Origin of the sequence: Azospirillum sp. Sh1, assembly GCF_008365135.1 — a bacterium.
GTDB classification, from domain to species: Bacteria; Pseudomonadota; Alphaproteobacteria; order Azospirillales; family Azospirillaceae; genus Azospirillum; species Azospirillum oryzae.
Genome location: NZ_VTTK01000001.1, coordinates 114623 through 172293, shown reverse-complemented (window position 1 = coordinate 172293; position 57671 = coordinate 114623). Strand labels below are relative to the sequence as shown.

General features: G+C 68.8%; 48 protein-coding genes (2 of these 48 running past the window's edge). 22 read left to right on the top strand and 26 right to left on the bottom strand.

Going from position 1 to position 57671, the window contains the following annotated elements; translation table 11 throughout:
• From metG to FZ029_RS00705, 10 genes are all read right to left on the bottom strand, one after another.
• Positions 1-741, bottom strand: partial view of a methionine--tRNA ligase gene (gene metG, locus FZ029_RS00750; RefSeq protein ID WP_149267626.1) — the 5' portion only. 810 nt of this gene lie to the left of the window's left edge; only the first 741 of its 1551 coding nucleotides appear in the window; it begins with the start codon at positions 739-741; its stop codon lies off the left edge, out of view.
• A 51-nt stretch (positions 742-792) separates the two neighbouring features.
• A complete protein-coding gene (locus tag FZ029_RS00745; protein ID WP_149267625.1) occupies positions 793-1929 on the bottom strand; it encodes a DNA polymerase III subunit delta' in 1137 nt (378 codons plus the stop codon).
• Positions 1926-2582, bottom strand: coding sequence for a dTMP kinase (gene tmk, locus FZ029_RS00740; RefSeq protein ID WP_149267624.1), 657 nt, complete (start codon positions 2580-2582; stop codon positions 1926-1928). Before tmk ends, FZ029_RS00745 begins: the two co-directional genes overlap by 4 nt.
• Positions 2583-2593: 11 nt before the next feature.
• Positions 2594-3715 carry a D-alanyl-D-alanine carboxypeptidase family protein gene (locus FZ029_RS00735; RefSeq protein ID WP_246457827.1) on the bottom strand — a complete coding sequence of 374 codons (1122 nt, stop codon included), beginning with the start codon at positions 3713-3715 and terminating at the stop codon, positions 2594-2596.
• Positions 3716-3871: 156 nt separating this feature from the next.
• On the bottom strand, positions 3872-4831 hold the full coding sequence (locus tag FZ029_RS00730; RefSeq protein WP_149267622.1) for a septal ring lytic transglycosylase RlpA family protein: 960 nt from the start codon (positions 4829-4831) through the stop codon (positions 3872-3874).
• Positions 4832-4962: 131 nt separating this feature from the next.
• On the bottom strand, positions 4963-5757 hold the full coding sequence (locus tag FZ029_RS00725) for a YdcF family protein (protein ID WP_247892085.1): 795 nt from the start codon (positions 5755-5757) through the stop codon (positions 4963-4965).
• 83 nt (positions 5758-5840) lie between these two features.
• On the bottom strand, positions 5841-6233 hold the full coding sequence (locus FZ029_RS00720) for a VOC family protein (RefSeq protein WP_149267620.1): 393 nt from the start codon (positions 6231-6233) through the stop codon (positions 5841-5843).
• 44 nt (positions 6234-6277) lie between these two features.
• A complete protein-coding gene (locus tag FZ029_RS00715; protein ID WP_149267619.1) occupies positions 6278-6865 on the bottom strand; it encodes a phospholipid methyltransferase in 588 nt (195 codons plus the stop codon).
• A gap of 54 nt (positions 6866-6919) precedes the next feature.
• Complete coding sequence (locus tag FZ029_RS00710) at positions 6920-7624, bottom strand: exopolysaccharide biosynthesis protein (RefSeq protein WP_247892084.1); 705 nt, start codon at positions 7622-7624, stop codon at positions 6920-6922.
• Positions 7621-9531 (bottom strand): ABC-F family ATP-binding cassette domain-containing protein, encoded by a 1911-nt coding sequence (locus tag FZ029_RS00705; RefSeq protein ID WP_149267618.1) that lies wholly within the window; start codon positions 9529-9531, stop codon positions 7621-7623. Before FZ029_RS00705 ends, FZ029_RS00710 begins: the two co-directional genes overlap by 4 nt.
• Before the next feature lie 277 nt (positions 9532-9808).
• Here FZ029_RS00705 and betB point away from each other — a divergent pair, with 277 nt between their 5' ends.
• From betB to FZ029_RS00680, 5 genes are all read left to right on the top strand, one after another.
• Entirely contained in the window at positions 9809-11278 is a 1470-nt protein-coding gene (gene betB, locus FZ029_RS00700; RefSeq protein ID WP_149267617.1) for a betaine-aldehyde dehydrogenase, read from the top strand.
• Between the two features lie 107 nt (positions 11279-11385).
• On the top strand, positions 11386-13110 hold the full coding sequence (betA, locus tag FZ029_RS00695; protein WP_149267903.1) for a choline dehydrogenase: 1725 nt from the start codon (positions 11386-11388) through the stop codon (positions 13108-13110).
• A gap of 97 nt (positions 13111-13207) precedes the next feature.
• Complete coding sequence (locus FZ029_RS00690; protein ID WP_247892111.1) at positions 13208-14140, top strand: choline ABC transporter substrate-binding protein; 933 nt, start codon at positions 13208-13210, stop codon at positions 14138-14140.
• A gap of 222 nt (positions 14141-14362) precedes the next feature.
• Positions 14363-14785, top strand: a complete 423-nt coding sequence (ndk, locus tag FZ029_RS00685; protein ID WP_085089708.1) for a nucleoside-diphosphate kinase — start codon at positions 14363-14365, stop codon at positions 14783-14785.
• Positions 14786-14941: 156 nt separating this feature from the next.
• Entirely contained in the window at positions 14942-15454 is a 513-nt protein-coding gene (locus tag FZ029_RS00680; RefSeq protein ID WP_149267615.1) for a hypothetical protein, read from the top strand.
• 27 nt (positions 15455-15481) lie between these two features.
• Here FZ029_RS00680 and FZ029_RS00675 read toward each other — a convergent pair whose 3' ends face one another.
• Positions 15482-15835 (bottom strand): cupin domain-containing protein, encoded by a 354-nt coding sequence (locus tag FZ029_RS00675; RefSeq protein WP_149267614.1) that lies wholly within the window; start codon positions 15833-15835, stop codon positions 15482-15484.
• A 275-nt stretch (positions 15836-16110) separates the two neighbouring features.
• On the opposite strand from FZ029_RS00675, the gene FZ029_RS00670 reads away from it, so the two are divergent.
• Genes FZ029_RS00670 through FZ029_RS00660 form a run of 3 tightly spaced genes read left to right on the top strand, consistent with a single transcriptional unit; the run spans position 16111 to position 20806 of the window.
• The gene (locus FZ029_RS00670) at positions 16111-18645 is read left to right on the top strand and encodes a response regulator (RefSeq protein WP_247892083.1); all 2535 of its coding nucleotides are present in this window, start codon (positions 16111-16113) and stop codon (positions 18643-18645) included.
• Positions 18646-18653: 8 nt separating this feature from the next.
• Positions 18654-20552: a response regulator gene (locus FZ029_RS00665; protein WP_149267612.1), complete on the top strand. Its 1899-nt coding sequence runs from the start codon at positions 18654-18656 to the stop codon at positions 20550-20552.
• Positions 20553-20611: 59 nt separating this feature from the next.
• On the top strand, positions 20612-20806 hold the full coding sequence (locus FZ029_RS00660; RefSeq protein ID WP_149267611.1) for a hypothetical protein: 195 nt from the start codon (positions 20612-20614) through the stop codon (positions 20804-20806).
• A 42-nt stretch (positions 20807-20848) separates the two neighbouring features.
• Here FZ029_RS00660 and FZ029_RS00655 read toward each other — a convergent pair whose 3' ends face one another.
• The 6 genes from FZ029_RS00655 to tssJ all read right to left on the bottom strand — a co-directional run bounded on the left by FZ029_RS00655 (position 20849) and on the right by tssJ (position 29839).
• Positions 20849-21034, bottom strand: a complete 186-nt coding sequence (locus tag FZ029_RS00655) for a hypothetical protein (RefSeq protein ID WP_149267610.1) — start codon at positions 21032-21034, stop codon at positions 20849-20851.
• Between the two features lie 427 nt (positions 21035-21461).
• Entirely contained in the window at positions 21462-21881 is a 420-nt protein-coding gene (locus tag FZ029_RS00650) for an ATP-binding protein (protein ID WP_211104084.1), read from the bottom strand.
• Positions 21882-21928: 47 nt separating this feature from the next.
• On the bottom strand, positions 21929-23950 hold the full coding sequence (locus FZ029_RS00645) for a serine/threonine-protein kinase (RefSeq protein ID WP_149267608.1): 2022 nt from the start codon (positions 23948-23950) through the stop codon (positions 21929-21931).
• Positions 23932-27573 carry a type VI secretion system membrane subunit TssM gene (tssM, locus tag FZ029_RS00640; RefSeq protein WP_149267607.1) on the bottom strand — a complete coding sequence of 1214 codons (3642 nt, stop codon included), beginning with the start codon at positions 27571-27573 and terminating at the stop codon, positions 23932-23934. The genes FZ029_RS00645 and tssM overlap by 19 nt, the downstream gene beginning before the upstream one ends.
• Before the next feature lie 17 nt (positions 27574-27590).
• Entirely contained in the window at positions 27591-29129 is a 1539-nt protein-coding gene (gene icmH, locus FZ029_RS00635) for a type IVB secretion system protein IcmH/DotU (RefSeq protein WP_149267606.1), read from the bottom strand.
• Positions 29126-29839, bottom strand: a complete 714-nt coding sequence (gene tssJ, locus FZ029_RS00630; protein WP_247892082.1) for a type VI secretion system lipoprotein TssJ — start codon at positions 29837-29839, stop codon at positions 29126-29128. Before tssJ ends, icmH begins: the two co-directional genes overlap by 4 nt.
• A gap of 243 nt (positions 29840-30082) precedes the next feature.
• Between tssJ and FZ029_RS00625 the strand changes: the two genes are divergently transcribed.
• Positions 30083-30820 (top strand): tetratricopeptide repeat protein, encoded by a 738-nt coding sequence (locus FZ029_RS00625; protein WP_149267604.1) that lies wholly within the window; start codon positions 30083-30085, stop codon positions 30818-30820.
• Positions 30821-30842: 22 nt separating this feature from the next.
• Here the strand turns inward: FZ029_RS00625 and FZ029_RS00620 are convergent, their stop codons facing one another.
• From FZ029_RS00620 to tssA, 9 genes are all read right to left on the bottom strand, one after another.
• Positions 30843-32384, bottom strand: a complete 1542-nt coding sequence (locus FZ029_RS00620) for a class I SAM-dependent methyltransferase (protein ID WP_149267603.1) — start codon at positions 32382-32384, stop codon at positions 30843-30845.
• Positions 32385-32545: 161 nt separating this feature from the next.
• A complete protein-coding gene (gene tssG, locus FZ029_RS00615; protein ID WP_149267602.1) occupies positions 32546-33631 on the bottom strand; it encodes a type VI secretion system baseplate subunit TssG in 1086 nt (361 codons plus the stop codon).
• Complete coding sequence (gene tssF / locus FZ029_RS00610) at positions 33595-35427, bottom strand: type VI secretion system baseplate subunit TssF (protein ID WP_149267601.1); 1833 nt, start codon at positions 35425-35427, stop codon at positions 33595-33597. Before tssF ends, tssG begins: the two co-directional genes overlap by 37 nt.
• On the bottom strand, positions 35420-35896 hold the full coding sequence (gene tssE, locus FZ029_RS00605; RefSeq protein WP_085089694.1) for a type VI secretion system baseplate subunit TssE: 477 nt from the start codon (positions 35894-35896) through the stop codon (positions 35420-35422). The genes tssF and tssE overlap by 8 nt, the downstream gene beginning before the upstream one ends.
• 156 nt (positions 35897-36052) lie before the next feature.
• Positions 36053-36850: a type VI secretion system accessory protein TagJ gene (locus FZ029_RS00600; protein ID WP_149267600.1), complete on the bottom strand. Its 798-nt coding sequence runs from the start codon at positions 36848-36850 to the stop codon at positions 36053-36055.
• 50 nt (positions 36851-36900) lie between these two features.
• The gene (tssC, locus tag FZ029_RS00595) at positions 36901-38451 is read right to left on the bottom strand and encodes a type VI secretion system contractile sheath large subunit (protein ID WP_149267599.1); all 1551 of its coding nucleotides are present in this window, start codon (positions 38449-38451) and stop codon (positions 36901-36903) included.
• A 7-nt stretch (positions 38452-38458) separates the two neighbouring features.
• Positions 38459-39952 carry a type VI secretion system contractile sheath large subunit gene (gene tssC, locus FZ029_RS00590; RefSeq protein WP_149267598.1) on the bottom strand — a complete coding sequence of 498 codons (1494 nt, stop codon included), beginning with the start codon at positions 39950-39952 and terminating at the stop codon, positions 38459-38461.
• 4 nt (positions 39953-39956) lie between these two features.
• Positions 39957-40463: a type VI secretion system contractile sheath small subunit gene (gene tssB / locus FZ029_RS00585; protein WP_149267597.1), complete on the bottom strand. Its 507-nt coding sequence runs from the start codon at positions 40461-40463 to the stop codon at positions 39957-39959.
• A 44-nt stretch (positions 40464-40507) separates the two neighbouring features.
• Positions 40508-41644 (bottom strand): type VI secretion system protein TssA, encoded by a 1137-nt coding sequence (gene tssA, locus FZ029_RS00580; RefSeq protein WP_149267596.1) that lies wholly within the window; start codon positions 41642-41644, stop codon positions 40508-40510.
• Positions 41645-41922: 278 nt separating this feature from the next.
• Between tssA and FZ029_RS00575 the strand changes: the two genes are divergently transcribed.
• From FZ029_RS00575 to FZ029_RS00515, 13 genes are all read left to right on the top strand, one after another.
• Positions 41923-42234, top strand: coding sequence for a hypothetical protein (locus FZ029_RS00575; protein WP_149267595.1), 312 nt, complete (start codon positions 41923-41925; stop codon positions 42232-42234).
• A gap of 18 nt (positions 42235-42252) precedes the next feature.
• Complete coding sequence (locus FZ029_RS00570) at positions 42253-42636, top strand: PAAR domain-containing protein (protein WP_085089687.1); 384 nt, start codon at positions 42253-42255, stop codon at positions 42634-42636.
• Between the two features lie 4 nt (positions 42637-42640).
• Positions 42641-43708: a methyltransferase domain-containing protein gene (locus FZ029_RS00565; RefSeq protein WP_149267594.1), complete on the top strand. Its 1068-nt coding sequence runs from the start codon at positions 42641-42643 to the stop codon at positions 43706-43708.
• Positions 43709-43958: 250 nt separating this feature from the next.
• Positions 43959-46649: a type VI secretion system ATPase TssH gene (gene tssH, locus FZ029_RS00560; protein WP_149267593.1), complete on the top strand. Its 2691-nt coding sequence runs from the start codon at positions 43959-43961 to the stop codon at positions 46647-46649.
• A gap of 151 nt (positions 46650-46800) precedes the next feature.
• Complete coding sequence (locus tag FZ029_RS00555) at positions 46801-47277, top strand: type VI secretion system tube protein Hcp (protein ID WP_085089684.1); 477 nt, start codon at positions 46801-46803, stop codon at positions 47275-47277.
• A 143-nt stretch (positions 47278-47420) separates the two neighbouring features.
• Positions 47421-49541 (top strand): type VI secretion system tip protein TssI/VgrG, encoded by a 2121-nt coding sequence (gene tssI, locus FZ029_RS00550; RefSeq protein WP_149267592.1) that lies wholly within the window; start codon positions 47421-47423, stop codon positions 49539-49541.
• 64 nt (positions 49542-49605) lie between these two features.
• The gene (locus FZ029_RS00545) at positions 49606-50175 is read left to right on the top strand and encodes a hypothetical protein (RefSeq protein ID WP_247892081.1); all 570 of its coding nucleotides are present in this window, start codon (positions 49606-49608) and stop codon (positions 50173-50175) included.
• A 4-nt stretch (positions 50176-50179) separates the two neighbouring features.
• The gene (locus FZ029_RS00540) at positions 50180-51499 is read left to right on the top strand and encodes an FHA domain-containing protein (RefSeq protein ID WP_149267590.1); all 1320 of its coding nucleotides are present in this window, start codon (positions 50180-50182) and stop codon (positions 51497-51499) included.
• A gap of 54 nt (positions 51500-51553) precedes the next feature.
• Positions 51554-52888, top strand: coding sequence for a type VI secretion system baseplate subunit TssK (tssK, locus tag FZ029_RS00535; RefSeq protein WP_149267589.1), 1335 nt, complete (start codon positions 51554-51556; stop codon positions 52886-52888).
• A 30-nt stretch (positions 52889-52918) separates the two neighbouring features.
• Positions 52919-53689, top strand: a complete 771-nt coding sequence (locus FZ029_RS00530) for a hypothetical protein (RefSeq protein ID WP_149267588.1) — start codon at positions 52919-52921, stop codon at positions 53687-53689.
• The gene (locus FZ029_RS00525; RefSeq protein ID WP_149267587.1) at positions 53686-55842 is read left to right on the top strand and encodes an MFS transporter; all 2157 of its coding nucleotides are present in this window, start codon (positions 53686-53688) and stop codon (positions 55840-55842) included. Before FZ029_RS00530 ends, FZ029_RS00525 begins: the two co-directional genes overlap by 4 nt.
• Before the next feature lie 5 nt (positions 55843-55847).
• Complete coding sequence (locus FZ029_RS00520) at positions 55848-56927, top strand: ABC transporter substrate-binding protein (RefSeq protein WP_149198451.1); 1080 nt, start codon at positions 55848-55850, stop codon at positions 56925-56927.
• Positions 56928-56937: 10 nt separating this feature from the next.
• Positions 56938-57671 carry the 5' portion of a GNAT family N-acetyltransferase gene (locus FZ029_RS00515; protein WP_149267586.1) on the top strand. 58 nt of this gene lie beyond the right edge of the window, so only the first 734 of its 792 coding nucleotides appear in the window; it begins with the start codon at positions 56938-56940; its stop codon lies off the right edge, out of view.

Sequence of the window (57671 nt, the reverse complement as noted above, 5' to 3'; positions counted from 1 at the left end):
CGTGTCGGGGTAGCCGACGGCGGTGATGTAGTTCGCCAGCGCGTCCAGCCAGACATACATGATGTGGGCGTCGTCGCCCGGCACCGGGATGCCCCACTTGAAGGTTGTGCGGCTGACCGACAGGTCCTTCAGGCCGGACTTGACGAAGGACATCACCTCGTTGCGCTTGCCTGCCGGCGCGATGAAGTCCGGGTTCTGTTCATAGAACTCGATCAGCCGGTCCTGCCAGGCCGAGAGCTTGAAGAAATAGGACGGCTCCTCGACCCATTCGCACTCGGCGCCGGTGGGGGCGATCTTCTTGCCCTCGGCGTTGGTGGTCAGCTCGTCCTCACCATAGAAGGCTTCGTCGCGGACCGAATACCAGCCGGCGTAGGACCCCAGATAGATCTCGCCGCGATCCTTCAGCACCGTCCACAGCGCCTGCACCGACTTGACGTGGCGCGGCTCGGTGGTGCGGATGAAGTCGTCGTTGGAATAGTTCATCAGCGACACGAGATCGCGGAAATTCTGCGACACCCGGTCGGTGAAGTCCTGCGGCGCGATGCCGGCCTTCTCCGCCGACTTCTCCACCTTCTGGCCATGCTCGTCGGTGCCGGTCAGGAACTTCACGTCATAGCCGTCGAGGCGCATGAACCGGGCGAGGACGTCGCAGGCGAGCGTGGTGTAGGCGTGGCCGATGTGCGGCACGTCGTTCACGTAATAGATCGGCGTCGTCAGATAGAAGGTCTTCGGCCCGGCCATTTGCGGCACTTTCTTTCAAGTCAGGTTCAACCGGCAGGTTCTGAAATAACCCTAGGCGGCTGCCGTTTCCAGCGCCGACAGGGCGTTCAGGACCACCTGCTTGCGGTCCAGGTTTGCGGATTCCGCGCGCGCGAAAAGACGCTGAACCTTTTCCCACACCTCCACCCAACGTTCAAGACCGCGGGCGTTGGCCAGCCGGGTCATCAGGGCGGCCTCGCCCGGCACCACCTCCGCCGGCCAGGACCCACGGGCGAGCGACCGGGCGAAGCGGGCCAGCCACCAGACCAGCAGTTCGGTCGCCGTCTCGAACATCCCGTCGTCCTGTTTGCGGGTCAGCTTGTCGCCGAAGGCGTGCGCCGCGACGATGTCGATGCGCGGCAGGTCGGACAGCAGCCCGATCATCTCGCGGTAGAGCGCGAGGCCGCCGGCGTCGGCAAGGTCGATGGCGCGGCCGACGCTGCCCTCCGACAGCCGGGCCAGCGCCGGGCGGTCGTCGGCGGCGATGTCCGGTCGGTGCTGCCCCAGCAGGTCGATCACCGTCTCCTCATCCAGCGGCTTCAGCGTGAGCTTGCGGCAGCGCGAGCGGATGGTCGGTAGCATGCCGCCGGGGTTGTCGCTGACCAGCAGCAGCAGGGCGCCGGGCGGCGGCTCCTCCAGGATTTTCAGGATGGCGTTCAGGCCGCTCAGGTTCATGCGGTCGGCGCCGTCGATCACCGCGACGCGCCAGCCGCCTTCCGCCGAGGTGCGGCGCAGGAAGGGGCCGATCTTGCGCACGTCATCGACGGCGATGTCGCGCTTCAGCCGGCCCTTCTTCTCGTCGCGCTGGCGCTCGACGGTCAGCAGATCGGCATGGCCGCCCGACGCCACCCGGCGGAACACCGGACGGTCGGGGCCGATGTGCAGCGAGGTGACCGGCGCGGCTCCGCCCAATAGACTATTGCCGAACAGGCTGTCGCCCGGCGGGTCTTGCGCCAGGACGAAGCGGGCGAAGCGGAAGGCCAGCGTCGCCTTGCCGATCCCCGGCGTGCCGCCGATCAGCCAGGCATGCGGCAGCCGGCCGGAATTCCAGGCCTCCAGCAGCAGCCGTTCCGCGTCCTCATGCCCGACGAGGTCCGGGTTGCGCCGTGGGGCGAGCGCCTCCTCCGCGGCCGGTGCGGCGGCAGGGGCGGATGTGCGCGGCTTGCTCACGATTGCAGCCCCAGCCGGCCAGCTACGGCATCCCAGACGCGCGCCTGCACGCCGTCCAGGTCGGCGTCGGCATCCACCACCGCGCAACGCCCCGGCTCCAGTCGGGCGATGTCGAGAAAGCCGTCGCGCAGCCGCTGGTGAAAGCCGATGTCCATCCGCTCATAGCGGTCCTCGCCGCCATGGCGCGAGGCGGCGCGGCGCAGACCCTGCTCGACGTCGATGTCGAGGATCAGCGTCAGGTCGGGGCGGAACTCGCCGAGCGCCGCCCGCTGCAAGGTCTCCACCAGTTCCCGCCCCAGCCCCAGCCCATAGCCCTGATAGGCCATGGTGCTGTCGAAGAAGCGGTCGCACAGCACCCACTTGCCGGCCTCCAGCGCCGGCCACACCGTCCGTTCCAGATGGTCGCGGCGGGCGGCGGTGTGCAGCAGAGCCTCAGTCACCGGGCTCCAGCGGCCGGTCTCGCCGGTCACCAGCAGGCCGCGGATTTCCTCCGCCCCCGCCGATCCGCCCGGTTCGCGCGTCGTCACCACGTCGATGCCGCGGGTGCGCAGGGACTCGGCCAGGCGGCGCAGCTGGGTCGACTTGCCGGCCCCTTCGCCGCCTTCCAGCGTGATGAAGCGGCCACGGTTGGCGGAGGCGGTGAAGGTCGGCATGGTCGTCACGATTACAGGCTGTTGCCGAAGACGAGATATTTGGCGGCGGCGAAGGCGCGACCGACGAAGCCGGCCTTCGGCATGTCCTGCGCCGCAACCACCGGCACCTCCTTGCCCGGGAAGCCGGGGGCGGAGATGACCAGCTTGCCGACAGTGTCGCCCTTCTTGATCGGGGCGGCAACCGGCGCGCTGCTGACCAGCGACACCTTCATGCCGGGCCGGTCGGCGCGGGCCATGGTGACGCTGAGGTTCTGCGGCACGGTGACGGGGACGCTGTCCTGCTCGCCCAGCCAGACCGGCACCTGCTCGATCGTCTCGCCGCCCTTGTAGAGGGTGTAGGAGGCGAATTCACGGAAACCCCATTCGATCAGCCGGGCCGATTCGTCGGCGCGCGCCTGCATGCTGGGCAGGCCGTTGACCACCAGCAGCAGGCGCCGCCCCTCGCGCTCGCCGGACGCGGTCAGGCCATAGCCGCCGGCGTCGGTGTGGCCGGTCTTCAGCCCGTCCACATTCATGTTGCGATAGAGCAGCGGGTTGCGGTTGCCCTGGGTGATGCCGTGATACTTGAACTCCCGGATCGAATCATACTTGTAGAATTCGGGGAAATCCTTGATCAGGCGTTCGGCGAGGATCGCCAGATCGCGGGCGGTCATATAGTGGTTCGGGTCGGGCCAGCCGGTGGCGTTGACGAAATTGCTGCTTTTCAGCCCCAACTCGCGCGCCTTTTTGTTCGCCTGTTCGGCGAAGGCCCCTTCCGATCCGGCCAGCCCTTCGGCCAGCACGATGCAGGCGTCGTTGCCGGACTGAACGATCATGCCCTTGAGCAGGTCGTCGACCTTGATGTTGTTGTGAAGCTCCACGAACATCTTGGAGCCCTGCATCCGCCAGGCCCGCTCGCTCACCGGCAGCGTGCTCTCCAGCGTCAGTCGGCCGGCCTTGATCGCCTCGAAGACCATGTAGGCGGTCATGATCTTGCTCATCGACGAGGGCGCCATCCGCTCGTCGGCGTTCTTCTCGAACAGCACGGTGTCCGAGGTCAGATCGACCAGGATCGCCTGCTTGGCGATGGTGTCGATGGTCGCGGCCTGGACCGAGACCGCGGTGAAGCCGGCGCCAATCGTGGCCCCGGCCATCGCAATTCCGGCCGCAACAGCAACGGAACGGCCGAAAACGGCACACAGGCGGACGACATCAGCGTTCATGGCAACAATCCTCCAAGGGCACTCGGTACAGGCATTGGGTCACTGGCGCTCGTGCAGAGCGGCCGGGAATGAGGTCGGGTGGACGGATCAATCCACCACGATTTTGGCCTCCGTAAGGCCGGCCTGGATGATTTGGTTCAGCAGGCTGTCGGCACGCTCCACATTGTCCAGCGGGCCGACGCGGACACGATGCAGGGTCATGCCGGCCGACCGCGTCTGGCTGACGCTGGCGCGCTGGCCGATGGTGGACAGCCGGGCGCGGGCCTTCGCCACATTCTCCTCGCTGCCGAAGGCGCCGACCTGCACATAGATGGCCTCATGGGCCTTCACCGGCAATTGCGCCACGACGGGGGCCGGCACGAATCGTCCCTCCGACATGCTGCCGGCGACGGTGGTCGGCGGCGGAATGGGGGCGCCAACCACCGCCGGGCGGGCGGCGGCCAGGGTCGTCACCGGTCCGCCCGGCCCCGTCACCTCGATCCGGCCGCGCGGAGCGGCCTTCGGCGGCGGACCGTCGAGTTCGGCCAGCATCGGGGCGGGCGTGCCCTGGCGCGCCGCGGCGGCGATGGCGCGGCTTTCCTCCGCCAGGATCTGCACGCGCACCTTGGCGGTGCCGGGACCGTCGAAGCCCAGCAGCTGGGCGCCGCGGCGCGACATGTCGATGATGCGGCCATTGGCGTAGGGGCCGCGGTCGTTGACCCGCACGACGATGGACCGGCCGTTGTCCAGATTGGTCACCCGCACCAGGCTCGGCATCGGCAGCGTCTTGTGCGCGGCGGTCAACTCGTTCTGGTCGTAGATCTCGCCGTTGGCGGTGTTCTTCTCATGGAAGCCGGGGCCGTACCAGGACGCGATGCCGGTCTCGTCGTAGCTGTAATCTTCCTTGGGATAGTACCAGACGCCGTTGATCTGATAGGGCTTGCCCACCTTGTAGACGCCGCTGGTCGGAAGGCCCGAACCGGTGCCGGCGGGCTTCTGCGCGCAGGCGGCGAGCGCTGCCACGCCCACCAGCACGACGACCCTGCTCACCCCGCGCCAGCGACGCATCCGCCAATTTCCTTCTTTCCCGACCCGGCCCCACCACCGGGGCGGCGGCACTCTAGCGGAGTGGCATCGCCGCGCCAATGCCTCGAACGCGGCGGAAACACGATGACACAGCCCGCTCGCGGGCAGGACCCTCAGGGGCCGGGGAACAGGCTTTCGGTGCGGCCCATCAGCCGATAGGCGGTCAGCCCGATCCACTCCCGCACCGCATCGTCCAGGATCACCAGATTCTGCCCGAACTCGAAGCGCAGGTAAGGCTTGGCGTCGTGGCGGGTGCGGTAATCGACGGGGTAGGGGATCACCTCCCACCCGATCTGCCGGAAGATGCCGACCGACCGCGGCATGTGCATGGCCGATGTGACGAGGACCCAGCGCTCCCCCGGCTGAGGCTTGACCATCTCCTTGCTGAAGACGGCGTTTTCCCAGGTGTTGCGGGAGTCCGCCTCATAGATCACGCGGTCTTCGGGAATGCCGGCCTGGAGCAGGGCGGCGCGGGCGGTGACGTCCTCCTTGTACTCCTGCCCCAGCAGCCGGCCGGACCCGCCGGTGAAGACGGCCTTGGCCTCCGGATGGCTGCGGACGAGGTCGGCGAATCCCAGGATCCGCTCCGCCGCCTCATTGACGGAGGGATCGCCGCGGTCGGCGGTGATCGGCGGGTTGACCGCGCCGCCCAGCATGACGATGCCGTCGATCCGCCCCTCCGGCTCTACCCGCGGGAAGCGGTTTTCCAGCGGCAGCGCGACCAGCGCGCCCACCCCCGTATACATGACCAGCAGAAGCAGCACCGCCGCCAGCGTGACCAGCCGCCGCCCCGCGCGTTGCCAGCGCCGCGTCCGCAGCAGCAGCGCCCCCAGCGCCACCGCCAGCACCAGCGCATTGCCGGGCGCGAAGACGCCCCACAGCAGCTTCGACAGGATGAAGGACAGCACCGGGGCATCCATGACTGTGAGCGAGAGGGCGGAGCATAAGCGGGGCGTTCACGGCGAGGCAACCGCGGCCGCAATTGGCACCGTCAGCCTCCGACCGGCGTGCAGAGTTCCACCAGAGTACCGTCGGGACAGCGGAGGAAGGATACGGTCTGACCCCACGGCATGGCCTTCGGCGGTGCCAATTCGGTGGCGCCGGCGGTCAGTGCGGTGGCGTGCGCCGCCTCCACGTCGTCGGTGACCAGGGCGATCTCGACGCCCAGGGGTTTGTCGCTGCCGCTGGCGAACACATAGCCGGCGGGATGGTGCGACAACGCCAGTTCCTGACTGGCGAAGGACAGGGTGGTGGAGCCGGTGTCCAACTCGCCATAGTCGCCCGTTTCGGCGAGGAAGCGCCGGCTCAGGCCGAACGCCTTCTCGAAAAAGGCCAGCGACGCTGCAACGTCGGGAACATAGAGAATCGTATACCCGAATTTCATGGAGGCTCTCGCTGGTTGTGGAGTGACCGGACGGGGATACCCTATCACTCTCCGGCGCGGCGGTACCCCCATACCGAGGCCGGCGGCAGGTTCCGTAGCGTGAAGCCCAGCCTCTCGCCCTTCAGCCCAAGCGCATCGCGGTTCAGCGGCGAATGCGGCATGAAGCTGTAGAGCAGGAAGCGCCCGCCCGGACGCAGGATCCGGAAGGTGGCGTCCAGCACCTCGCGCTGGAACTCCAGCGGGAAGGTGATCATCGGGATGCCGATCACCACCGTGCCGACCTTGCCGCACAGCGCTTCGCCCAGCAGCTCCGGCGCCTTGCGGCAATCGTCGGCGATGACGGTTACGGCCGGGCATCGGACGCGCAGATGGCGGGCGAGGTCGCGGTCGATCTCGAAGCTGTAGAGCCGGTCGGCTGGGATGCCGGACTCCAGGATCGCGGCGGTGATCGGGCCGGTGCCGCCGCCGAACTCCACCACCACCTCGTCGGCCTCACAGCGGATCTCGCGGGTGATCCGGCGGCGCAATGCCCGGGAGGACGGGGCGACCGACCCCATCGCCCAGGGATCGGCCAGCCAGCGGCGGAAGAACAGCCAGGATTCGGAAAGCGTGGCGGATGCTGCCTCGGTCATGCGGGCCTCCCTGGTTTGGGGCGGCCCGTCACCCATCGTCCCGATCCGGCTGCCTTAATGCAGAGTTGCTGCCAGAAGTTGGTGACCGGCGTATGACAGGCTGCTCGCCACCAGCGTCAGGAACACCAGCGCCGCGGCGGTCAGCCCGAGGCCGAGGCCTATGGCGCCGCCGTCGCGCTCGATCAGCCCCAGCGAGATCAGCACCAGCGCGAAGCCCGGCAGCCAGCCGGTCAACGGCAGCGGCACGATGCAGGTCAGAGTCAGGATGAACAGCAGAAGCCCGAACCAACGTTCCTGATCGATGCGGGCAAGCCGGTGGAGCCGCGGCTTCAGCATCCGCTCGATCCCCGTCAGGCGCGGCATGGCGGCATCCAGCGTGCGCGCCGCCAGCCCGGTGCCGATGGACCGCCGCAGCAGCCAGTCCGGCAGCCGCGCCCCGCGCCGGCCGAAGGCGAGTTGGGCGGTGTAGAGCACGATGGGCAGGTCGAACAGGCAGGACACGCCCAGCGGCACCGGCGCGATGGTGGGCAGCGACAGCGCCAGCAGGATGGTGCCGAGCGACCGGTCGCCCAGCGCCCGGATCAGGTCGCCCAGCGTGACCCGGCCGGCCGGCAAATTGGCGCGGAAACGGGCCAGCACGTCCGACGTGCGCTCCTCCTCCTCCGTTCCGCACAGGGCGGGCAGGGCGATGGCGCCGTCGCGCTGCGGCTTGCCGACCTCATCGGCGAGCGGGTGGTCGATGTGATGGTCGGCGTTCAAACGCCGGCCTCCGCCGCGGCGCTCTCGTAGAGTTCGAGCGCCTCCAGCCAGGTTTCCTCTGCGGTCGCCAGCTTCTTCTCCACGGTGCCCAGTTCGATCTGCAGCTTGGTCAGCTTGTCCGACGGACCGCTGTAGAGCGCGGGGTCGGACATCTTCGTCTCGATCTTGCGCTTCTCCTCGCTCAGCTTGGTCACCAGCGCCTCGGCGTCGGTGGCCTTGCGCTTCAGCGGGGCGAGCGCGGTGCGCGCCTCGGCCGCGGCGCGGCGCTGGTCCTTCTTGTTCGGCCCGGCGTCGCGCTCCGCACCGCCTTTGGTGCCGTCATTCTTGGCTGCCGCCCGCTCCGCCTTGGCGCGGTCGAGCAGATAGCGGCGGTAATCGTCCAGGTCGCCGTCATAGGCCTGCACCGTACCGTCGGCGACCAGCAGCAGCCGGTCCACCGTCATCTCGATCAGGTGGGGGTCGTGGCTGATGATGATGACGGCGCCGGGGAAATCGTTGATCGCCTCGATCAGCGCTTCGCGGCTGTCGATGTCCAGATGGTTGGTCGGTTCGTCCAGCATCAGGATGTGCGGGACTTCCCGGCTCATCAGCGCCAGCAGAAGCCGGGCCTTCTCGCCGCCCGACAGGTTGGAAATCTTGGTTTCCGCCTTCGCCTGGGGGAAGCCGAAGCGGCCGAGATGGGCGCGCACCTTCTCCTCCAGCGCCAGCGGCATGATGCGCTGGGTCTGCTGGATCGGCGTCAGCGACAGGTCCAGCTCCTCGGCCTGATGCTGGGCGAAATAGCCGATGCGCAGCTTGGGCGGGCGCCGCATCTCGCCGGCCATCGGCTGCAGCCGGTTGGCCAGCAGCTTGACCAGCGTCGACTTGCCGTTGCCGTTGGCGCCCAGCAGGCCGATGCGGTCCTCCATGTCGATGCGCAGGTTGACCCGCCGCAGGACCACCTTGTCGCCATAGCCGATGCTCACCCCCTCCAGCGCGATCAGCGGCGGCGCCAGCTCGTCGGGGGGAGGGAAGTTGAAGACGACCTCCGGATCGTCCTCCATCAGCGTGATCGACTCCATCTTCTCCAGCAGCTTCAGGCGGCTCTGCGCCTGACGGGCCTTGCTGGCCTTGAAGCGGAAGCGGTCGACATAGGACATCATGTGCTTGCGCCGTGCTTCCTGCTTGGCGGCCATGGAGGCGATGCGCTCCTGGTTGGCGCGGCGCTGCGCCAGGAACTGATCGTAATTGCCGCTGTAGGTGACGAGCTTGCCCTGGTCGATGTGGATCGTCGTGGTCGGCACCGCGTTCAGCAGTTCGCGGTCGTGGCTGACCAGCAGGATGGTGTGCGGATAGTTCTTCAGATAGCCCTCGAGCCAGATGGTCGCTTCGAGGTCGAGGTGGTTGGTCGGCTCGTCCAGCAGCAGCAGGTCGGGGCGGGAGAACAGCACGCCGGCCAGCGCCACGCGCATCCGCCAGCCGCCGGAGAAATCCGAACAGGGCCGCTGCTGCGCTTCGGCGTCGAAGCCCAGGCCGGACAGCACCTGGGCGGCGCGCGACGGGGCGGAATGCGCCTCGATGTCGGCGAGGCGGGCGTGGATCTCGCCGATGCGCATCGGGTCGGTCGCCGTCTCGGCCTCCGCCAGCAGGGCGGTGCGTTCGGTGTCGGCGGCCAGCACGGCGTCGATCAGCGTGGTCGGGCCGCTGGGGGCCTCCTGCGCCACCATGCCCATCCGCATGCCGGCCGGCAGGGTGACTGCGCCGGCATCCGTCTGCAGCTGGCCCGAGATCAGCTTCAGCAGGGTCGATTTCCCGGTGCCGTTGCGCCCGACCAGCGCCACGCGGTGCCCCTTGGGCACCACCGCCGTCGCGTGGTCGAACAACACTCGGCCGCCGAAGCGGAAGGTCAGGTCATTGATGTGCAGCATAGCGCGCGAGGATGTAGCACGAGGGGCCGCCGATTTGAAGCGGGGGCCGCCGAATGGCACGGCTTTGTCTCGCGCGGGGCGGCCCGATTGCCCGGCCCATGAGCGGGTGCGGGCCGAAAAATTTGTTTGAACACGACCAAAGTGGAGAACGGAATCGCCACCCTCTTTTTTTTAATTGAACGTTCAATCAAAAAAAATCAGGCTGTGCTTATGGAAAGATGGTGCTGCGAACCAACGCACCCTTGGGTCCTGGGCTCAGGAGGATAGGAGACAGGAGATGACGCGATTCGGACGGCTGGCCCATTACGTCCACGGTCGCCCCTTCCTGGGCGAGGGTGAGGAGCGCTTCGCCACCGTCAATCCGGCGACCGGGGAAATGCTGGCCGAGGTCGCGCAGGCGACATCCGCGGACGTGGACCGCGCGGTCGACAGCGCACGGGCCGGGCAGGTGGTATGGGCGGCGATGACGGCGATGGAGCGGTCGCGGGTGCTGCGCCGGGCGGTATCCCTACTGCGCGAGCGCAACGACGCGCTGGCGGAAATCGAAACGCTGGACACCGGCAAGCCGCTGAGTGAGACGCGGGCGGTCGACATCGCCACCGGCGCCGACGTGCTGGAATATTACGCCGGTCTCGCCCCCGCGCTGGAAGGGCGGCAGATCCCGCTGCGTCCAAGCTCCTTCGTCTACACGCGGCGCGAGCCGCTGGGGGTGGTGGCCGGGATCGGCGCCTGGAACTATCCGATCCAGATCGCGCTGTGGAAATCGGCACCGGCGCTGGCCGCCGGCAACGCCATGATCTTCAAGCCGAGCGAGGTGACGCCGCTGACCGCCCTCCATCTGGCGGCGATCTACAGCGAGGCCGGGCTGCCCGACGGCGTGTTCAACGTGGTTCAGGGCGATGGCCGGGTCGGCGCCCTGCTGGCGACCCATCCCGGCATCGAGAAGCTGTCCTTCACCGGCGGGGTGGAGACCGGCAAGCGGGTGATGGCCGCGGCCGGCGGATCGACGCTGAAAGAGGTGACGATGGAGCTGGGCGGCAAGTCGCCGCTGATCGTCTTCGCCGATGCCGACCTCGACCGCGCCGCCGACATCGCCATGATGGCGAACTTCTACAGCTCCGGTCAGGTCTGCACCAACGGCACCCGCGTGTTCGTCCACCGCAGCATCGCGACCGCGTTCGAGGAGCGGCTGATGGCCCGCGTGCGCCGCATCCGCATGGGCGATCCGCTGGATCCCGACACCAACTTCGGCCCGCTCGCCAGCTTCGCCCACCGCGACAAGGTGCTGCGCTACATCGAGGCCGGCAAGGAGGAGGGCGCGCGGCTGCTGGCCGGCGGCGGCGTTCCGGAGGGGCCGGCCTTCGCGCGCGGCGCCTATGTGGCGCCCACGATCTTCACCGACTGCCACGACGGCATGACCATCGTGCGCGAGGAGATTTTCGGCCCGGTCCTGTCGATCCTCACCTTCGATGACGAGGAGGAGGTCGTCACGCGGGCCAACGCCACCAGCTACGGCCTCGCCGCCGGGCTGGTCACCACCGATCTGGCCCGTGCCCACCGGGTGATCCACCGGCTGGAGGCCGGCATCTGCTGGATCAACGGCTGGGGCGAATCGCCGCCGGAGATGCCGGTCGGCGGCTACAAGCAGTCGGGCATCGGCCGCGAGAACGGGGTCGAGACGCTCGACCATTACACCCGCGTCAAATCGGTCCAGGTCGAGCTGGGAACCTACCCGTCGGTGTTCTGAGCCCGTCTTTCAAGGAAGCCCGCTTTTCAAAGAAGGGGTGTTCGATGTCGAATTCACCGACCTCCGGGGCCGACGCGCCGGGGAACGGCGCCGCCATGCCCGACGCTATGCCCTCCATCGCCTCTGCGGTGCGCGAGTACGATTACATCATCGTCGGCGCCGGGTCGGCCGGCAACGTCCTCGCCTGCCGCCTGACCGAGGATGCCGGCGTCAGCGTCCTGCTGCTGGAGGCGGGCGGGCCCGACCACCGGCTGGACTACCGCACCCAGATGCCGGCGGCGCTGGCATTCCCGCTCCAGGGCCGCCGCTACAACTGGGCCTACGAGACCGAACCCGAACCGCACATGGACAACCGTCGCATGGAGTGCGGGCGCGGCAAGGGGCTGGGCGGTTCGTCGCTGATCAACGGCATGTGCTACATCCGCGGCAACGCGCTGGACTATGACGGCTGGGCCGAGCTGCCGGGTCTGGAGGACTGGAGCTATCTCGACTGCCTGCCCTATTTCCGCAAGGCGGAGACGCGCGACATCGGCCCCAACGCCTATCACGGCAGCGACGGCCCGCTGTTCGTCACCACCGCCAAGCCGGGCGTCAACCCGCTCTACGAGGCGATGGTGGAGGCGGGGGGGCAGGCCGGCTATGGCCGCACCGACGATCTGAACGGCTACCGCCAGGAGGGCTTCGGCCCGATGGACCGCACGGTGACCGCGCAGGGCCGGCGGTGCAGCACGGCCCGCGGCTATCTCGACCGGGCGCGGGGGCGGCCGGGGCTGACCATCGTCACCCATGCGATGACCGACCGCATCCTGTTTGACGGACGCCGCGCCGTCGGTGTCGCCTATCTGCGCAACGGCACGCCGGTGGCGGCGCGGGCGCGGCGGGAGGTGCTGCTGTGCGCCGGCGCCATCGCTTCCCCGGCGATCCTGCAGCGGTCGGGGGTGGGTCCGTCGCCGCTCCTGCGCGAGCTGGGGGTGGCGACGGTGATCGACCTGCCGGGGGTCGGCGGCGATCTCCAGGACCATCTGGAGATGTACATCCAGTATGAGTGCCGCCAGCCGGTGTCGCTCTATCCCGCGCTGAAATGGTGGAACCAGCCGGCGATCGGCGCCGAATGGCTGTTCCTGGGCACCGGCATCGGCGCCAGCAACCAGTTCGAGGCCGGCGGCTTCATCCGCACCGGTGACGACGTGTCCTGGCCCAACATCCAGTATCACTTCCTTCCCGTGGCCATCAGCTACAACGGCACCAACGCGGTGGAGGCGCACGGCTTCCAGGCCCATGTCGGGTCGATGCGCTCGCCCAGCAAGGGGCGCGTCCATGCCCGCTCGCGCGATCCGGGGCAGGCGCCCAGCATCCTGTTCAACTACATGTCCGATCCGCAGGACTGGCAGGAGTTCCGCGCCGGCATCCGCATCACCCGCGACATCATGCGCCAGCGTGCCCTTGCTCCCTATCGCGGGGAGGAGATCAGCCCAGGCGCCGATTGCGTCACCGATGCCGACCTCGACGCCTTCGTCCGCCATCACGCCGAGACGGCCTATCACCCCTGCGGCACCTGCCGGATGGGGACCGACGACGGCGCGGTGGTGGACGGCCAGGGCCGGGTGCATGGGCTGGAGGGCCTGCGCGTCATCGACGCCTCGATCATGCCGCGCATCATCACCGGCAACCTGAATGCGCCCACCATCATGATGGCGGAGAAGCTGGCCGACGCGGTGCGCGGCCGTCCGCCGCTGCCGCGCGCCGACGTCCCCTATTACGTCGCCGACGCCGCCATCAGACAGAAGGAGTCCCAGAGGGAGTCATTGAAGGACCAGCGACTGCGGGCCTGAGACCCGCGCGCCGAAAACGACAACGATAACCACAAGCAAGGAGAACAGGGATATGGGCAAGACTTTCGGTAAACTCTCGGGCCTGGCCGTCGGCCTGATGCTGGCAGCCGTGACCGCCGCCCTGCCGGCGGGGACGGCTCTCGCCGCCGATCCGGCATCCTGCAAGTCGGTGCGTTTCGGCGATGTGGGTTGGACCGACATCGCGGCGACGACGGCGCTCGCCTCCGTCACGCTGGAGGCGCTGGGCTACCAGCCGACCACCAGCATCTCGTCGGTGCCGGTCGTCTATCTCGGGCTGAAGACCAAGTCGCTGGACGTGTTCCTGGGCAACTGGATGCCCACCATGGAAACCTTCATCAAGCCGGTGCTGGAGGATGGCTCGGTCGAGGTGACGCGCGTCAACCTCGAAGGCGCCAAATACACGCTGGCCGTCCCGACCTATGCCGCCGCCGCCGGGTTGAAGAGCTTCAAGGATCTGGCGAAGTACAAGGACAAGCTGGACGGCAAGATCTACGGCATCGAGGCCGGCAACGACGGCAATCTCATCATCGACAAGATGCTGAAGGCCGATGCATTCGGCTTGAAGGACTTCAAGCTGGTCGAATCCAGCGAGGCCGGCATGTTGGCCGAGGTGAAGCGGGCGACCCGATCCAAGAAATGGATCGCCTTCCTGGGCTGGGCGCCGCACCCGATGAACAAGACGATGGACATCACCTATCTGGCCGACGGCGACGACTGGTTCGGCCCGAACTTCGGCGGCGCCACCGTCAGCACCAACGTGCGCAAGGGCTATGCCGCCGAATGCCCGAACGTCGGCAAGTTCCTGTCCAATCTGGTCTTCACCGTGGACATGGAGAATTCGGTGATGGACGGCATCATGAACGGCGGCCGCAAGCCGGAAGCGGTGGCGGCCGACTGGCTGAAGAAGAATCCCGCAGTCCTGAAGACCTGGCTGTCCGGCGTCACGACGCTGGACGGCAAGGACGGTCTGGCCGCCGCGCAGGCCAGGCTGGCCGCGCTCAAATCCTGACCTGACGCCGTCTTTCCGCATTGCCTCCTCGACTGCTGCCGTGGCGGGATGCCGTCGCGGCCGCATTTTTTCGGGAGGCAGGCGACGTCCGCCTCCAAACGAACGCCTTGCCGCGCCGCGAAAGCGCCTCTATAAAGCGGCCCATCCGGCGCCCCGGTCTTCCGGCGGCGCCTGCGTGTTTTTCAAACGGCGAAAAGCCCCATTCCCGCAGGAGTCACCACCATGGCCGTCGAACGGACCCTCTCGATCATCAAGCCCGATGCCACCCGCCGCAACCTGACCGGCAAGATCAACGCCAAGTTCGAAGACGGCGGCCTGCGCATCATCGCCCAGAAGCGCGTCCAGCTGTCCAAGGCCCAGGCCGAGCAGTTCTACGGCGTGCATCGCGAGCGTCCGTTCTTCGGCGATCTGGTCTCCTTCATGATCTCCGGCCCGGTGGTCCTGCAGGTTCTGGAAGGCGAGAACGCCATCGCCCGCAACCGCGAGATCATGGGCGCCACCAACCCGGCCAACGCCGCCGAGGGCACCATCCGCAAGGAGTTCGCCGAGTCGATCGAGGCGAACTCGGTCCACGGTTCGGACGCCCCGGAGACCGCCGCCCAGGAGATCGCCTTCTTCTTCGCCGGCATCGAGCTGGTGGGCTGATCCTGCTCGCTTGACCGTCGGTCAGGCTTGCCGAAAGGGCCGCTCCCGCAAGGGGGCGGCCTTTTTTGCGTTTTGCGTCAAGCTCTGGCAGTATCGGGGGCCGTGAACATTTTGCCCCGCAGATGCCGGGGCCGATCCCGACAGGAGTTGCCCGCGATGGAATCCCAGTCCGCAAAGCCGATCATCGCGGCGCTGCTGCAACCGCTGCCGGTGCTGACCCAGCCGCAAGCCCGCAACGACCTGTCCGACGAATCCGTGGTGCGCCTTCTGGTCCGCCAGTTCATCGACCTCAGCCTGGACGCCTTCAACCAGGTCCTGCAGGGCAAGCTGGACCAGGACGAGGCGGTGGACGGCATCAATCGTCAGGCTATCGCCCTGAACTCCGTCTTCCTCGGCAACAGCGGCTTCGAATCCGTCATCACCCACCCGTGGAACACGCCGGACCAGCTGGGCGCCTTCCTGAAGGACGTGGTGGCGCTGGAATATCCGGAGGACGACTGCGTCCGCGCCATGCTGATCCATCTGGCGACCCAGGTGATGCACGCGCTGCGCCTTCCCGACGAGGAGCGCAACGAGGAGGTGGAGGCGCTGACCCTCGACGCCGCCGACCTGCTGCTCGGCCGCGCGCCGGAAGACGACGGCGAGATCGACATCGACATCGACGTCTGAGCGTCCGCCTCCCGTATCCCGGCGGCTTCACCCCGCCGGGTTCAGGTTCACTTCGATCAGCACCGTGTCCTCGATGAAGTCGGCGCTGTGCCAGGCTTCGGGGTCGAAGCGTATGACCATCCCCGGCCGCAAATCCACCGGACCGGCTTCGCAGGTCAGCAGGGCGCGGCCTTCCACGACGATGACGAACTGTTCGTGCGCGTGGGCGTGGCGCGTGGCGGCGGTCCCGGCCTTGATGACGATGTGCTTCAGCGACGCACCGGTGCCGGGAAAGCTGCGCCGCTCAACGCCCTCCGCGGTCTGGGCCGGCAGGTTGCTCCAGGTGATCACGTCGGCATTCGGTGCAGCATTCGGGGCGGCCTTCGGCGTGTCGGTGGGCATGGTGGGGTCCTTCCTTGCGAAACTCACCGGCTTTTCAACGTCAACCCGTTGATACGTGCACCGTCGGATCCCGGATCTCCCGCCGCTCGCCGGATCTGCTTCAGGCTGTCGAATTCGTGCCAAATCCGGGGTGCTAAACCTGCTGTTAACGCCTGACCTTCTAAGACGGGACAATCCGGCGGCATTGCCGCCGGACGATCTTCCGGACCGACGGAGGCTATGTGGACGTTGCAGACACCGACCGACCACTCCGCACTGCGGGTGCCGCTGAACCGGTGTCCGGGCCGTCCCGTCTTTCCGCCGCGCTTCCCGGCGCCCTGGCCGGGCTGATCGGCTTCGGCACGCTTCTGGCCCTGTCCGCCTCCGGCAGGATCGATCTGCCGGCCGCCGCCGCGCTGGCCGTCGCCGGCGGGCTATCCCTGTGGGGCGCGGTTCGTGCCGGGTCCGCCGCCTCGGCGCTGGCCCGCTCCGACGCCGCCCAGGTCGAGGCACGGGACGAGTTGGACGGGCTGCGCGCCCGCGCCCGCGACTTTGCCGCCGTCTCCCCCGGCTGGTTGTGGGAAACCGGGTCGGATCACCGTTATCTGTCGCTGTCGGGTGGGCTGACGGCCCTGCTCCGCTGCGATCCGCGGACGGTATTCGGCGATTCGTTGTTCGACCTGGGGACCTTGGTCGCCGACGAGGCGACCTGGGCCGAATACCGTGCCGACATCGAGGCCGGCCGGCCCTTCCGCGACCTGGAGGTGAGCTTCGAAGGGGTGGACGGCCGCGACCTCGTGCTGCGGCTCAACGCCGTGCCGGTGCGCGGCGCCGACGGGCGCTTCCGCGGCTATCGCGGCTGCGGCGTCGATGCCACCGCCGAAACGCTGGCGCTGGTGGAGGCGCGCTTCATGCAAGCGGTGGTGCATGACGCCATCGACAGCGTGTCCGAAGGTTTCGTCCTGTTCAGCGCCGACGGCCGGCTGCTGATCTGCAACGAGCAGTACCGCCGCGCCTATCCGACCATCGCCGACATGCTGACCCCCGGCCGCAGCTTTGCCGAGATCCTGCGCGCGGCGGCCGAACGCGGCGGTTTGGAAGGTGCGGACGACATCGGCGCCTGGGTGGAGCAGCGGCTGACCCGCCATCTGCAGCATTCCGCCCCGGTCGACGGCCGGCTGTCCGACGGGCGCTGGTACCGCATCAGCGAACATGCCACCGGCACCGGCGGCGTGGTGAAGATCCTGATGGACATCACCGAGCTGAAGACGCGGGAGGAGGAGCTTGCCCAGCAGACCGCCCGCCTGGAACAGACGGTCGCCGCCCTGCGCGAAAGCGAACTGCGCTACCGCCAGTTGGTGGAACTGGCGCCCTACGGCATCGTCATCTGGGACCGCGCCGCCATCCGCTTCGCCAACGGCGCCGCCGCCGCGATCCTGGACATGGCGGCCGAAGCGCTGGAGGGCCGGCCGCTCGCCGGCTTCCTGGAGGATGGCGATGCGCTGGCGGCAATGCTCGCCGGTTCCGCCGATGGCGAGGAACAGCGGCTGGAATGCGACGCCCTGCGCCCCGATGGCGAGCGCCGCCGGCTGGAGGTCGCCGCCAGCCAGGCCGTCTACGCCGGCGGGCCGGCGGTGCTGCTGGTGTTGAACGACATCACCGACCGCCGCCGGGTGGAAGGCGAACTGCAGCGCGCCCAGAAGATGGAGGCGGTGGGCCGGATGGCCGGGGGCATCGCCCATGAATTCAACAACATGCTGACCGCCATCGGCGGCTTCGCCCGGTTGGCGGAGCGCAACCCCGCCGATCCCGACCGCGTGCTGACCTGCGTGCAGGAGATCGCCAAGGCGTCCGAACGGGCGGCGGCGCTGACCGGCCAGCTTCTGGACTTCTCCCACCGCCGCGTCACCGACGAACGCGAGGTGGTAGCCGTCGCGCCGCTGGTGCGCGACCTGCGCGTCTTCCTGAAGCCGCTGCTCAGCGCCGGCATCGACGTGGCGATCCTGGCGGAGGATGAGGGCGCGCATGTTCTGGTCAACCCAGTCACGCTGAATCAGGCGCTGCTGAACCTTGCGCTGAATGGGCGCGACGCCATGCCCCACGGCGGCACCCTGACCATCTCCCTGACGATGGAGGTTCCGGACGATGCCTTCTTCGCCCGCCATCGCAGTCTGAGGCCCGGCCGTTACGTGGTGATCCGCGTGACGGACCAGGGCACGGGCATCCCGGCCGAGATCCGCGACCGTATCTGGGAACCCTTCTTCACCACCAAGGAGCCGGGGAAGGGCACCGGGCTCGGCCTGTGGATGGTCTACGGCACGGCGCAGCAGTCCGGCGGTGCCGTCGAACTGGAGGACGTGGCAGGGGAGGCTGGGCACGGCGCCAGCTTCGCCCTCTATCTGCCCGCCGTCGATACGCCCGCCGAGCCGGCCGGGTTCGATCCACTGCACGTCGCCGAGGGAGAAGGGGCGGTCATCCTGCTGGTCGATGACGAGGACTCGGTCCGCCGCTACCTGCGCCTCGTGCTGGAGGAGGCCGGCTGCACGGTGGTGGAGGCGTCGGACGGCCAGGAGGCGCTGACCCGCTATGACGAGGCCGGCGGCCTGTTCGACGCGGTGGTCAGCGACGTGTCGATGCCGCGGATGAACGGCCTGGAACTGGCCCGTGCGCTGGAGACCCGCAACCAGCTTCTGCCCATCCTGTTCCTGACCGGCTATGCCTCGCGCGAGACGGCGGCCGGGCTGACGGCGCAGGAGGGGCGGCAGATCGTGATGAAGCCGGTGACGCCGGAGCGGCTGCTGGCCGCGTTGCGCGATCTTCTGGCCTTGTGAGGGCGGAGATGGAGGCTTCCCGTCACGACAGTCCGGCAAAGGGGCCGGCAGCGGAGCCGGCGCCGGACGAGGCGGAGGGAACGGCCCCCGCCGCCTGTCGCGAGCCTGCCGATTTCTATACGCCCGCCGGCCGCGACGGCGTCGGCCGCTTCTGCCGCCGCTTTCTCGACGAGAATGCGCTGACCGCGACGGAACTGCTGCACCACCCGCGCCACCAGACGGCGCTGTCCAACACCGCCACTTTCGTCGCCATCCTGACCCAGGCAGAGCGGGCGATGGACCGGAAGGGCGGGATGACCCCGCTGGTCAACGAGATCGCCCGGCTGTCGCGCGAGCGGCTGAAGGAAAACCCGCCGCCCGACTTCCTGCCCGACGCCTATCCCGGCACGGCGGCGGAACTGCTGTCGGTCGGCGGCTTCCTCGGCCGCTTCCTGCTCGATGCCGCCGTCACCCAGCACATCGCCGCCTGCCGCAGCTTCGCCGAGAAGGCCGAATCGCTACTCGATCTGGCGGAGACCACCGAGCATCCCGACGCGCTGACGCCGCTGGAGCGGTTGCTGGGCGAAATCCTGCTGAGCGACGCCGGTACCGCGTCCTGCGCGCGCGATGCGTCCTTCGTCACGCTGATCGACTTGATCGTGACGCTGATCGCCGCCGACCGGCCGATGCCGGACGAGGCTCCGCCGGTGTTCCGCCGGCTCGACGCGCTGATGCGCCGGGTGCCGATGCCGGGCTTGCGCGATGCGCTGGCCGCCGCCTTCCGCCGCGAGATGGCCAAGCCTGCCTGCTTCACCATCGCCAGCGCCGGCGACATGTTCGGCATCGAGGCGGTGCAGCGCGAGATCCTGGCGTTGAGCGATCTGTCCGCCCGCCTGCGCGACCGCGAGGGCGCCTATGTCGGCGGCGTCCGCACCGAGGCGGCATTGCAGCGCCGCACCGCCCTGCTGGTCAACGAGGACACGGTTCCGGAGATCACCCGCGGCCGCAATTTCGTGCAGAAGCTGCGCATCCTGCTGGTGCTGCAGAAGATGCCGCTGTCGCCCTCCGCGGCCAAGGCGGTGACCGATTACCTGAAGAGCTTCTTCGACAGCCGCGATTTCGCCGGCCGCCTGCTGGACTGCTGGAAGGACCGGAACGAGAAGCTGAAGGGACTGGCGGAGGTGCAGCGCATGGTGCTGTCCAGCGCCTTCCCGGAGGAGGAGCGGGAATATCTCGGCAGCCAGCTCGACGACATTCAGAACGCCTTCCTGCGCACCCAGCGCGTGTTGGCTCCGCTGATCCAGGCCAAGGACGATCCGCCGGTCGACAGCGTGCTCGACATCGTCCGCTTGGCAGGGGAGGGGGCGATCTGCAGCGGCAAGAGCCGGCTGGCGGTGGCCCGCGTGCTCTACCGCCACTGCCACCGCCCGCGCTTCGTCCGCCACGTGCTGCTGAACGCGCCGGGAGCGAAGGAACGGGCGGCGCGGGCGAACTGGCTGCGGCAATCGCTGGCGATGGTGGGCGTACCCTTCATCGACCTCGCCGCGCAGCGCGTGCTGGTGGTGGATGACGAGGCCGGGCCGCGCGCCCTGGTCGCCTCCGTCCTGCAGGACCTCGGCGTCGGTCATGTCGACACCGCTGCCGATGGGCAGGAGGCGCTGGAGCGTTTCCAGGTCGATGGCACGGCCTACGACCTGATCATCTGCGATTGGATGATGCCGCGTCTGAGCGGTCTCGACCTGCTGAAGCAGGTCCGCGGGTCCCGCAGCGACCTGCCGTTCCTGATGGTCACCGCGCTGGCGACGCTGGAGGCGGTGAAGAAGGCGCTCGCCCATCAGGTCAGCGGCTACATCGCCAAGCCCTTCACGCCAGACCAGTTGGAAGAGAAGATCTTCCTGGTTCTGGCGCAGAAGGGAATCGGCGAGTAGGGGACTTCCGCCGCGCCGGACTGTTGTGGTGTGCGAGACCCCATCGAAGGAGCCATCCCATGACAGACCAGAAATCCGCCAGCAGCAACGTGCTGTCCAACGAACCAGACCGCGACATCGCCGATCCGCTCGACGCGGCCAAGGAGGTGTCGGATACCGGCAAACCGATCACCCCCGATACCGAATCGGCCAAACACATTGACCGCCCGGCGGAGAGGGGCAAGGCCGGGAAAACTGCCGGAAAGTCTAAATAAAGGAGAAGCTCTCTCTCCCAAGGCGGGCGAGAGACATCGGGCTCAGCGCAACTCCAAGCCGGCCTGCTTGAAGGCGCGGGTGAGGGCATCGACGATGGCCGGGTCGACCTCGCCCGTTCCGTAATCGAGATTCATGACGGCGTACCACGGCACGCCGGCCTTGTTCGCCAGCATCCGTGTCGACCAGCCAAGGCGCAGGCGTGCCTCTTGGCACTGCGACCCGGTCATGATGCGTCGACTCCACACGTTAGCGTTTGCCTTCCATGGCCTTGCCCCTGGTCCGCCGCGAGAAGCCCGAATGGCCTATCCCACCCGCAACCTGGGGCTATCCATGATAGTGCAAGAAATTGCCCGGCTTGTCATGTGTCGGGTTGTTGCATAGCGAAACGCTCTGCTTTGCTGGATTGTCATGGAAGGCAATTCGTCGGCATTCGATGAAAACCGCGGGAAGTCCGCAGGGCCATCAATAAGACCGCACCAGTGATGGGGACTTGCCCGGACTGCCGGCTTGTGGATCGAACCGCAGGCTCGACAAGGGATCTGTGAAGATTTTTTGGAGTGAGTTTTACAGAGTGCCTCGCCGCTTCCGGTTGCGTCACTCCGCACGCCTTCAGCCCCAGAGCCCAAAGCCCCAGAGCCCTTAGCCTCAGAGCCCTCAGGCGATGCTCTTGGACAGCAGGATCAGGTTGCGGCCGCCCTCGCGCCGGTAGCTGGCATGGTCCATCGTCTTCTGGACCAGGAACACGCCCAGGCCGCCGACGCGGCGGTCGTCGACCTCGCTGGTCAAATCGGGGGGCGGGGCTTCGGCGAAGGGGTCGAAGGCGTCGGCATCATCCTCCACCTCCGCCCGCAGTTCGGTACCGTCCGCTTCCATCCGCACCCGGATCTCGTGCGGGCCGGCATCGCCATAACCGTAGGACACGGTGTTGGTGATGAGTTCGTCGAAGCAGAGGTTGAACTTGAAGGAGAGGGCGGGGGGCAGGTCGTTGCGTTCGATGAACTCATCCACCGCAGCGGCCAGCCGTTCCAGTTCGGACAGGTCGTTGCGCAGCACCATTTCCAGGCGGTTCGTCACGGTATCGTCCATCCGCTCTGCCCCCATTCCGGCCCCCATTCCGCCCGCTATGCCGCCACGCCGGCCACTGCCCAGCGGCGCAGGGCCGTCAGGGCGATCCGTTCCACCTCACTCCAGCCGAGCCCGCTCGCCATCTCCGCCAGCGCCACCAGACGGCTGCGGGCGCCGGTGTCGCCGACCGGCGCATTGCCCAGGTCGGCGGTCAGCCCGGCGACGAGGCCGTAGAGCATGGTCGACAGGCTGTGCATCAGCGCCGCGCAATCCGGCGCCGTCAGCCGGGTGGCGAACAGATAGAGCTGGCCGACACCGCGCAGCCGGGCGGCGAAGCTCTCCGCCGTGCCGGCTCCAGTCGCGACCTCGCCGCGCAACTCTTCCACCGACAGGCTGGCGAAGCGGCCGGCGGCGGCGATGAACTCGGCCACAGCGTCCTGGGGCAGGCCGCCGGTGGCTTGGCCGCCGGTCTCGAACAGGCGCTGCGCCATGACGATCAGTTCCTCGATGTTGGCGAGGATGATGGCGACGCCGAAGCGGGCCAGCCCGTCGTTGCCGTCGGTGCAGGCGCGCAGGATCTGCGTCACCTTGCGGATGACCTGCACGGCGAACATCAGCATGGCACTGCGGCTCTGCGCCAGTTCGGCCTCGGCGCCCAGCTCCTCCAGCGCGTGCTGCAGGATCTCCAGCCGCAGGAAGTCGAGCGACAGCATCTGGATGTCCGGGTTGTCGCCGTCCATCAGCACGCGGTTCAGCTCGCCGGAATAGAGAAAGAAACGGCCGGACAGGTCGAAGGCGATGCGCGCCGCCGACATCCTGGCCCGATCGGCCGCCGGCGTGCCGGCCAGCGCGCGGGTCATCGCCGCGAACAGCCGGACCATCGGCATCCAGTCGCGCCGCTGGCTGGCGGGCGCGGCGCGCGGCGCCGGGGTGGAGGCGACGATCAATTCGGTCAGCGGCTCGACCCCGTCGCCGAGCAGAATCGACTGCCAGCGCTGAACGTCGCCGCCGCTGCCCGCCTGCCAGTCCGCCAGCATGTCCAGCAGTTCGGTCAGCTTGCGGGCGTCCAGCGGCTGGCCGGGGATGGCGCGCAGGGCCGTTTCCAGCGCCGCCGCCAGCGCATCGCGGTCGCGCAAGGGGGCGACGGTCGGAACCTCCGCATTGAACAGGGTCAGTTCGGCCGTGGGCACCGCCGCCTGCATGGTGCCGGCGACCACCAGCGCGTGGCGCAGCGCCTCGGCGAACTCCGCGGCGCTGGCGTAACGGTCGGCCGGCGCCTTGGCCAACGCCTTCAGGATCACCGTGTCGAAGGGCGGCGGCAGTTCCGGATTGCCGTGCGACGGCGGCGGCGGCTCGACGAACAGGATCTGCTGCATCACCGTGGCGACGGAGCCGGAGAAGGGCCGCCGCTGAGCCAGCAGGTAATAGAGCACCACCCCGGCGGAGAACAGGTCGCTGCGCGCGTCGGCCTTCTCCCCGCGCAGCACCTCCGGCGCCATGTAGGCGGGGGTGCCCAGCAGGTCGCCGGCCTGGGTCAGGTCGGAGGAAGAGATTTGCGCGATGCCGAAATCGGCCAGCTTCGGCGTCAGGTCGTCCTGCACCACGATGTTGGCCGGCTTGATGTCGCGGTGGATGACGTTGCGGGCATGGGCGAAGGCCAGCGCGTCCAGCACCGACGCCATCAGGGCGCCGCCCTGCTGCACCGACAGCGGCGTGTCGGCCTCCAGATACTGCTTCAGCTCCCGCCCCTGGATCAGCTCCATGGCGAGGTAGGGGGCGGCGCCCTGGCCCGCCTCTCCAAGGCCGGCGTCCAAGGTGCCGTAATCATGGACCCGGACGATGTTGGGGTGGTCCAGCTTCAGCCCGATCTGCGCCTCCCGCCCGAAGCGGGCGAGCACGGCGTTGCGCTCCGCCGCCGCCAGCAGCTCGGCGCGCAGCAGCTTCAGCGCGACCGGCCGTCCGGACCGCCCGTCGGTGGCGCGATAGACCACGCTCATCGCACCCTGGCCCAGCACCCCCTCGACCCGATAGGGGCCGATGGGTCCGGGAAGCACGCCGCCTACAGCGCCGTCGGGCATCGGAAACTCTCCAGCAGGTTCTTGCCGAAGGGGTTGTTCACACTGTCGGCCCGCAGGGCGAAGACCGCCTTGCGGGTGCCCACCGTCACCGAGAAGGTGAAGCGGTCGGGCTGCGGCGTGGACTCCAGCTTGCCGTCGGCGAGGAAATGGAACAAGGCCCAGGGACCCTGACGCGAAATGCCGGCCGGTTCGCCCGGCAGCGGCGGGCCGAAGCCGAGACGCACGCTGCTGGTGCCCTCCGCCCCCGGCCATTTCATCACCTGCGGGCGCGGCGGGCCGTGCTGGTAGATCAGCGTCTGGCCGTCGATGTCCATCGCCACCTGGGTCGCCTTGGCGTCCAGTTCCACCGGCGTGATCTCGAACACCACCTTGGCGGCGGTCGCCCCGGCCGGGAACAGGCTGTCGCGGATGCGCGCCGCCCGTTCGAACTGGTCGAGCACGGCGGGCGGAATGCCCAGATCGACCTGATCCACCTTTTGCCAGGCCCAGGGGCTGACCGTCATGTCGACGAAGGGGCGCAGGTTGGTGTTGAAGAACTGGTCGATCATGCCGCCCGGCGCGAACAGCTTGGCGAAATCGGCCGCGGTCACATCGACCGGGCTGTTCGGCACCATGGGGAAACGGTTGTCGAGCGCCGCCCGGCAGAAGGGCAGGACGGTGGACTGCCAGGCCTTGTTGATCTGCACGCGCGCGCCGCCGGCGCTGACCGTCGCCGCGCTCTGCGCCACCGTGGCGACCATGCCGCCGACCGGATCGGGCAGGTCGCGGGCGAGAGTGCGCAGTTGCGCCGCCACCGCACCCTTGTCGCCACCGCCGGCCAGCCCGGCCAGCAGCGCGCCGTTCTGGTCGGGCGCGTTGGCGGCCCGCGCGATCTGCTGGTACAGCTCGCCCAGCAGCTTCAGAGACTCGTCGAGCTTCGGCGGTGCACCGCCTTCGCCCTGAACCAGTTCGCGGAGGGCCTTGAAATGGTCGTTGATCGGCTGGCCCGGTGGCGGTCCTTCCGGCTGCAGCGAAACTCCGGCCAGCCGCGCCAGATAGGCGGCGTTGGTGCCGGTGGACTCCACCGCCTTCTCACCCGCCTGCGCCTGCTGCGCCACCCCGGCCAGCGGCCCGCCGGCCACCGGTCCCTTGCCATCCGCCGGCTTGTCATTCGGGCCGGGCGCCAGCGTGGTCTGCCGCACCATGGCGGTCAGCCACAGCTTCAGCGGCGATTGCGGGCCGGACAGCGTGTTCAGCACGTCGGCGGCCTGGTTGAGGCTGCGCAGCGGCACGATCACGACGTCGCCCAGCATCTCGTCCCACTGGCGGGCGTAGCGGTCGAGATAGACGGCGAGGATGCCCTGTTCCAGCCGTTGCGCGCTGGCCACCGCCTGCGGGCCGCTGCTCGGCTGGCCCAGCACCCAGTTCTCTGCCACCAGCGCCTTTGCGACCTTGGGCAGCGCCGGCAGCACCGCCTTATGGAAACCGTCATAGGTGTAGAGGCCGGGGACGCCGTCCGACAGCGGCTTGCCCGACGGGCGGATCAGCACCCGCCCGGCCAGCGGCCCGGCATTGTCGACCAGCCGCCAGTCGGCCAGCGCCTGGATCTCCGGACGGTCGCGCAGGATGGCGAATCCGCGTTCGGCCAGGGGATAGTTGGTCAGGCTCTGCCGAGCCTCCTCGACCAGCGCCTCGTCCAGCGGCAGGGTGGGAAGGGGGGCGGCCAGCATGGCGTCCAGATGGGTGCGCAGGTCGCGCCGGATGCCGTCATAGGCAGGACCGGGCAGCGAGGCCATCCAGTCCAGCGCCATCCACTCCGACACCAGCGACTTGTCCATCGGCCCCTTGCCGGCCAGCATCAGGTAGACCTTCAGCGCCTGGAACAGGTATTCGGGCCGGCCGCGCTCGTGGCGCAGCTGCCCTTCCACCCGCAGGAAGACGCGCGGCAGCAGCACGGCGTCCAGCGCCCGGCCATAGACCGTCCCGCTCTGCCGGCCCAGCCGGTCGCCCTGATAGAGGCCGCCGGTCATTTCCAGCGGCGGCGGCTCGGTCCAGCCGGCGGGGATGGCGCGCAGCGTGTTCAGCGGCGGCACGATGGTGATGAAATCGGTGTCGTCCACCTTGGTCAGCGACCGCGGCGCGGCGGCGAGCGGCTCCAACTCGGCCTGCGCCTTGGCGGCGGTGGCATCGACCCCGGCGACCAGGGCGGCGTTGCCGGTGAAGCTGTTGGCCCAAAAGGCGGCGACCGCCAGCCCGGCCAGCAGCATCGCCGCCATCGTCCCGCCGCGCAGCAGGCGCCGCCGCCGCTCCAGCCCGCTGTCGGCGCCGACCAGCCCGGCCTCGGCGAACACCACCTCGCGCAGGGTGCGGGTCAGGAAATAGCTGCGCCCGCCGCTGGCCGCCGGCAGCACCGGCCGCTCCAGCCCGAAGGACCCCGCCACCATTTCCGACAGCCGGTCCACCGGGGCGCCGTCCTGGGTGCCGCTGGTCAGATACACGCCGCGCAGCAGCGCCCGTTCCTCATAACGGTTGGGCTCGAAGATCACCATCAGCAGGTCGGCGATGGCCGGCTTCAGCGCAGCGATCTGCGCCGGGAACAGGGTGTCGAGCGACCGGCGCTGGATGTCGGATTCGCCATGGACGCGGTCCAGCACCCGGCGGGCGATCCGTCCGGTCAGTGCGTCGAACTCCTCGCCGAAACGGTAGACCGGGGCGTCGTCGCCCTTCCTGCCGTCGTCCAGCGGGAAGGTGACGCCCCAGACCTGCTCGCGCTCCTCGCGGCTGAGATCGTCGAAGAATTCGGCGAAGCCGGCGATCAGGTCGGCCTTGGTCAGCAGCACATAGACCGGAACGCGCGACCCGACCTGTCCGCGCAGCTCCTTCAGCCTCAGCTTCAGCTGTTCGGCATGACCCTTGCGCTCCGGCTCGCTCCAGGCGGCAAGCTCGGCAAGGCTGACGGCCAGCAGGATGCCGTTGACCGGCTGGCGCGGGCGGTGGCGCTTCAGCAGGGCGATGAAGTTCTTCCACACCTTGCCGTCGATGGCCGGCTGGCTGTCCTGGGTGATGTAGCGCCCGGCGGTGTCGATCAGCACCGCCTCGTCGGTGAACCACCAGTCGCAGTTGCGGGTGCCGCCGACGTCGCGCAGCGCAGCCCGCCCCATCTCCGCCGCCAGCGGAAAGCGCAGGCCGGAATTGGCGAGCGCCGTCGTCTTGCCCGCCCCCGGCGCGCCGATCAGCAGATACCAGGGCAGCTGGTAGAGATAGCGCTGTCCCCATTTGCCGCCGAAGCGCGCCTTTCGCAGCTGGTCCAGCGCCTCGCGCAGCCGGCCGCGCAGCAGGTCGGTCTCCTGGCCCACCGCTTCGGAATCGGGATCGGCCTTGGCGGCCGGCGTCGCCTTGGTCAGCGCCTGCACCATGCGGTCGTTGGCGTTGCGATGGCGGTACAGCGACCATTGCATCGCCAGCGCCCACACCAGCAGGATGCCGAACACCGCCGCCAGCCGGATGGTCGCATCCTCCAGCGGGAAGGCGCCGGACACGGCGACGAGCGGCCCCAGGAACCAGACGATGGCGCCCAGGCACAGCGCCGCGACCAGCGTCAGGAACCAGCGGGAGGTCAGGGCGGAGAGGATGGATTTCAGCATCGGTGTTTCGCCATCGGTCAGGGCGCCAGCACGATGTCGACGCGCCGGTTGGCCTGCCGGCCCTCCGCCGTCGTGTTGGGGGCGATCGGGTCGGTGTTGCCGCGCCCTTCGGCGCTCAGGCGGCTGCCGTTGTCCTGTCCGGCGTCGGCGCCCAGAATCTCGGTCATCAGCCGCTGCACCTTGTCGGCCCGCGCTTCCGACAATTCCTGGTTGGACGGGTAGCGCAGCGAACGGATGGCGACGCTGTCGGTGTTGCCGATCACGGCGATCCGGCCCTTCTCGGGGCGCAGCGCCTCGGCCACATGCTTGAACACCTCGACATAGCGCGGCTCGATGCGGTCGCTGCCCGACGCGAAGACGTTCAGCCGGGTACGGACCAGCACGCGGCCGTCGGTGCCGCCGCTGACCTCGACCAGCCCGGCCTTGATGTCGGCGGCCAGCGCCGCCGCGACGCGGTCGGCCACGGTCCGGCTGGGCGGCGGGGCGGGCAGGGTGGCCGGCGCCTCGATCCGCGCGACCTGAACCGGCTTGTCCGGGATCAGCCCGGCCAGCCGGCGATAGGCGGCGTCGGACTGATCGGCCAGGGCGAAGACGAACCAGGCATAGAGCGCCGCCAGCAGCGCCACGATCATCACCGCCGGAACCCACAGCGGGATGGTGGCCGCCAACGGGCGGAACCCGTCGGCCTGCCCGCGCCAATGGGGCGACAGGTCGCGTTCGGCCTCGCCGCGCTGTTTGCGGATGACGCGGTACAGCCGGTCGCGCAGCTTCGCCAGATCGCTGTAGCCGCGCTGCATGACGCGGAACTTGCCCTCGAACCCCAGCGAAACGCAGAGGTAGAACAGCTCCAGCTCCATCAAATGGCGGTCGGGCGCGTCGGCCATCTGGTCGAGCAGGTCGAAGAAGCGCTCGCCGCCCCAGGTCTCCTTCTGGATGGTGGAGACCATGCTCTTGTGCGCCCACAGGCTCTGGCTGCCCCAGGGGGTCGCCAGCACCACGTCGTCCACCGTGGCGCACAGCGCATAGCCGGCATTGCGGATCTGGGCGGCGGGCAGGCCGGCGCGCACCGTCGCCGCCTCGAACCGCTGCATCTCCGCGATCACCCGCTCGCGCAGGGACTCCACGTCGCGGTGCTGGGGCAGGTCGCGCACCCGCACCACCATCGCCAGGATGGGCGCCGCGGCGGTGATCAGCGGGTTGTCGCTGACCGCGGTCAACGCCGTCAGCGCCGCGTCGTCCAGCGGCCGGAAACCGGGGGAGAATGGCGCCTGGACGGGGGCGGACGCGGATGCCGGCGCGGCGGACGGTTTGGCCGATGCGAAGGCGGGCGGCGAGAAGGCCGCCGGCGAGAAAGCTACCGGAGCGGGGGCGGGGGCGGGGGAAAAGGACGGGGCGCCCTGACCGAAGGCGGGCGGCACCAACCCGGCCGCCGGATTGGCGGCAGGACCGCCGGCCGGCGCGGCCGGGCGCTGGAACGCCATCGGCTGCATCACCGTGGCGTCGATGTCGTCCGGTTCGTCGAACGGGTTCTTGTCGGGCGGCGGCCGGACGCTCATGACGGCCCCTTCACGATCAGGTTGTGCTTGGCGGCGGGCGGCTGGTCGGTGGAGACCTTCGGCGCGGGTTCAGCCTTTTCGGCACCGGGCTTTTCCGTCTTCGGCTTCTCTGCATCCGGCTTATCGGCGTCGGCTTTGTCCGCGTCCGGCTTCTCCGCGTCGGGCTTGTCGCCCTTGGCCCCGCCATCGGCGGCTGCGTCCTCGCCGTCCTCGCCATCCTGCCGGACCAGCGAGATGGTGCTGCCCTTGGCGGTCAGGACGAAATTGTTCGCCTTGTTCGGCTCCACCGGCTGCAGGGCGCGCCAGCCGGCTTCCTCATAGGCGCGGAAGGCGGCGGCGATGGCCAGCGTCTTGACGTCCGGCTTGGGCTGGATCGTCACGGTCTGCCTGTTGTCGGGCTGCACCGCCAGTTCCTGCCGGTCGAGCAGGGTGGGGCCGAGCGTTGCCTTGTCCTGGTCCATGACCTGGAAGAAATCGGCGTTGGCGAAAGCGTCGCTTGGACCGAGCTGGTAGAGCCGCAGCATCACCGGCGACGGCCGGCCGCTCGGATCCGGGTTCAGCGCCTTCGCCCCCACCACGGTCAGCCGGATTGTGGTCGGCGGCGGAGGCTTCGGGGCGGAGGAGCAGGCGGCCAGCGCCAGCGCTGCGGCCAGGGCGGCAGCGGACCATGTCGTCTTCCGGATCCGCATCCAGCCGGCAATCCTCTGCATCACCACACCTTTCCCCTTATACGTTCGGGTATAGCAGGGCACGAACGGATGGTCATCCCCAACCAAAGGCGCCGGCGTGACAATTCCTCGACCGCCGGCTGGAGAGGTTGAACCGGGACCGCCAGCGGGACAGACTCGGGGGGAGGGGACGGTCCACAACGAAGCGGCGAATGGAATAAAGCCGATTCGCGCGCTGTTCGTGTTGCGGATCCCCGGGGGATAATTGACGAAGGTACCAACGCCATGCCCACGCTTTGGACCCGGATGAGAGCCGAACTGGGCGACAGCGACGCGCAGTACCGGCTGGCGGAGATGCTGCGGACGGCCGATGTCGTCGCCTCCATCCCCTGGTACCGGCGCGCGGCCCGCCAGGGCCATGTCGCGGCGCAGACCATGCTGGCCTTCCTGCTCGCCAACGGCATCGGCGTGCCGCCAGACCCGCGCCGGGCGGTGTCCTGGTACCGCCGCGCCGCCGCCAAGGGTGATGTTGGGGCGCAGAACAACCTGGGCTTCATGCATGAACATGGCGCCGGCGTGCCGTGCGACCCGGCCAAGGCGGCGCTGTGGTACCGGCTGGCCGCGCTGCAGCATTCGGCCCCCGCCCAGGTCAACCTCGCCCTTCTGCTGCTCGACGGCCGGGGCGTCGACCGCGACGAGGCCGAGGCGGTGCGCTGGCTGCGCGCCGCCGCCGAGCAGGGCCACCCCGCCGCCCAGTACCGCCTGGGCCTGTGCCTGCGCGAGGGGGTGGGCATCGAGCGGGACGCCGCCGAAGCCGCCCTGTGGCTGCAGGCCGCCGCCGCGGCCGGCGACCGCGAAGCGCTGGTGGCGCTGGCCGAACTGCGCCAGACCGTCGTCCCGGCCTGGGCCGGTGGCGCGGAGGAAAGCGGCGCGGAGGATGAGGACGAGGCGATCGAATGGCGGCATCAGGCGGAACGGCGTCCCATGCAGGACGCCCGCGCCGGAGCGATGCCGCCGGGCTGACGCCCGTCCCGACCGGCCCCTGTCATTCGATCACGCCCAGCTTGCGCCAGACCGGCAGGCTGTTGCGCAGGCACCAGTCCATGCTGTCGGCGATCGCCTTGCGGCTGGCGTCGTCGGCATTCTCCGGCGCGGCCAGCCGGCGCATCGCGTGGCCGACCAGCGCGTCCAGCGTCTCCGGCACGCCTTCGCAGAGGCCGTCATAGAGCAGCGCCTCCATCGTGCTGACATGCAGGCCGGCCCCGCCGACCGAGGCGGCGAAGGCGCTGCTCTTGCGACCCTCGCTGGTGGCGAGTTCGTTGGCGGCGGCGCGGTTGTGGGCCAGCACGCCCGGCAGCGGCGTCACGGTCTCGGGCGGGTTCGGCACCGGGATCGCCTGGTTGGAGCCGGTCAGCATGCCGGCGATCTCCACCGCCGACAGGTTGCCGCCGGCCCGCCGCACCTCCGGCAGGTCGATCAGTTCGGCGATGCGGCGCGGGCCGTCGGCCAGCGCGTCGAAGATCGGCTCGTAATGCTTGGCCTCCAGCGTCGCCTCGCCCAGCGGCACCTGGATGGTGGTGCGGGCATCGGCGCGCGGGATGGTCAGCGCCATCGCCATGTCCATCAGCATCGCGTCGCGCTTGGCCACGCTGATGCGCCGGGCGCCGCGCACGAAGACGTCGCGGCGGAAGGGCCGGCCGACGCAATAATCCTTGAAGGTCTCGCGCAGGCTGGGCACGCCGATGGTGTCGAGCGCCTTGCGCTGGTCGGGCGTCAGGGCAAGGTCCGGGTAGTTCTCGAACAGGGTGGCCGAACCGGCATAGGTCAGCTTCGCCTCGCCCAGTTCGCGCGCGACATCCACATGGTAGAGCGGTTGCCAGCTGCCGTTCAGATACTCGTGCGCCAGATAGACCGACTGGTCGGTGGCGCTCTGCGTCTTGGTCTCGCCGCGCAGCTTGCTGAACATCGCCTCGTCGCCCAGGATCTTGGCCCCGGCCTTGTAGAGCTGTTCGGCGAAGTCGAGCCCCGCCTTGACCTGCCGGTCGCTGCGCTCGTGGACCAGCCCGGAATACTCGTAGAGCAGCCGCTGTAGCGGCATCATCGGCGCCCAGCCCGGCATGGCGTTGTAGCTGACATAGACCAGCCCGCCCGGCTTCAGCTTCTTCGCCAGGAAGCGCGCGATGGCGCCACGGTTCATCGGGCTGACCCAGCTGTAGACGCCGTGCAGCGTGACGAAGTCGAACTCCGGCAGCTCCGGCCCCTCGCCGTCGGCCATCTCGGCGAAGCTCGCCTCATGGAAGCTGATGTTGGTCAGGCCGGCGGCCTCGGCGGCATCGCGGGCGCGGGCGATATGGGCGGGGTGGAAGTCCACCGCATGGAACCGCCCCTGCGGGTTGGCCGCCGCGAACAGCGCCACCGTCGTGCCATGGCCGCAGCCGAGTTCGCAATAGTCGAACCCGTTGGCCGTGGATGGCGGGGCGATGCCGTTGATCAGGCAGCTCAGCGTCAGATGCGCCGGCCCCTGTTCACGGTAGAAGCCCGGCAGATATTCGATGTCCGACACATAGCCGGCGCTCCAGTCGCTCATTGGGTCCTCGTTGGTCTACGGGGTGCGGAGTTTGCGGTGCCCCCTCCCCAACCCTCCCCCGCTTCGCGGGAGAGGGGGCAAGTTGTCCCTCTCCCGCGAAGCGGGGGAGGGAGGGACCCACGCGCAAGCGTGGGAGGGAGGGGGCACCGCGCCCGCACGCCTCACAAATCCTGCATCGGAAACACGGCGTCCTTGCGCTCGACCGGGCTTGGCGCGTGCAGCACCCAGCCGTTCCAGCCCAGCCGCGTGGCGTCGCGGTCGTCCTCCCCGGCGGCCAGCCGGGCGCCCGGCACCTCCGGCGCCTGCAACGTCACCTGAAGCTCGAAATCCAGCTCCGGCCCGACATACATGCGCACCAGATCCCGCAGCTTCCGGAACTCGCGGCCTTCCGGCATGAAATCGCGGAACTGGTCATGGTTCAGCGGGCCGATGCGCAGGCGGAACTTGCCCTGGACGTCCCAGGCGCGGTCGCCGGCCAACGCGTCGATGCCCAGCCGGCAATGCCGGCCCTCCGGTTCGGCCAGCGTCGGCAGCCGGGTCTGCCCGTCCGCGGCGATGGGCAGCCAGCCGCCGACGAAGCTCTCCACCGTCACCGGCCGGCCGAGGAAGTCCGACAGCATCTCCTGCAGATCGACGGCCGAGCGGGTCCCGCGCGACATCAGCCCGGAATAGTGCAGGAGCGTCTCGTCCTCCACCACCAGCCGCTTGGTCAGCGACGGCTGGCCGATGCCGACGAAGCTGGACAGCGTGGTGCTGACCGGATCGGGCTCGCGCGATCCTTGACCCCGCTCGAAGGAAACCGGCAGCCGGTATTTGGCCCAGGCGCGGTAGAACAGCGAGAAGCTGCGGTGATGGAAGACGTCGAAGAAGTCGCGCAGGGAGCGGTTCCGCTCGCGCAGACTGCGGATCATGATCTCGGTGTAGTGCTGCGGCAGCACGCCCAGCGGCCCGACCAGCCCGAGGAAGGCGCCGACCACCGTCGGCGGCCGGCCATCCTGGCCCGGCTCCGCCCCCGCCACCTGATTGCCGGGGAAGGTCAGCGAGGTTTCGGCGCGCAGGCGCACCACCTCCTCGCGCGGGTCATGGTCATGGCCCACGGCGTGGCGGCGGGCGTTGCGCGGGTCGCGCGCATCGCGCCGTGCCTGCCATTCCAGCACCCGCACCGCCTGGAAGAAGTCGAAGCGGTGGGGGGTGCGGAACAGCCGGTCGATCACAGAAGCGGGCGGTTGCCGGCGCGGGCGGGCCATGTGCGGAGCACTCCGGTGCGGCCCTTGACCGTAGCGGTCAGCCGCGTGAAGGAATTGATCGAGCAGTACAGCCCCAGGAAATGGTCGAGGATCATCGCCAGCAGGAACATGCCGCTGCCGCTGAAGCGCTGCGGGTCGAATTCGATGCCGACATCGATGCCGCGGCAGATGGCGTCGCCCCAGGCGACGTCGCCCGGCCGCGACGGCGCCCGCGCGGTGCCGCGCTTGGTCGTCACCTTGACGAGACCGTCGGCGATGCCGCGCGTCTCGGCCGAATCCCGGAAGTCGTAGAGCCGCAGGATCTCGCGCAGCGCCTCCGTCCCCTCCGCCCCGCCGGAAATCGACAGGTGGTTGAGCAGCAGGTGGGAGACGAGACGCCAGCGGTGCCCCTTGCGTTCGGCGATGCGCAAGGTGGGCGTCGGCGGCGTCAGGCAGGCGACACCGGCCACTGCCGCCATCCCCTCCATCAGCTTCAGGTGCGGATGGCCGCCGCCATAGGGCAGTTGCGACGGCAGATCGCGGTTCAGGCAGGTCGTCTCGACCGACAGCACCGATTCCGCCGGGCTGGACGGGTCGAAATCGAGATCGACCAGCGCCAGATGCACCTCCGTTCCCGGATCGCGACCGCCGGCCGGGCGGCGGCTGGCGGTGAAATAGGTGCGGCTGACCGCCTCCACCCCGCCGTGGCGCAGGCCGTAGAAGGGCAGGAAGCGCCGCTGCTTGCCGTCGGGATCGGTGGCCAGCACGCTGTCGACCGAATAGACCTCCAGCGCGCCGGGACGGCGGGCGTCGGGGACCACCCGGTGCTCGTGCTGGGTCTGGGTCAGCGCCACCGGCTCCGCCCGCTGGCGGAACAGGTTGACCACCGGGGTGCAGCCCAGGGCGAAATTGTCCTTCGACACCGCGCGTTCCATGTCGCCGTCGGTGCTGTTCAGATAGATGAAGATCTCCAGCGTGTTGCCGGCACGGCGCAGCACCTTCGGCGAGATGTTCAGGTCGAAGAACAGGAATTTTTCGGGAAAGGCGAAATATTCGGTCAGCAGCCGATAGCCGCCATGGGAGCGGGCGGGGTAGGGCAGCATGCCCTCCTCGTCGCCGAAACCGACCGGGCGGATGGCGTCGGGGCCGAGGATTACCGCGTTCGGGTCATGCGGATCGTCGGCCAGTGCGACCGAGACAGTGTTGTTGAAGATCAGTTCATGCAGGGCATAGACCTGCTGCGGCTGGCCGCGCAGGAAGAAGCGCAGGGTTTCCGGACCCAACTCGGTGAAGGTCATCTCCGGCACACGGCAGCGCAAGGTCAGCCGCAACGCCGCCACCGCGTCGCCCGCACGCGGGTTGGGCGGCGCCACCAGCGGCCGGCCGCTCAGCACCGCCTGATCCAGATCGACCGGCCACAGCGTCGCCGGATAGACGGTGCGGAAACGGCAGGTCTCGCCGCGCAACGCCTCGGTCTCCAGCTCCGTCCCCTTCGGCACGGTGTGGGCGCCGGTCAGGTCGGGGCTGCTCCGCATCTGGACCACCGCCATCGACGGGATCGGCGCCAGATAATGCGGATAGAGCACGTCGAGCAGCGTGTCGACCAGCTCCGGATATTCGTCGTCCAGCTTACGGCTGATGCGGGCGTTGAGGAAGGCGACGCCCTCCAGCAGCCGGGCGACATGCGGGTCCTCCACCGCGTCGGCACTCAGCCGCAGCCGGCCGGCGATCTTCGGATGCGCCTCCGAGAACTCCGCCGCCATGCGGCGCAGATAGGTCAGCTCGCGGTTGTAGTATGGGAGGAGTTCGTCAGCCACGGGCCTTGCTCGTCACGGTGACCATGTTGGAGGTGGGATCGACCACCGAATCGAAGACCATCGGCTCGGGCGCCGGATCGGCATGGATCAGCGCCTCGATCCGGAAGCGCAGCGTGCGGTCCGCGGGGTCGCTGTTCTCGACCATGCTCACCGCAAGTTGGGCGAAGCGCGGCTCCCACCGCCGGATCGCCGCCTCGATCTGCGCCACCACCTCGCGCCGGCGGGATTCGGTGCCGACATTCTCGACCAGCAGGTCGTGGCAGCCATAGCCGAGGATCGAGTCCGCCAGTTCCGTCAGGTCATCCGGCCAGCCCAGCACCCGCCGCCGGGTGTTCAGCAGGTTCTCCAGGTCGCGCCGGATCGCCGCCCGCAGATCCGCCACGGTGTGCGGCCGCGGCGCCATGTGCTCCGGCGTGTCGTCGAGCAGACGGTCCAGGACGGACAGGGTGATGGACTGGTTGCGATCCATGAAGTGGCTTTCCTATGCAGGGGGATCCCGCCCCCTCCCTAACCCTCCCCCGCTTCGCGGGAGAGGGGACTGCCGCTGAACTTCCGCAAAACTCCTACCCCCTCTCCCGCCGCAGGCGGGGGAGGGATGGGGATGGGGCACCCGGCCCGCGCTTCCTCACACCGCCCCCGAAAACTCCAGCGTGCCCAACTGCATCATCGGCACCGCCTCTTCCCCCACCAGGAAGCAGCGCTGACCCTGGCCGCGCACCGGCGCGTCCTCCGACCATTCCGTCACCCGGCCCAGCTTCACCGCGGGGTCGGCATCGGCGGGCGCGCCGGCGTACAGCGCCGGCAGATAGACCTCGCCGTCCGGGCCGCCGCGCACCGTCATGTGGGCCGGGCGCCACAGCAGGTCGCGCGGCCGTTCGGGGGCGCGGAACTCGACCAGTTCCACCGTCTCGGTGGCGATCCAGAAATACTTGCCGGTGCTGGTGAAGACCTCGAAGAAGCCGCCGGCCAGATCGTCCAGGTCGCGGAAATCCTCGAACGGCGTGCCGTCATGGCTGCCGGACACCGGCGGGCGCATCTCCTCCGCCTGGGCCAGCTTCGCCACCGCATCGGCGGTGTCACCGGCGCGGAGCGCCACCAGCGCCTCCAGATGCAGGCGCAGATGGTCGGCGGGCTGGTCGATGAACTCCGGCACGCGGCCGTCGGCGAACAGCTGGCCCCGCGCCTGCTCGGCGCGTACCAGCTGGCGGAACAGCGCCATGGTGACGGCGACCTGCGGTTCCTGCGTGCCGATGGTGTCGAGCTGCAGGTCGGCGCGCTCCAGGTTGCCGGCGAAGCTCAGCAGCTCGGCCAGGAAGACGCGGCGGTCGAGATCGGTCGGCTTCTTCTTGATCTCGCCGTTCAGCGCGGTGATCGCCTCATCGAGGCGGCCCGCCTGGAACAGCTGGGCTGCGGTTTCGCTCATGATCGGTTTCTCCCCTGGATGGAACGCCTGACCTCGCCGGTATCGCCGGGTCACGCCGCTCCGCCGGTTTGGGCCAGCTCCGTCACCAGCTTGAAGGTCGAGAAGACCTGATCGAGCTGGAAGTGCGGCCGTAGATGGATGACGCATTGATAGTTGCCGGGCTTGCCCGGAATGGCGCGGACCTGGATGCTGCCCTCGCGCAAGGGATAGCGCGCCTTCTGGTCCAGGCTGGCATCGTCGTTGCCCAGGCAATAGCCGTGCAGCCAGCTCTGCAGATCGCGCTCGCATTCCTCCGGCGTGACGAAGGCGCCGACGCGGTCGCGCACCATCACCTTCAGGAAATGGGCGAAGCGCGCCACGCAGAACATGTAGCGCATCATGGCCGACAGCCGGGCGTTGGCGGTCGCCGTCATGTTGGTGTACTGCCCGACCCGCTGGACCGACTGGTTGCCGTAGAAGACCAGATAGGGCGTGTCCTTGCAGCGGCTGACCGGGATGAAGCCGAGATCGTCCAGATCCCGTTCCAACTGGTCGGAGATCGAGACCTCGACCGAGAATTTCTGCGCCACCTTGGTGGCGTCGGTGGCGAAATCCGGCACCACCAGTTCGGTCACCAGCCCGCCGCCGACCACGTCGCGTTGCGCGCCGCGGATGTCGGCGAACCAGCCGTGATGCAGGAAGGAGCGGATCAGCACGGTGCCGAAGGCGTAGACCGCGTTGCCCCAGCAATGGTCCTCCAGCCGCATTCCACCTTCACCGCCCAGCGATTCTTCGCGGTAGCGGAAGCCGTGGCGGGCCTGCGGATCGTCGCCATAGGGCTCGCGCATCAGCACGCGTGGAAGCGCGACGCCGATGAAGCGCGAATCCTCGGTCTCCTGGAAGCGGTGCCAGCGCTGGTATTCCGTCTGCCGCAGCACCGATTTCAGGTCCAGCGGCAGGCCAAGCTCGTGGAAGGTCTCCAGCCCGAACAGCTCCGGCGCGGCCCCGACGATGGCCGGGGCGAAAGCCGCGGCGGCGACCTGGGCCAGCCCCTTCAGGCCGGACACGTCATCGGTCGGCCGTTCCTTGGTCGGACGGTGTTGCACCGCATAGTCGCACAGCAGCACGCCGAACGGACGGCCGCCGGGCATGCCGAATTCGTCGCTGTAGACCTTGTTGAACAGCTGGCTCTGGTCGAACTCGATGGCGCGTTCCTGGTCGCGGCACAGTTCGGCCCAGGTCAGGTTCAACAGCCGCAGAACCACCGTCTCGGCGGTCTGCGCCTGCTTCACCAGCGTCCGCACCCCGCGCCACGACGCCTCCAGCGATTGGAAACGCTTGTGATGCAGGATGGCGTTGACCTGTTCGGACAGCAGCGTGTCGATGGCCGCGATGTCGCGGTCGAGCGCGGCGCGCAGCGTGTCCAGGCTGTCGTAGACGGGAAGGGTGATCCCGAACCAGAGCCGAAGCGCCTCGCCCGGCCCTTTCGCCGCCAGAAAGGCGTCGAGCAGGCCGGGGTCGTCGCGGCCGATCGCCATGTCGACCGCCCGCAGACGCAACGGCCGTTCAAGGACCGTCGCCTCCGCGTCGTCGGCATGAAATTCGGCCGCTGCCTCGATCATGCGGCTATCAGCCGGCCTGCGGGATGCGGGCGACCATGCGCATGGAGGTGGTCAGTTCCTCCATCTGCAGCCACGGGCGCATCCAGGCGACGGCGTTGTAGGAGCCGGGCTTGCCCGGGATCTCCTTCACCTGCACCTTGGCTTCGGCCAGCGGGTACTTCGCCTTCATCTCCTGGCCCGCGGCTTCGTTGCCGTTGACGTAGTTCAGGATCCAGCGGTTCAGCCACGCCTCGCAGTCGCTCGCCTCCATGAAGGAGCCGATCTTGTCGCGCGCCATGATCTTCAGGTAATGGGCGAAACGGGAGGTCGCCATGATGTAGGGCAGGCGGGCGGAGATCGCGGCGTTCGCGGTCGCCTCCGGCCGGTCGTACTTCTTGGGCTTCTGCGTCGTCTGGGCGCCGAAGAAGACGGCGTAGTCCTGGTTCTTGTAGTGGCAGAGCGGCAGGAAGCCCAGCTTCGACAGCTCGGCCTCGCGGCGGTCGGTGATGCCGATCTCGGTCGGGCACTTGGCGTCGCTGTCGCCGTCGTCGGAGGTGAAGGTGTGGAAGGGCAGGTTCTCCACCTTGCCGCCGCCCTCGGCGCCGCGGATGGCCGTGCACCAGCCATACTGCGAGAAGGCGTTGGTCAGGCGCTGGCCCATCGCGTAGGAGGCGTTCATCCAGCAATAGTCGTTGTGCGCCATCGGCCGGGCGATGCCGCCCTCGTACGGGGCCTCCTCGTACTCGAACTCCTCGACCGGCTTGGTGTTGGCGCCGTAGGGCATGCGGGCCAGCACGCGCGGCATGGTCAGCGTGACGAAGCGGCTGTCGTCGCTCTCGCGGAAGCTGCGCCACTTGGTGTATTCGACGCTGTCGAAGATCTTCTCAAGGTCGCGCGGCTTCGACAGCTCGGTCATGTCCTCGAAGCCGAACAGCTTGGGGCTGGCGGCGGAGATGAAGGGCGCGAAGGCGGCGGCCGCGACGTTGGAGACGCCGGTCAGCAGCTCCATGTCGTCGGGGTGGTTGGTGAACTCGTAGTCGCCGATCAGGGCGCCGTAGGGTTCGCCGCCGGCGATGCCGAACTCGTTCTCGTAGATCTTCTTGAACAGGTTGCTCTGGTCGAACTCGACCGCCTTCGAGATGTCCTTGTACAGGTCCTTCTTCGGGCAGTTCATGACGCGGATCTTGAGCGTCGAGCCCGTCTCCGAGTTCATGACCAGGTAGTTCAGGCCGCGCCACGATCCTTCCAGCTTCTGGAACTTCTCGTGGTGCATGATGGCGTTGAGCTGCTTGCTGATCTTGGCGTCGATCGCGGCGATCGCCTTGTTGATCGTCTGGCCCAGGTTCTTGTTGAAGGTGACCGTGCCGGCCAGCGCTTCCTGGGTCAGGGTGCGCAGCAGCTCCTGCGCACGGTCCGGCTCGGTCTGCTTGGTGGCGGCGATGGCCTGGTCGAGGATCGAGAGGCCGGTACCTTCGGCAACGGCGCCGGTAGCGCCTGCGCCCTGGGTCTGAGCGTCGCTCATGGGATCAGCCCTCCTTCGTCTCGGTGCCGAGCTCGCCGCTCAGCGTCTTCAGCTCGTCGGTGTTCTGCAGCACGCGCTCCAGCAGACCTTCCAGCTCTTCCGAGCGGTCGGCCTTGCTCAGCAGGTCGCGCAGCTGGTTGCGGGTCTCCAGCAGCTTGCGCAGCGGCTCGACCTGCTGCACGACGCGGCCCGGCTCGAAATCCTCCATCGACTTGAAGGCGAGATCGACCGACAGCTGGGTGCCGTCGTCGGCCAGGGTGTTGTCGACCTTCATCTTCAGGCCGGGCGTCATGCGGGCCATGACGTCGTTGAAGTTGTCGCGGTCGATCTGAATGAACTTGCGGTCCTTCAGCGGCTTCAGCGGCTCGGTCGGATCGCCCGAGAAGTCGCCGAGGACGCCCACGACGAAGGGCAGCTCCTTGACGACGGTCGCGCCTTCGGTCTCGACGTCGTAGGTGATGTGGACGCGGGGCTTGCGCACGCGATCCAGCTTCTGGTGGATACTCGCCATGTGATCGGACCTCCCTGCTCACGCCGTAGGATAGGCGATGATCGTCAATACCCGGATTGCTCTGCCGGCGGCGGCGCCTTGGCGCCGGAGGCGATGAAGAACTGCCGCCGCGTTTCCTCGTCGGTGATGAGTTCCTGCAAAAGCTCCTGCAGCGACATGCGGCCGCGGCGCACCACCTCCTCCAGCGTGTAGGAGATGGGGGAATGGGGTTCCGTCTTGCGGAAGAAATCGGCGACCTGCAAGAGGACCTTGAAGGCCTCCTCGCGCGTTGTCACAGCCCCGCTGGCCTGGACCTTCGCGGTCGCGGCCACTGCCCCGCCGCCGGTCGCCACCAGTTCGGTCGATCCCGAAGGGCTGTCGGCCGCCGCCGGCTCGTCGCCGGACAGGGTCGCCAAACGGTCGCGCGCGGCGTAGTTCACTGCGTCCAGCGCCGCCGTCAGCACGTTGCGGATGTTGCCCGCGGGCGGCGAATCGTAGCCGGCCTTGTCGTACAGGGTCTTGCCCAGCGCCTCGAATTCGTCGATGGCGCCCTGGATGTCCTCGACCAGCGTCTTGAACTCCGGCGCCGGCGTCTCGCGCACGCTCTGCTCGAACTGCTCCCAGGTGACGGCGCCGTTGTCGATTCGCGCCTGTCGGCGCGCCTCGTCGGTGATCTTCGCCAGCTCGATGGCCTGTTCGTACTGCCAGAGCGAATAGGGGATGTCCCCCATCGTCAGCGGCACCTTGCGGATCGGCTGGATCAGCGTGCCGTCGGCCGATTCGCCGTTCAGGCCGGTCAGCGGCCCGACGCGGGTGGCGATGCCGTCCTCGTCCGGCGCGGGATACAGACCGTCCCAGAACCGCTCCACCAGGCCGCGGGCCAGCGCGAAGCCGTCTCGCAGACCGGCATAGCCCTCCGCCCGCAGCAGCGCCTCGATGAACCAGGCGGTGACCTCGAGGTCCTTCGCCTGGGTGCGCAGGATTCTGGGGCTGACCTCCAGGATGGTGCGCCATTCGGGCAGCAGCCCGCCGGCGTCGTCCTCCACATCCATGGAGCGTTCCGCGGCGCGGGCGGCGCTGCGCGCATCCTTCACCGTGTAATAATCGGCCGAGGCATTCTCGCGCAGGTCGATTCCGGATTCGGAATCACCCTCGATCGGCTGCAGAAGCTCTTCAATGTCGAAAATTTGCGGTGACGCCATGTAAGGAGAACACCCTTTCCGCATTCATATGAAGGAAGCGATAGTCGACCGCCGACTCTCCCGCGAGTTTGGGAGCAAGCGTTCGAGCCGCAAAATTGATAGCGTTACTTACAACGGTTCGACAAGGCTATTCGTCATGGTAGGCCTGGACGAACGAAATATTGCAGATGCGTAACAAATTAGCCGGTGGGCTACCCAGACAAGCTTGACGAAACGCAATTGCGGATGAATGCTGCCGGTCTGACGTCGGAACGAAGCCCCTCGGGATGCCTTTTGCGATGACTCCTGGCGCCAATCCGTACAACCCGCAAGGCATGGCCATGGGCCCGCCGGCCGATGTGGCCGTGCCCGTCGAGACCGCCATGCCCGTGCTGGTGGAAAAGCGCGACGCCACCGGCCGGCTGTTGGCACGGGTCGGCATCGCCGCCGGGATGCTGGAGGGACCCTGCTTCTTCTATGCGGAGGATGGCGAGACGGTGGTGTCCCGGATGATGTTCCGCGCCGGCCGTCCGCTTCTGCCGCAACCGCCGGGCGTCCCGTCGCCCTTCCTGTCCGGCAGCCCGGTGGCTGCCGGCGAATCGCCTTTCTGACCGGCCGGAGTCACCAGGATGCCGCCCGCCGCCCGCCTTGGCGACCTGATCAAGCAGGACACGCCGCACTGCCACGCACCGATCCACCCGCCGGCCCCGGTGCCGGCGCCGGCACCCCATCCGGGCCTGCCGCTGGCGATCATCCTGGGCAGTCCGACGGTGCTGATCGGCAAGATGCCGGCAGCGCGGCTGACGGACATCTCCGCCCCCTGCGTTCTGCCCGGCTGCATTCCCGCCGGTCCCGGCATGATCTCGCAAGGGTCCGGCACCGTTCTCATCAACAGCCTGCCGGCTGCCCGGATCAATGACATGACCGCACACACCAGCTGCGTCGCCCCGATCCCCGCACCGGTCGGCAAGGTGCTGCCGCCCGGCTGCCCCACCGTCATCATCGGCGGCTGACCGCATGCGCCTCGGCCATTTCGAGAGCCTGCGCCCGGTCTGCCCGCGCTGCCTCGCCACCGGCGGAGCCGCGGTGCCGCTGGTGCTGGGCATGGTGGAGGAGGCGACGGCGGAGGATGTGCGCTGGGGCACTCTGGTGTGCGGCGACGCCGCCTGCGCCATGGAATATCCCATCGTCGACGGCGTTCCGATCCTGGTTCCCGACCTGCGCGGCTGGATGGCCGCCAACGGTCATCTGCTGACCACGCGCACCGACCTGCCGGCGGCGATGGAGGGTGTGCTGGGCGACGGCTTCGGCCCCGACAGCGCCTTCAACGCCACGCGCCAGCACCTGTCCAGCTATGGCTGGGACCATTACGGCGACCTCGACCCCGAGACGCCGCCGGGCGAGGCGGGGTCGGTGGTGCGCTGTCTCGACGCCGGGCTGGATCGGCTGGGTGCGCTGCCGGCCGGGCCGGTGCTGGATCTCGGCTGCGGCGCCGGACGGACCAGCTTCGAACTGGCCGAACGGACCGGCGGTCTCGTGGTCGGGCTCGACCTGCACTGGCCGCTGCTGATGCTGGCGCGGCGGGTGATGGAACGGGGGGAGGCGGTCTTTCCGCTGCGCCGTTCCGGCATCGCCTATGACCGCCGGCGGATCGAGGCCCGGTTCACCGGGGCGGAGCGGGTCGATTTCTGGATCGGCGATGCGATGTTCCCGCCCTTCGCGCCACGGCGATTCGCCCTGGTCGCTGCGATGAACGTACTGGACTGCGTGGCCTCGCCGCCGGCGCTTCTGCGCGCGATCGACGGGGCGGTGGCGGACGGCGGCGGCGCGATTCTGGCGACGCCCTTCGACTGGTCGACGCAGGCGACCCCGGTGGAGGCCTGGCTCGGCGGCCATTCCCAGCGCGGCGACGATGCCGGCCGCTGCGAAGCGGTGCTGGCCCGGCTGCTGACGCCGGGGGCCCATCCGCAATCGGTCGGGCGGCTGCACGCCGAGGGAGAAGCCCTGGACATGCCATGGACCGTTCGTATGCATGACCGCGCATGCATGCAATATCTTGCGCATATCGTCATGTTGCGGGCGTGAAACGGGCAAGTCGCGGAGTGACAATCCGTCTGCTGCGAGGTATCGCAGTGGATTTTTTGAAATGGCTTGGCCACAGTTCGACTTGCAGCCGCAGGATGAACCACCCGGACGGGGGCCAGCCGGTTACTTGAGGTCGAGCGGGTCCGGTTTTCGATGCGCGCCGTTCGGCGCCGTCTGGCGAAACCGGCCGCAGAAGGTCCGAAGGGCCTTCCAGTCGGAACGATAAGGGTCACACGAAGGGGGTGGAGCTATGGTGGCGGTCGATCTGCAGAGCATGATTTCCCGGCTGAATCCTCTGTGCCGGCGGGCGCTGGAGGCGGCGGCCGGACAGACGCTGTCGCGTACGCATTACAATTGCGAGATCGAGCACTGGCTGCTCCAACTGATCGGTGCCGCGGACGGCGACATCTCCGCCATCCTGCGCGTCTATGAGATCGACGCCGGCCGGCTGTCGGCCGACCTGACGCGGGTGCTGGACAAGCTGAAGACCGGCAACAGCCGCGCCCCTGCACTGTCGCCCAACCTCGTCCAGCTGATGCGCGAGGCGTGGGTGCTGGCCTCCCTGCAATATGGCGAGGGGGCGGTGCGCTCCGGCCATCTGCTGGCCGCTCTGCTGTCCGACGAATCGCTGTCGGCCCAGGCGCGCGACATGTCCGGCCAGTTCGCCAAGATCACCGCGGATGTGCTGCGCCGCGACTTGCCCAAGATCGTCGCCGACACGGCCGAGGCGCGCACCAGTGCGCCGGTTGCCGCCGCCGGTGGTGCTGCCGGCGGGGCCGCCGCGGGCGGCGCGCCGAAGGTGGGCGGAGCGACCCCCAACCTCGACCAGTACACCATCGACCTGACCGACCGCGCCAAGAACGGCAAGATCGATCCGGTGCTGGGCCGCGACGCCGAGATCCGCCAGATCATCGACGTGCTGACCCGCCGCCGCCAGAACAACCCGATCCTGACCGGTGAGGCCGGTGTCGGCAAGACGGCGGTGGTGGAGGGCTTCGCGCTGCGCATCGCCGCCGGCGACGTGCCGCCGGACCTGCGCAATGTGCGCCTGCTGTCGCTCGACCTCGGCCTGCTGCAGGCCGGCGCCGGCATGAAGGGCGAGTTCGAAAACCGGCTGAAGGGCGTCATCGACGAGGTGAAGGGCTCCAGCCAGCCCATCATCATGTTCATCGACGAGGCGCACACCCTGATCGGCGCCGGCGGGCAGGCAGGCCAGAACGACGCCGCCAACCTGCTGAAGCCCGCCCTGGCGCGCGGCGAGATGCGCACCATCGCCGCCACCACCTGGGCCGAGTACAAGAAGTATTTCGAGAAGGACCCGGCGCTGACCCGCCGCTTCCAGGTGGTGAAGGTGGAGGAGCCGGCGGAACCGGTCGCCGTCGACATGATGCGCGGCCTGACCGCCACGCTGGAGAAGCACCACAAGGTCCGCATCGTGACCGAAGGGCTGATCGAATCGGTCCGCCTGTCCAGCCGCTACATCCCGGCGCGCCAGCTGCCCGACAAGGCGGTCAGCCTGCTCGACACCGCCTGCGCCCGCGTGGCGATGAGCCAGACCGCGACCCCGCCCGCCATCGAGGACCGCCGCCGCACCATCCAGCTGACCGAGACCGAGGTCGCGATCCTGGAGCGCGAGGAGGCCATCGGCATCGACCATGCCGAACTGCTTGCCGCGCTGAAGGACAAGATCGCCGCCACCCAGGCCGACCTTGAGGCGCTGGAAGCCCGCTGGACCAAGGAATTGGAGCTGGTCAAGGCGATCAACGAGACGCGCGACCAGCTGGTCGCCGCGCACGAGCAGGCCAAGGCGCCGGCCGCGGAGGGCGCAGCTCCCGCCGAGCCGCTCGATGCCGAGGCGCTGAACGCCAGGCTGAGCGCGCTGACCGCCGAGCTGACCGCGGTGCAGGGCGAGGATCCGCTGGTCAAGGTCGCGGTGGACGGGCAGGCGGTGGCCGAGGTGGTCGCCAACTGGACCGGCGTGCCGGTCGGCCGCATGGTCTCCAACGAGATCAAGACCATCCTGTCGCTCGCCGACCGCATGAAGGAGCGGATCATCGGCCAGGACCACGCGCTGGACGCCATCGCCCAGGCGATGTGGACCAGCCGGGCCAAGTTGACCGACCCGCGCAAGCCGATCGGCGTCTTCCTGATGGTCGGCACGTCGGGCGTCGGCAAGACCGAGACGGCGCTGACCCTGGCCGACCTGATCTATGGCGGCGAGCAGAACGTCACCACCATCAACATGACCGAGTACAAGGAGGAGCATAAGGTCTCCCTGCTGCTCGGTTCGCCTCCCGGCTATGTCGGCTTCGGCGAGGGCGGCGTCCTGACCGAGGCGGTGCGCCGCCGGCCCTACAGCGTCGTGCTGCTGGACGAGTTGGAAAAGGCCCATCCCGGCGTGCAGGACATCTTCTTCCAGGTGTTCGACAAGGGCACGATCAAGGACGGCGAAGGCCGCGACATCGACTTCAAGAACACCGTCATCATCATGACGTCGAACGCCGGCACCGACCTGATCCACAAGCTGTGCGCCGATCCGGAGACCGCGCCGGACGCCGACGGGCTGCTGGAGGCGCTGCATCCGGAACTGCAGAAGAGCTTCAAGCCGGCCTTCCTCGGCCGCTGCACGGTCATCCCCTATTTCCAGCTGTCCGACGAGAATCTGGCGAAGATCGTGGTCCTGCAGTTGAACCGCATCGCCAAGCGGGTGGTGCAGAACTACAAGGCCGCCTTCTCCTACTCCGACGATCTGGTACAGAGCATCGTCAGCCGCTGCCAGGAGGTGTCGAGCGGTGCCCGCAACATCGAGACCATCCTGAGCCGCACGCTGCTGCCGGAAATCTCGTCCCGCATCCTCGCCCGCATGGGCGACGGCGAACCGATCACCCGCGTCCACGTCTCGGTCGATGGCGAAGACCGCTTCGTCTACGACATCGCCTGATACGTAATGACGCGGGAGGGCCGGGGCGGGAGCGTGAAAAAAGACCGGGCGGTGACGCCCGTCACAGCACCCGCCTCAATTCTTTCGTAACCATACTGCACAGATCAAGCTTACCCGTTAAGACCGACCTTCAAAGAGCGAGGAGACCAACATGGCGATCTACATCAAGTACGAAGGCATCGACGGCGAGGCCACCCACGAGACCCACAAGAAGTGGCTGGACGTCGGTTCGCTGCAGTGGGGCGTCGGCCGCGCCATCAGCACCCCGTCGGGTTCGACCGCCAACCGCGAGGCTTCGGAGCCGTCGGTGTCGGAAGTGACCATCACCAAGCTGATGGACAGCTCCTCGCCGAAGTTCTTCGTCGAATCCTGCACCGGCGCCATCGGCAAGAAGGTGCAGATCCACCTCGTCACCACCGGCAGCCCGGGCAACACCTATGCCGAGTACACCCTGACCAACGCCCTGGTCTCGGCCTACTCGATGTCGTCGGGTGGCGACCGTCCGTCGGAGTCGATCTCCATCAGCTTCACCAAGATGGAGTACAAGTTCATCCCCTACGACGACAAGAACAAGGCCGGCACGCCGATCTCGGTCTCCTACGACCTGTCGACGACCAAGAGCGCCTGATAAGCGGTGCCCCCTCCCTAACCCTCCCCCACCTTCGGTGGGAGAGGGGATCTCCCCCTCTCCCGCGAAGCGGGGGAGGGTCGGGGAGGGGGCAAAGCACCTGCCATCACTGACACTTTCTCTTCATCAAGGACCAAGCCCGCATGTCGGATGCGCCCACCATCTCGCAGACCGGCCGGCTTCTGTCGCTGACCTCGCCGTTGGGCGCGGACGTGCTGATCCCGGTGGCCGTCGAGGGGGAGGAAGGGCTGTCGCGCCTGTTCCGCTATACCATCACGATGATCTCTCCGCGGATGACGATCGCGCCGGCCGACATCCTGGGGAAGTCGCTGACGCTGTCCATCGCGCGCAAGGGCGGCGATCCCCGCATCGTCAACGGCATCGTCAGCAGCTTTTCCGCCGGGCCGCTGGCGCTCCGCGGCTACCGCCAATACACCGCCGAGATCGTGCCGACCCTGTGGCTGGCCACGCTGCGCTCCGACTGTCAGGTCTTCCAGGAGAAGACCGTGGTTCAGATCGTCGATGCCATGCTGTCCGACTGCGGCGTCACCGAGGTGAAGAAGCAGGGGCTGTCCGGCACCCACAACGCCCGGCCGGTCTGCGTCCAGTACCGCGAGACGCATTTCGATTTCATCGCCCGCCTGCTGCAGGACGAGGGCATCTATTTCTATTTCCAGCACGAGGCCGGCAAGCACACGCTGGTGCTGAGCGACAGCGCGTCCGGCTACACCGACTGCCTGGACAAGGATGTCATCCACGCCACCTCGGCGCAGGGCAACACGCTGGCCATCGACGGCTGGGCGCATTCGCAATCCTACGTGTCCGGCAAATGGACGCTGAAGGACTATAATTTCGAGACGCCCAGCACCGACCTGACCGCCAGCACCACGACGGTGCTCAGCGTTCCCGCCTTCAAGTCGCACGAGATGTTCGGCTATCCCGGCGGCCATATGGTGAAGGCCGACGGCACCACCCTGTCGCGCCTGCGCATGGAGGAGACGGAGACCGGATACGAGCGGGTGGAGGGCAGCGCCACCTACCGCGGCCTGTTCGCCGGCGGCAAGATCTCGATGACCGGCCATGCGGTGACGGCGGAGGTCGGCAAGGGCTATGTCCTGACCGATCTGGCGCTGAGCGCCCAGGACCAGAGCCATCTTGGCAACGGCGGCGTTCCGCCCTCCTTCTCCTGCCGCTTCGCCGCGATCCCCGACGCCACCGTGTTCCGTCCGCCGCCGGTGCCGCGCCCGCGCACCCATGGGCCTGATACCGCGACCGTGGTCGGCCCCAGCGGCGAGGAGATCTACTGCGACAAGTACGGCCGGGTGCGCGTGCAGTTCCATTGGGACCGCAAGGGCACCAACGACGAGAAGAGCTTCGTCTGGCTGCGCGTCGCCCAGACCATGGCCGGCAAGAACTGGGGCACCATCTTCACCCCGCGCGTCGGCATGGAGGTGCTGGTCGATTACATCGGCGGCGATCCCGACCGGCCCCTGATCGTCGGCTGCGTCTACAACGCGGAGAACATGCCGCCCTACACGCTGCCCGACAACAAGACGCAGAGCGGCATCAAGACCCGCTCCAGCAAGGGCGGCGACGCGGCCACCTTCAACGAACTGCGTTTCGAGGACAAGAAGGACGCGGAGGAGATCTACTTCCACGCCCAGAAGGACTTCACCCGGATGGTGGAGAACGACGACAAGCTGACCGTCGATCACGACCAGACCATCACCATCAAGAACAACCGCACCGAAACGGTATCGGAAGGCAACGAGTCGGTCACCATCGCCAAGGGCAACCGCAGCGTCACCGTGTCGGAAGGCAACGACAGCCACGAGGTGTCGACCGGCAACCAGTCCCTGACGGTGGGGGAAGGCAACCGGACCGTCACCGTCAGCAAGGGCAACGATACCCACACGGTCAGCAAGGGCAACCGAACGGTGGAGGTCGGGCAGGGCAACGACAGCCTCACCGTCGGCCAGGGCAACATGGCGATCGACGTGAAGCAGGGCGACTATGCGCTGAAGCTCGGGCTGGGCGACGTGTCGGTGAAGGCCAGCACCGGCAAGATCACCATGGAGGCCACGACCTCCATCGAGCTGAAGGTCGGCGGCAACAGCGTCAAGATCGACCAGACCGGCGTCACCGTCAAAGGCCTGATGGTCAAGGTCACCGGCGACAGCCAGGTGCAGATCAAGGGTGCGATGACCCAGGTGAACGGCGACGGGATGGTCCAGGTCAAGGGCGGCGTGGTAACCATCAATTGACGAAACACCGTCCAGAGTGGGGCGGTCTTCACAAGCGGGGTTTGGGACGGTGGACATCGGGTTGTTGCCGAAGTTGCGCTTCGCCCGCGCGGCCGAAGCGGTCGCGGGGCTGGACCTGTCGGCGGAGGCGAAGGCGCTGTTCGCGCCGAACGCCCCGACATCCGCCTACCTGAAGGCGCTGATCGACGCCGAGCTGTATGCGGACGCCATCCGTCTGCTGGGCATGGCGCTGCCGCGGCGCGAGGCGGTGTGGTGGGGCTGTCTGGCCGCCCGCGGCGCGCTTCCTGCCGAGCCGGCGCCTGCCGACGGGGCCGCGCTGGAGGCGGCGGAGGCCTGGGTCTTCCGCCCGACGGAGGAGAACCGCCGCGCCTGCTTCGCCCCGGCCGAGGCGATGAATTTCGAGACGGCCTGCGCCAATGCCGCCATGGCCGCCTTCTGGTCCGGCGGCAGCCTCGCCCCGCCCGACGCGGCGGTGGTGGTGCCGCCGGGCGACGGGCTGACCGGCACCGCCGCCGCAGCCGCGGTGCTGCTCGCCGCCGCTGCGGTCCCGAAGGAGATCAAGGCCCGTCACCGCGCGTCGCTGGCCCAGGCGCTGGACATCGCCAATGGCGGCAGCGGCAAGGTGGGGGCTTGATCGGATGAAACTTCGCCTGACCCTGATCCAATGCCCGCCGTCGCAGGGCGCCGACATCGCCCGCGACCTTGGCACCGGCCGGTTGGTGATCGGCCGCGGTCCCGATTGTGACTGGATACTGAACGATCCGGAACGGACGCTGTCCAAGATCCACTGCATGGTGGAGTTCAAGGGCGGCGTCTACATCGTCATCGACAGCTCGACCAACGGCGTCTTCCTCAACGACGCGCCGGCTCCGATCGGCCGCGGCAACTCCGCCGTGGTGGGGGAGGGCGACCGGCTGCGCCTGGGCGGCTTCGTCATGCGCGCCGGCTTCGCCGCGGAGGAGGCGCCGGCCGCCAACGATCCCTTCCTGGCGGTGCTGCGCGGCTCCGGCACTCCGGCGCAGGAGACGCAGGCGGCGGAGGACGACCCCTTCGCCGTGTCGGCCTTCAACAGCGGCGCGGTTCCGGTGATGCCGATCCCGGAGGATGAGGATCTGTTCGGCGACCTGCCGCGTGCCGACGACCGATGGAGCGGCAAGCCGTCCGGCGGCTGGCAGCCCACCGCCGCCCCAGGTCAATCGGCGGCGCATCCCGATGCCTACGGCCGCGATGCCGACTGGGCCGGTGCGGCCCAGCGCGATTTCTCGCCGGACAGCCTCGGCACCATCCGCGTGGAGCCCGAACGACCCGCCTTCGATCAGGGAAGCGGCAGCGCCGCCGGCGGACAGTCGATCCCCGACGACTGGCTGGACGATCCGGTCGATCTGCCGCCGGCCCAGCCGTCGCCGACCCCCGTGGCGCCGGTCTCGCCAGCGCCACCGCCCCTTGCAATGCCCCCACAATCCCTGGCGGACGGCCTTCCGCCCGAGGATTGGGCGGACGATCCGCTGGTGCCGCCCGCCTTCGGCGCGCGCCCGGCGCCTTCCGCGCCCCCGGCCGCTGGCACCGGCCCTGAATCCAGCTTCGCATCCGGCTTCGCGTCGGCTCCCGGTTCCGACCCTCTGGCCCGCGCGCTGGCCGACGTGGTGCTGTCGCTGGTTCGGCGGCAGGCGGCGCTGGAATCGCTGCTCGGCCTCGATCCGGAGGACACGCTGACGCAGGGGAACTCGCCCCTGCTCCGTGCGGCGGATGCCGACGATGCGCTGACCCGGCTGCGCGCCTTGCCGCCGGGCGAGGCGGAGGCGCTGCTGCAGTCGGCCGCGGCCGACGGCGCCGCCCACCAGTCGGCCCTGCTGGCGGCGGTGCGCGAGCTGACGGGCGAGACGGCCGATGGCGGCACCCGGCTGGCGGCGCTCTACCGCCGGCTTCTGCCGATCCACCGCCACGCACTCGGCGGCTGACGGCGGAGGACGACCCATGACGACGACCACCAGCCTGCAAGAGGGAAAGCGCCCATGAGTTGGGACGACAAGGTCATCTGGTCCGAAGGCATGTTCCTGCGGGCGCAGCATTTCCAGCAGCAGGACCGCTATGTCGAACGGCTGGTGCGCGGCCGGGTGGCGGGCTTGCGCCCCTTCGCCTGGGGCATCAGCGAACTGACGATCAACCGCGAGCTTCTGGCCGTCGGCAAGTTCGCCGTGCTGCGCTGCAAGGGCATCCTGGAGGATGGGACGCCGATCAACATCCCCGACGACGATGATCCGCCGCCGCCGCTCGACCTGCCGGAGACGCTGGCGAACAGCATCGTCTATCTGGCGCTGCCGGTGCGCCAGCGCGGCGGCGTCGAGTTCGAGGTGGGCGAGAGCGCCGACGCCGCCACCCGCTATGTCGGCGAGGAGACGGAAACGGTCGACGCCATCGCCGGATCGGCCAGCGTGTCGCGCATCCGCACCGGGCGGCTTCGCCTGCGCTACCGGCTGGAACGGCAGGAGCGCGCCGGCTACCATTGCCTCGGTCTCGCCCGCATCCAGGAGGTGCGGTCGGATCGCCGGGCCACGCTCGACGAGCGCTACATTCCGCCGGCCCTGAACGTCCAGGCGCTGGCCCCTTTGGCCGGCTACGTAACCGAGATCCAGGGCCTGCTGAACAGCCGGTCGGAGGCGCTGGCCGCCCGCGTCGCCGGGTCCAACGGGCGCGGCGCCGGCGAAATGGCCGATTTCCTGATGCTTCAAGTCGCCAACCGCTCCGAACCGCTGTTCGCCAACATCGCCCGCATGCCCGACATCCATCCGGAACGGCTGCACGGCATGATGCTGTCGCTGGCCGGCGAACTGGCCACCTTCACCGCGGTCAACAAGCGGCCACCCACGTTCCCGCCCTATCGGCACGACGACCTGCAGGGGACGATGGAGCCGGTGATGGCGGAGATCCGCCGGTCGCTCAGCGCGGTGCTGGAACAGACCGCCATTCCCATCGACCTTCTGGAACGCAAATACGGCATCCGCGTCGGCACCATCGCCGACCGCTCGCTCATCACCACGGCCACCTTCGTGCTGGCGGTGCGGGCGGACATGCCGGGCGAGGCGCTGCGCCGCAATTTCCCGGCGCTGGTCAAGATCGGTCCGGTCGAACAAATCCGCGAGCTGGTCAATGTCCAGTTGCCCGGCATCCGAGTAAGACCGCTGCCCGTCGCACCCCGGCAACTGCCCTATCATGCCGGGGCGGTGTATTTCGAACTCGAACGCGGTAGCCCGATTTGGAAACAGCTTGCAACGTCGGGCGGAATCGCGGTTCATCTAGCGGGTGACTTCCCCCAAGTGGCGATGGAGCTTTGGGCGATCCGTGGCTGATGCATCACCAATTCGTCATGTAGGGCTGCGATGAGGCTGGGCGGCGTGCTGGCCTTGCGCACTGGCGCCGTCATCGCCGCGACGGTGGCGACGGCCGTTCTACTGTCCGTCGCCCTGTCCGGGCTGAAATTCGAACAGAAGCTGCGCGAGGTCACGACGTCCCGCCTGACGGTGGTGGCGGACGAGATGAGGCGGCGGGTCGAATACGGGCTGACGCTGGGGCTCGATCTGTCCGAACTGGTCGATCTGCAGGCGCAGGCCGAACGCGCCGCCTCCGGCGAGGAGATCCTCGGGGTGGAGGTGGTGGACGACCGCGGCATCGTGCTGTTCGCGTCCGACCGCAACAGCGTCGGCCGCCCCAGCCCGATCCATTGGAACGAGGACCCCGGAAGCATGCTGCGCCAGCGCGTCGACGGCGACGTGCTGGTCATCGGCACCGGCGTGCGCAACAGCTTCGGCCAGACGGTGGGCGAGGTGATCCTGCGTTCCTCCCTCACCGGCCTGAAGGCGCGGGTCGCGGCGGTCGAAGACGGGCTGCGCTTCGGAACCCTGGTCCTGGTGCTGATCGCCGCGCTTGCGACATTCGCCGCCGTCTTCGTCGTCGTGCGCCAGGGCGGCGGTCGCCGCGGACTGGCCGCCGGCGCGGCACCCCTGGGCGTGGTGCGCGACCGTCTGAACCTCGGCATCGCCGACGCCGACCGCGCCATCGAGGACCTGGAGCGGGAGTTGGATGCGATGGTTCCCCGCGGCATTCCATCGGTGAACATGGCATCGCCGATGCCGAAAGGGGCCGCGCCATGACGGGAAAAGGACAGTCCAACGCCGCAAAGGCCGCGCCGGACCGGCAGCGCGACCCGATCAGCGCGCTGGTGCTGCGGCTGACCATCGTCACGGTGGCGGTCCTCCTCGTGGCGGCGGGGGCGGCGTCCTGGCTGTCGCTGCGCAGCTTCGACCCGTTGTTCCAGCCGGAACTCGCGCGCAAGGCACAGACGGTCGGCGGCCTGCTGGCGGTGCAGATCGACCGCGGCCTCGGCGTCCGCATCCCGCTGGACCGCATGGCCGGCCTCGACGCCCTGCTGGCGGCGGAGGTCGATCGCCACGAAGACATCGCCTACATCGCGGTGACCGATCCTGCCGGACGCATCGTGGCGACGGCGGGCAAACCGCTCGCCGGGCTGTCGTCCGTGCCGGCCGACCGGCTGTCCGGCCCCGCCGACGGCCGGCTGGTGAGCGGCTTCGTCGATGTCGAGAACCCGCTGGGCGGGACGAATGCTGCGGCCGGCGCGCTGCATGTCGGCATCGACAGCGCCTTCCTGGCGAAGGCCTCCACCGACCTGGCGCTCGACGTGCTGTCGGTGGTCATCGTCTCCGTCCTGCTGATCTTCGAAGTGCTGCAGCTGGTGGTGAATCTCGCCATGCGGCGGGTGCTGACCCTGCGGCTGCTGGCCGACCGGGCGGAGGAGGGCGATTTCCGCGCCACCTTGCCGGTGATCCCCGAACCCGCCGGAACGCAGGCTGCCGGGGCAAATGACGACCGCGCGCTGGAAGGCGGCGTGCGCGCCGCGCTCGACAGCGTGAATGCCCGCCATGCCGGCCTTGCCGCGCGGGTGGCGGACCTGCGGCGGCGGCTGGGCAACGACGATCCGCGGGTCGACCGGGCGGAGGCCGGGCTGGCCGCGCTCGCCAGCCGTTTCCGCTTCCGGGATCCGCAGTCCGCCACTCCGCCGCCGACACCGCTGAACCTCGTGTTCCTGCGTCTGCCGGTCTTCCTGTTCTGCCTGTCGGAAGAGCTGTCGCGCCCCTTCCTGCCGGCCTATGCCAAATCCTTCGCCGGCGAGGTGCCGTGGCTGACGCCGGACATGGTGGTCAGCCTGCCGATCACGCTGTTCATGCTGATCTGGGCGCTGTCGCAGCCGGGCGGCGCGCGCTTCTCCGAACGCTGGGGCAGGGCGCGCTCATTCACCATTGGGGCGCTGCTCGGCTCCGTCAGCCTGGCGCTGACCGCCTATGCCGACTCGCTGTTCGAACTGATGCTGTGGCGCTGCCTGACCGCGCTCGGCTACGGGTTGGTGCTCATCACCGCGCAGGGCATCGTGGTGGACCACACCACGCCGCGCAACCGGGCGGCCGGCATGGCGATGTTCATCGGCGCCCTGCTGGCGGCCGGCGTCTGCGGTCCGGTCGGCGGCGGCATCATCGCCGATCAGGCGGGCTTCCGCGCCACCTTCCTGCTGGGCGCGGTCCTGGCGCTGGGGTCCGGCCTGTCGGTCAGCCTGCTGCTCCTGCGTGGCCGCTCGGCGGCGCGTCCGGCCGGCGCCGCGCCGCGTCCGGCGATGGGCAGCGCGCTGCCGCTGTTCCGCGATTTCCGTTTCTCAGCCCTGATGGTGCTGAGCGCGATCCCGACCAAGATCGCCTCCACCGCCTTCCTCTTCTGCCTCGTCCCGCTTCTGCTGACCGCCGACGGCGCCACCAAGGCGGAGATCGGCCGGGTGCAGATGATGTATTTCGTCGCCTTCATCCTGGTGTCGCCGCTGGCCGCCAGCCTGTCCGACCGCTGGCAGGCGCGGCGCGGCTTCATCGCCGCCGGCGGCATCGGCACGCTGGCCAGCTGCCTGCCCATCGTCGCCACCGAGGCGCTGTGGGGGCCGCCGCTGGCCATCGCCCTGTTCGGGCTGTCCCAGGCGCTGGTCGGCGCGCCGCAGCTGACGCTGGTCTCGCAGATCGCCCGCGAGGGCGGCCTGCAGGAGACTGCGGCCATCGGCTGGTACCGGCTGATCGAGCGGCTCGGCGGCGCGCTCGGCCCCGTCACCGCGATGGCGGTGGCGGTCGCCACCTCCTACCGGGAGGCGATGCTGGGCATCGGCCTTCTGTGCGGGGCGAGTGCCCTGCTGTTCTGGATTCTCTTTCGCACCGGCCGGCCGGCCACCCCGGCGACCCGGCCGCAGGAGGCTTGACCGCGATGAGCGCGAACTTCTTCGACGAGGACGACCTCCTCCGCATCCGTCGCCGTTCACTGCTGCGGCTGGCCGCCGGCGGGCTGGCGCTGCCGGGCCTGCCGCTGGCCGGCAACTCGCTGATCGGGTCGGCGCTCGCCGCCGCTGTGCCGGACAGGACCTTCCGCATCACCATGGTGCTGGGTCGCGGCGAGAGCGACAATGAATACGGCTTCAAGGACTATCTGGCCCGCCGCGGCTTGAAGGTCGACTACACCATCCGCAACACCGGCGGCGACACCGCCAAGCTGCCGGGCATCATCGAAGAGATCAAGGATACCCGTCCCGATCTGATCTACAGCTGGGGCACGCCGCAGACCCGCGGCCTGATCGGTCCGTTCGACCAGCCCGATCCGCGCAAATACGTCACCGACATCCCGGTCGTCTTCACCTTCGTCGCCGCCCCGGTGGACGCGAAGATCGTGCCCGACCTGGCCCGTTCGGGGCGCAACGTCACCGGCACCATCCACATCGCCCCCATCGCGGTCCAACTGAACACCATCCAGGCCTACCGCCCGATCAAGCGGCTGGGCGTCGTCTACAACCCGCAGGAACGCAACTCCGTCCTCACCATCGAGGGGCTGCGGGCGGAGACGGCGCTGCGCGGGCTGGAACTGATCGAGGAGCCGGTGCCGCTGAACGACCGGGGCGAGCCGATTTCCGCCGCGGTTCCCGACGCCATCGCCCGCGCGGCGCAGCGTGGGGCGGAGATGCTGTATATCGGTCCCGACACCTTCATCGCCTTCCACAACCGCAGCGTCGTGGCGGCGGAGGCGTTGCGGCTGCATCTGCCGACCTTCTCCGTCACCGAGCTGATCGTGCGCACCGACAAGGCAATGCTGGCGCTGGCGAGCAGCGCCTACGGCATCGGCCGCTTCACCGCCTTCAAGGCGGCGCAGATCCTGCTGGATGGCGTCAAGCCGGCCGAAATCCCGGTGGAAACGCTGAAGCGCTTCTCCGTCATCATCAACATGGCCACGGTGCGGTCGCTGGAATATTACCCGCCCATCGGCCTCCTGAATTTCGCGGAAATCATCGAATCGTGAGTGGCGAATTATGAGCGTCCTGCCCCCCGTCCCCCTGCCGTTCGGCGCGATCCCCCTGCGCGGCGACGCCGCGCGCGCGGTCGCCGCCGTCCGCCTGCGGGCGCTGGCCGCCGACCTGCCGGACGGGCTGACCGTCCGCATGATGGACCTGGACGATTCCAATCTGCTCGCCGACTTCCGCATCCGCGTGGTGGCGACGCTGGAGGACCCCGACCATTACCGCATGGCGGGGGAGGTCGGGAACTTCGTCGCCGACCATCTGGGCGACCGCGGCCTGACCGCCGGCATCTTCCGCAAGGGCGCGCTGGTCGCCTATGGCGCGCTGGGCCTGCCGTCGGCCGCCGATCCCAACCGGGGCCGCGATCTCGATCTGCCGGAAGCGGAACTGCCCTGGGTCGCGCACATGTCGTCGGCAATGGTCGATCCCTCGGAGCGCGGGCGCGGTTTGCATCACCGCCTGATCGACTGGCGGATCGAAGTGGCGGAGGCGCTCGGCCGCCGGCATCTCGTCACCACCGTCAGCACGCGCAACCACCGCAGCTGGGGTCATCTGGCGCGGCACGGCATCTATCCGAAGCGGCTGGTCCGCGTCGGCGGCGATCTGGTGCGGCTGCTGGTCCACCGCGATTTCACCGTCGACCCGGTCTTCGACACCGCCAGCGCCGAACTGGTCGCGGTGGAGGAACTGGCCTCCCGCTGGGACGTGTTCGATCGCGGTCATGTCTGGGGCCGCGTCGCGGTGGG

Excerpts from the sequence above, each read along its gene's own strand:
- tmk (WP_149267624.1), bottom strand. The coding sequence starts at position 2,582 with ATGCCGACCTTCACCGCCTCCGCCAACCGTGGCCGCTTCATCACGCTG.
- FZ029_RS00735 (WP_246457827.1), bottom strand. The coding sequence starts at position 3,715 with ATGGCCGGGGCCACGATTGGCGCCGGCTTCACCGCGGTCTCGGTCCAG.
- FZ029_RS00730 (WP_149267622.1), bottom strand. The coding sequence starts at position 4,831 with ATGCGTCGCTGGCGCGGGGTGAGCAGGGTCGTCGTGCTGGTGGGCGTG.
- FZ029_RS00720 (WP_149267620.1), bottom strand. The coding sequence starts at position 6,233 with ATGAAATTCGGGTATACGATTCTCTATGTTCCCGACGTTGCAGCGTCG.
- FZ029_RS00715 (WP_149267619.1), bottom strand. The coding sequence starts at position 6,865 with ATGACCGAGGCAGCATCCGCCACGCTTTCCGAATCCTGGCTGTTCTTC.
- FZ029_RS00705 (WP_149267618.1), bottom strand. The coding sequence starts at position 9,531 with ATGCTGCACATCAATGACCTGACCTTCCGCTTCGGCGGCCGAGTGTTG.
- betB (WP_149267617.1), top strand. The coding sequence starts at position 9,809 with ATGACGCGATTCGGACGGCTGGCCCATTACGTCCACGGTCGCCCCTTC.
- betA (WP_149267903.1), top strand. The coding sequence starts at position 11,386 with ATGCCCTCCATCGCCTCTGCGGTGCGCGAGTACGATTACATCATCGTC.
- FZ029_RS00690 (WP_247892111.1), top strand. The coding sequence starts at position 13,208 with ATGCTGGCAGCCGTGACCGCCGCCCTGCCGGCGGGGACGGCTCTCGCC.
- ndk (WP_085089708.1), top strand. The coding sequence starts at position 14,363 with ATGGCCGTCGAACGGACCCTCTCGATCATCAAGCCCGATGCCACCCGC.
- FZ029_RS00680 (WP_149267615.1), top strand. The coding sequence starts at position 14,942 with ATGGAATCCCAGTCCGCAAAGCCGATCATCGCGGCGCTGCTGCAACCG.
- FZ029_RS00675 (WP_149267614.1), bottom strand. The coding sequence starts at position 15,835 with ATGCCCACCGACACGCCGAAGGCCGCCCCGAATGCTGCACCGAATGCC.
- FZ029_RS00665 (WP_149267612.1), top strand. The coding sequence starts at position 18,654 with ATGGAGGCTTCCCGTCACGACAGTCCGGCAAAGGGGCCGGCAGCGGAG.
- FZ029_RS00660 (WP_149267611.1), top strand. The coding sequence starts at position 20,612 with ATGACAGACCAGAAATCCGCCAGCAGCAACGTGCTGTCCAACGAACCA.
- FZ029_RS00655 (WP_149267610.1), bottom strand. The coding sequence starts at position 21,034 with ATGACCGGGTCGCAGTGCCAAGAGGCACGCCTGCGCCTTGGCTGGTCG.
- FZ029_RS00645 (WP_149267608.1), bottom strand. The coding sequence starts at position 23,950 with ATGCCCGACGGCGCTGTAGGCGGCGTGCTTCCCGGACCCATCGGCCCC.
- tssM (WP_149267607.1), bottom strand. The coding sequence starts at position 27,573 with ATGCTGAAATCCATCCTCTCCGCCCTGACCTCCCGCTGGTTCCTGACG.
- icmH (WP_149267606.1), bottom strand. The coding sequence starts at position 29,129 with ATGAGCGTCCGGCCGCCGCCCGACAAGAACCCGTTCGACGAACCGGAC.
- tssJ (WP_247892082.1), bottom strand. The coding sequence starts at position 29,839 with ATGCAGAGGATTGCCGGCTGGATGCGGATCCGGAAGACGACATGGTCC.
- FZ029_RS00625 (WP_149267604.1), top strand. The coding sequence starts at position 30,083 with ATGCCCACGCTTTGGACCCGGATGAGAGCCGAACTGGGCGACAGCGAC.
- FZ029_RS00620 (WP_149267603.1), bottom strand. The coding sequence starts at position 32,384 with ATGAGCGACTGGAGCGCCGGCTATGTGTCGGACATCGAATATCTGCCG.
- tssG (WP_149267602.1), bottom strand. The coding sequence starts at position 33,631 with ATGGCCCGCCCGCGCCGGCAACCGCCCGCTTCTGTGATCGACCGGCTG.
- tssE (WP_085089694.1), bottom strand. The coding sequence starts at position 35,896 with ATGGATCGCAACCAGTCCATCACCCTGTCCGTCCTGGACCGTCTGCTC.
- FZ029_RS00600 (WP_149267600.1), bottom strand. The coding sequence starts at position 36,850 with ATGAGCGAAACCGCAGCCCAGCTGTTCCAGGCGGGCCGCCTCGATGAG.
- tssC (WP_149267599.1), bottom strand. The coding sequence starts at position 38,451 with ATGATCGAGGCAGCGGCCGAATTTCATGCCGACGACGCGGAGGCGACG.
- tssC (WP_149267598.1), bottom strand. The coding sequence starts at position 39,952 with ATGAGCGACGCTCAGACCCAGGGCGCAGGCGCTACCGGCGCCGTTGCC.
- tssB (WP_149267597.1), bottom strand. The coding sequence starts at position 40,463 with ATGGCGAGTATCCACCAGAAGCTGGATCGCGTGCGCAAGCCCCGCGTC.
- tssA (WP_149267596.1), bottom strand. The coding sequence starts at position 41,644 with ATGGCGTCACCGCAAATTTTCGACATTGAAGAGCTTCTGCAGCCGATC.
- FZ029_RS00575 (WP_149267595.1), top strand. The coding sequence starts at position 41,923 with ATGACTCCTGGCGCCAATCCGTACAACCCGCAAGGCATGGCCATGGGC.
- FZ029_RS00570 (WP_085089687.1), top strand. The coding sequence starts at position 42,253 with ATGCCGCCCGCCGCCCGCCTTGGCGACCTGATCAAGCAGGACACGCCG.
- FZ029_RS00565 (WP_149267594.1), top strand. The coding sequence starts at position 42,641 with ATGCGCCTCGGCCATTTCGAGAGCCTGCGCCCGGTCTGCCCGCGCTGC.
- tssH (WP_149267593.1), top strand. The coding sequence starts at position 43,959 with ATGGTGGCGGTCGATCTGCAGAGCATGATTTCCCGGCTGAATCCTCTG.
- FZ029_RS00555 (WP_085089684.1), top strand. The coding sequence starts at position 46,801 with ATGGCGATCTACATCAAGTACGAAGGCATCGACGGCGAGGCCACCCAC.
- tssI (WP_149267592.1), top strand. The coding sequence starts at position 47,421 with ATGTCGGATGCGCCCACCATCTCGCAGACCGGCCGGCTTCTGTCGCTG.
- FZ029_RS00540 (WP_149267590.1), top strand. The coding sequence starts at position 50,180 with ATGAAACTTCGCCTGACCCTGATCCAATGCCCGCCGTCGCAGGGCGCC.
- tssK (WP_149267589.1), top strand. The coding sequence starts at position 51,554 with ATGAGTTGGGACGACAAGGTCATCTGGTCCGAAGGCATGTTCCTGCGG.
- FZ029_RS00530 (WP_149267588.1), top strand. The coding sequence starts at position 52,919 with ATGAGGCTGGGCGGCGTGCTGGCCTTGCGCACTGGCGCCGTCATCGCC.
- FZ029_RS00525 (WP_149267587.1), top strand. The coding sequence starts at position 53,686 with ATGACGGGAAAAGGACAGTCCAACGCCGCAAAGGCCGCGCCGGACCGG.
- FZ029_RS00520 (WP_149198451.1), top strand. The coding sequence starts at position 55,848 with ATGAGCGCGAACTTCTTCGACGAGGACGACCTCCTCCGCATCCGTCGC.